The following is a 56,238-nucleotide window of genomic DNA, read 5'->3' as shown; positions in this document are numbered from 1 at the left end:
GGGCAGCCTCGCCGCCCTGTGCACCGCACTGGCCGGGCACCGCGTGGACATCCTCACCCTTCAGACGCACCCGCTCGCCGACGGCACGGTGGACGAGTTCCTGCTGCGCGCCCCGGCGGACCTGTCCGCCACCGAACTGGCCCGCGCCGTCGCGACGGCCGGCGGCAGCGACACCTGGACCGAGCGGGCCGACGCCCACGATCTGGTGGACGCGCCGACCCGGGTGCTCGGTCTCGCCACGCGCACCGCACTCGACGCCGCCGAACTCCCGCTCGCACTGCGCCAGTTGCTCGGCCGCTGCACCATCCACTCGCTGCCCGCGGTCTCCCTGACCGGCCGCCCCACCGGCGAGACCGCCCCGGTGGAGGGCGTACTGGAGTCGACCACGATGCGGCTGCGCGACCCCAGCGGCGGGGCGATCACCATCGAGCGGCCCCATCTCCCGTTCACCCCGACCGAGTTCGCCCGGGCGCGCGCGCTGGTCGAGCTGGACGCCCGGCTCGGCCCCCGCGTCCCGCGCGGCGAGGACGTCCTGACGCTACCCGAGGGCAACGAGATCACCGTACGGCGTGCCGCCCCCGGCGACATCGAGGCCGCCAAGGCCATGCACGAGCGCTGCTCCGACCGCACCCTGGCGCTGCGGTACCACGGCCCGGTCGCCGACGCAGACCGCTACCTCGGGCATCTCCTCAGTCCGCGCTACGGCCGCACCCTCGCGGTGCAGACCGCCTCCGGACGCCTGGTCGCGCTCGGCCACCTTCTCTGGGACGGCGACGAGACGGAGGTCGCCCTGCTCGTCGAGGACTCCTGGCAGCGCCGCGGCATCGGCTCCGAACTGCTGCGCCGACTGGTCGACCTCGCGGTCGAGGCCCGTTGCGACAGCGTGTACGCCGTCACCCAGGCCTCCAACACCGGCATGGTCGCGGCCATGCGCGGGCTCGGGCTGCCCCTGGACTACCAGATCGAGGAGGGCACCCTGGTGGTCACGGCCCGCCTCGACACCGCGGCCCCCACCAACTACGCGGTCCGGCGCGGGCACTTCGGGCGCGGCTGAGCCGTTGACGGAGTACGGACGCACGGCCGGTCACGGTCCGGCCGCGCGTCGTCGTACGAAGGGGGCCGGGCGCCCCGGTCAGGTGGCTCGGAAGGTTGGGTGGTGACGTGGAGCCCTCACTCGGAGAGGATGTCCGCATGTCAGTCACTTCCAGCAGCGCGCTGCCCCGCCAGGTCGCCGACGCCTATGTCGACGCACTCATCGAACTCGACCCGATCACCGGGAGCTATCTGGGCGTCAGGGCCAGCCACGCCCTCCTGCCGGACTTCTCCCCGGCCGGACAGTCGGCCGTGGCCGACCTGGCGCGCACCACACTCGCCCGCCTCGACGAGGCCGAGCGCCGGCCCGGCGCCGACAGCGACGCCGAACGGCGCTGCGGCCGGCTGCTGCGGGAGCGGCTGACCTCCGAACTCGCCGTGCACGAGGCGGACGAGGGGCTGCGCACGGTCAGCAATCTGCACTCCCCGGTCCACAGCGTCCGGATGGCGTTCACCATGACGCCGACGGAGAGCGAGGAGGACTGGCGCGCCCTGGCCTCCCGGCTGCGCGCGGTCCCCGACGCCATCGAGGGTTACCGCGCCTCGCTCGAACTGGGCCTGGAACGCAAGCTGTTCGGCGGCCCGCGCGCCACCGAGACCGTCATCGTGCAGCTCGGCGAATGGGTCGACACCGGCTTCTTCGAGGGGCTCGCCGCACCCGGCCCCGCCTCACTGCGCGAGGAGCTCGACACGGCGGCGGCCGGGGCCTCCGCCGCCCTCGCCGCCCTGCGCGACTGGCTGCGCGACGTGTACGCCCCGGCCATCGAAGGCGCCCCCGACACCGTGGGGCGCGAGCGGTACCAGCGCTGGTCGCAGTATTACAACGGCACCGCGCTCGACCTCGACGAGGCGTACGCCTACGGCTGGTCCGAGTACCACCGGCTGCTCGCTGAGATGAAGACCGAGGCCGCGAAGATCCTTCCCGGCGCCGGGCCGTGGGAGGCGCTGGCCCACCTCGATGAGCACGGCGCGCACATCGAGGGCGTCGACGCGGTGCGCGACTGGTTGCAGTCGCTGATGGACGAAGCCATCGAGGCGCTGGACGGCACCCACTTCGAACTCGCCGAGCGGGTACGGAAGGTGGAGTCCCGCATCGCGCCGCCCGGCGGCGCCGCGGCCCCGTACTACACGGGCCCCTCCGAGGACTTCTCCCGCCCCGGCCGCACCTGGCTGCCCACCATGGGCGAGACCCGCTTCCCCGTATACGACCTGGTGTCGACCTGGTACCACGAGGGCGTGCCCGGCCACCACCTTCAGATCGCGCAGTGGGTTCACGTGGCCGACCAGCTCTCGCGCTACCAGGCGACCGTCGGCCATGTCAGCGCCAACGCCGAGGGCTGGGCGCTGTACGCGGAGCGCCTGATGGACGAGTTGGGGTTCCTCACCGACCCGGAGCGCCGGCTGGGTTACCTGGACGCGCAGATGATGCGCGCCTGTCGGGTGATCATCGACATCGGCATGCACCTGGAGCTGGAGATCCCGGGCGACTCGCCGTTCCACCCGGGCGAGCGCTGGACGCCGGAGCTGGCCCATGAGTTCTTCAGCGGCCACAGCAGCCGTCCGGCGGACTTCGTACAGAGCGAGCTGATCCGCTATCTGTCGATGCCGGGGCAGGCGATCGGCTACAAGCTGGGCGAGCGTGCCTGGTTGCTCGGCCGCGAGAACGCCCGCGCCCGCCACGGCGACGCCTTCGATCCGAAGGCCTGGCACATGGCGGCCCTCTCGCAGGGTTCGCTCGGTCTCGACGACCTGGTCGACGAGTTGTCCAAGCTCTGAGGTCGCCCGCGGGGGCGGTCTCTTCGGAGCCGTCCCCGCCCCCGTCCTCAGCAGCCGCACTCCTCCGCGCCGACCGGCGCGGTCAGCGGGTCGGCGTCGCGCCGCTCCTCGCCCTCCCACGTCTCGAACGCGAAGCCCTCGCGCACCCAGTACTCGAAGCCGCCCAGCATCTCCTTGACCTGGAAACCGAGTTCGGCCAGGGCGAGCGCCGCGCGGGTTCCGCCATTGCATCCCGGTCCCCAGCAGTACGTGATGACGGGGACGGACCTGTCCAGGAGCCGCTCGGCCTGTTCGGCGATCAGCGCGGTCGGCAGATGGACGGCGCCGGGCACATGGCCCTGGTCCCAGGAGGCGGTGGAGCGGGAGTCCAGCACCACGAACCCCGGGTCGCCTCCGGCGGCCAGGACCGAGGCCACGTCGGAGACGTCCGCGTGGAAGACCAGGCTGGCGCGGAAGTAGGCGGCGGCGTCGGCGGGGGCTGCCGGGGCCACCCGCAGGACCGGGTTGGCGGGGGTGGTGAGCTGTGTCGTCATGGCTGAAAATCTATGCGCCGGTGATCAACTCGGGGAAGGTCCGATCCCCGGAACACCCCTTGATTCGCCGGGGATTCCACGGTTGTCTGAGGCCATGAACGCGTATTCCCCGGACGCCACCGACTGGCGCATATTGGAAGCCCTCCAGCAGCAGGGCCGGGCGACCTTCGCCGAGCTGGCCCGGACCGTGTCGATGTCGGCGAGCGCGGTGACCGAGCGGGTACGCCGCCTGGAGGAGGCCGGGGTGATCGCGGGCTACACGGCCGTCGTCGACCAGGAACGCCTCGGCCGGCCGATCCTCGCCTTCGTACGGCTTCGCTATCCGAACGGCAACTACAAGCCGTTCCACGATCTCGTGGAGGCGACGCCGGAGATCATGGAGGCGCACCATGTGACGGGCGACGACTGCTTCGTGATCAAGGTGGGGGCGCGGTCGATGAGTCACCTGGAGGAGATCTCCGGGAAGATCGGGGCGTTGGGGGCCGTGACGACGAGCGTGGTGTATTCGTCACCGCTGCCGCGGCGGGCGATCAGCCTCTGAGGCGCCAAGGAGACCGGTCCTGGGGATCCGCCCCAGACCCGTCGGGCCCTGCCGCGCGGATCCCGAGTGCTGGTAGTCGGTGCTGCACCTGGTTCCCCTACAGGTGCGCCTTGCGACGGGGTGCGGGTGATACGGCTCGCATGCGACGCCGTCGCCCCGCCGACACCGTCCCGGCCACCGGCTTCACAGGGATCCTGACCGGCTGAGCCCGCCGGGCTCGCTCGGGGTGGAGGAGACCGGAGTCACCTGTCGTCAGTGCGCGCCGGCCCCCCGGAGCCGTACCGAAGATCCCGCCCGGTCCTTCACCACTTCCAGCTGCGCCGGGATGCGGCGCCGCAGGTCGCCCACGTGGCTCACGATTCCCACGCTGCGGTCGCGTTCGCGCAGGGAGTCCAGGACGTCCAGGACCTCGTCCAGGGTCTGGTCGTCGAGGCTGCCGAAGCCCTCGTCGATGAACAGGGTGTCCAGGCGCGCCCCGCCCACCTCGTCGGTGACGACGTCGGCGAGCCCCAGCGCCAGCGCGAGGGAGGCGAAGAAGGTCTCTCCCCCGGACAGCGTCGCGGTGTCCCTCTCGCGGCCCGTCCAGGCGTCCACCACGTGCAGCCCCAGGCCCGAACGTCCGCGGCCTCCCCTGGCGTCGGAGTGGACCAGCGTGTACCGCCCGCCCGACATGCGCCTCAGGCGGGCCGTGGCCGCGGCGGCGACCTGTTCGAGGCGGGCGGCCAGGACGTAGGACTCCAGGCGCATCTTGCGCTCGTTGTCGGCGGAGGTCCCCGCGGTGAGCCCGGCCAGGCGGGCGACCCGTTCGTACTCCTCGCGCAGCGGGCCGATCGCGCGGGTCTCCTCGACGGCCGCCGCGCTCAGGGTGCCCAGTTCCGCGCGGCGGGCCCGGGCGGCGGCGAGGGCCGACGCGGCGTCGCGCAGGGCGCGTTCGGCGGCGGCGGACTCGGCGTCCGCCTGCGCGGTGCGGGCCGGGGCGGCACGGCCGGCCGCGGCCGTCTCCGGCTCCGCGAGGCACGCGGTGACGGTGGCCCGCTCGTGCTGCCAGGCGTCGAGCCGGTGCTGGATGTCGCGCTGGCCGCGCTCGTCGACCAGGGCTGCCGCCGCCGCGGCCGGGGTGTCGAAGCCGGCCCGGAACGCCGCCTCCGATAGCCGCCCGTCGGCCTCCTTGAGCCGCTCGGCGCTGTCCTCGACGGCACGGACCGCCTCCACCGCCTCGGCGAGGATCGCGGCGCGGCGTTCGAGCAGTGCGGCCTGTTCGGCGACGCTGGACGCCCCGCCCCGCGCCTCGCTCAACTCCCTTTCCAGCGCGCCCTGTTCACGCTCCAGGGCCTCACGGCTCGCGGTGCGGGCCGCGGCGTTCTCCTGGGCCGTGCGCTGGGCGGCGAGGCGGCGCTCGCGCTCCCGCTCCGCCGAGGCGAGGGCCAGCCGGGCCTCGTGCAGCCCGGCCGCCGCGTCCCGCGCCTCGCGGTGCGCCCGCTGCAACCGCTCCGCCTCGTCGGCCAGTTGGGCGACGTCCGCGTGGCCCGCGGCGGCCCGGGCGCCCGCGAGCTCCTCCCGTACCAGGGACAGGGCGGCCTCCGCCTCGGCGCGCGTGCGGTCCGCTCGGCGGTATGCCTGGTGGGCTGCGTCCTCGGCGGCGCGGTCGACCTGACCGGCGCCGGGGCGCGCCGGCGCCGGGTGCTCGGCCGCGCCGCACACCGGGCAGGGCTCGCCTTCCTGGAGCCGCGCGGCCAGCTCGGCCGCGATGCCGCGCAGCCGCTCCTCGCGCAGGGTCAGCCAGTGCTCGTGGGCGGCGTTGGCGGCTTCGCGGGAGGTCTCGTGCGCTCGGGTCGCCTCGGCCGAGCGGGCCTGGAGCGCGTCGCGTTCACGGGCGGCGGCGAGGCGGTTCCTGGCCGGTTCGAGCTGTCCGGCGAGCTGTTCCGCGCGGGCCGCCGCTTCATGGGCGGTGTCGATCCTGGCCTGATGGTCGAGCCGGACGGTCTCCCAGCCCGCGAGCCATGCCGTGGTGTCGGTGAGGACGTCCTCGTCGGCGCGGGCCTGCCGGTCGAGGCGGGCCCGCTCCTCGTCGATCTCGGCGCTGCGGCGCTCGGCCCGGCGGGCGGACTCCAGGGCTCCGAGGTCCTGGCGCATCCGCCTTTCCAGGGCGGCGAGTTGTTCCGCTCCGGCGTCGGCGAGGTCCGGGGGCAGCCGGGCGCGGGAGCGGTCCCGTTCGGCGGTCGCCGCGCCGTGGGCGCGCTGGGCCTGTTCCTGCCATTCGAGGGCGGGCGCGACCCGTTCGGCCTTGCGGGCCGTCTCCAGGCGGGCCTTCAGCTCGTCCTGCTCGGGGCGGCCGGCCGCCAACTCATCGGCCCTGGAGCGGGCTTGGGCGTACCGCTCCTGGAGTGCGGCCAGCTGCCGGGTCTCTTCGGCGACGCGGCGGGCGGCGGCCTGGCGGCTCTCGGCGGTGGCCACGGCGGCCTCGGCGATGTCGAGGCGTTCCTGTGCGCCGCAGCGCGCGACGGCCGCCCACTGGAGGACGGCCGAGGCAAGGCCCGGGTCGCCGGGCCGCGCGTCGGGCAGCGGCCAGGCGCGGGCGTCCGTGGTGTCGCCGGCGGCCTGCGCCATCCGCTGGGCGAGGGCGAGCAGTCGTTCGTCGCCGTCCTTGACCTGACGCTCGGCGGTCTTGCGCAACTCGGCGAGCCGGTCCTCGACGGCCGCGAACCGGCGGGTGTCGAAGAGCCTGCCGAGCAGCTTTCCGCGCGCTTCGGCGTCGGACCGCAGGAACTTGGCGAACTCCCCCTGCGGCAACAGCACCACCTGGCAGAACTGTTCCCGGCTCATCCCGATGAGCTGTCCGAGCTCCTCGCCGATCTCCTGGTGCGAACGGCTCAGGGCCCGCCAGGCTCCGGCCGCCGGGTCGTACTCCCGCAGCCAGGTCTGCGCCTTCTCGGTGGTGAATCCGCTGCCCCGCTTCTTGGGGCGCTCCTGCTGCGGGCGGCGGGTGATCTCCAACCGCCTTCCGCCGACGGTCAGTTCGAGCAGCACCTCGGTGAAGACGTCCGGTGCGGCGTGGTCGCTGCGCAGGGGGGTGGCGGGGCTCTGCCGGGCGCCGGGGACCGCCGCGTACAGGGCGAAACAGACCGCGTCGAGGACCGAGGTCTTGCCGGCGCCGGTGGGACCGTGCAGCAGGAACAGGCCCGCGGCGGACAGCGCGTCGAAGTCGATCTCCTGGCTGTCCGCGAACGGGCCGAAGGCGGTGACCCGCATGCGGTGCAGCCTCATCGGGCCACCTCGCGCACCCCGTCGTCGACCCGCACGGCGTCGAACGCCCCTCGCAGGACCGTCCGTTCGTGGTCGTCGGGGCCGCTGCCGCCGCGTACGTGCGCCACGAAGTCCTCCGCGATCTGCTGGTCGCTGCGTCCGCTGAGGCGCTGCGCGTACGAGGTGTGCGGCTCGCCGTCGGCCCCTTCGGGGTCGAAGGCCAGGCTCAGGGTGCCGGGGAAGCGGGCGCTGATCCTCGCCATCGCGTCGGCCGGGCGGGCGGCGTCGGTCAACGTGGCCTCCACCCAGGCCTGTTCGTGCCGGGCCAGGGCCGGGTCGTCGAGGAGCGCGTCGAGCCGGCCCCGGATGCGGGCCAGGGGGCGCGGCACCGGGCAGTCGATCCGCTCGGCCTCGACGGTTCCGTCGGCCGCGAGGTCCACCAGCCACATGGACTTGCGGTGGTCGGCCTCCGAGAAGGAGTAGGCGAGCGGGGAGCCCGAGTAGCGGACCCGTTCGGTGATCACCTGGCTGCCGTGGAGGTGCCCGAGGGCCACATAGTCCACGCCGTCGAAGACTCCGGCGGGCACGGCGGCCACTCCCCCGACGGTGATGTCGCGTTCGCTGTCGCTCGGCTCGCCGCCGGCCACGAAGGCGTGCGCGAGGACGATGGAGCGGGTGCCGTGGGGGCGCTCCGCGAGGTCGGCCCGGACCCGGTCCATGGCCGCGGCGAGCACCGCTTCGTGGCCGCCCTTGGGCGCGCCCAGTTCGTCGCGGACCAGCGCGGGTTCCAGATAGGGCAGCCCGTAGCAGGCCACGTCCCCGATCATGACCGGGGTGCCGCACCCCGCCGGGTCGGTCCGCAGATGGATTCCGGCCCGCTGGATCAGGCCCGCCCCCACTCCGAGCCTGCGCGCCGAGTCGTGGTTGCCGGAGATCATCACGGTCGGCACGCCGAGGTCGGCGAGGCGGTGCAGCGCCCGGTCGAAGAGGTCGACGGCGGCCAGCGGCGGCACCGCTCGGTCGTACACGTCACCCGCGACCAGGACCGCGTCCACACCTCGGTCGCGAACCGTCGCCACCACGTGGTCGACGAACGCGGCCTGGGCACCGAGCAGATCGACCCGGTGGAAGGACCGGCCCAGGTGCCAGTCCGAGGTGTGCAGGAATCTCATGATCCTCGAGGGTAACGGTGGGGTCTGACATCACGGGCGGTAACGGAAACATCCACCCGCCCCCGGCGGCTCGGACGGCACGGGGCGGCTGTCGGGTGTCGTACTGCTCAGGCGTCCCCGTACGCCTCTCCGCCCAGCTCCAGCGTGGCCGTGCCGGCCGTGGCGTCGGCGAGCCAGCCGCGGAAGGCCTCGATGTCGGCCTCGGGGAGACCGATCTCGATGGTGACGGCTTCGGCGTAGGCCACCTCGCGCACCGCGCGGCCGGTCGCCCTGAGGTCGTTCTCCAGTTTCCCGGCGCGCTGGTGGTCGACGGTGACGGTGGCCAGGCGGAACCTGCGGCGCACGATGGTGCCGAGCTCGTCCAGGGCCTCGCCGACGACGCCTCCGTACGCCCTGATCAGACCGCCCGCGCCCAGCTTGACCCCGCCGAAGTAACGGGTGACCACGGCCACGGCGTAGCGCACCTCGCGCCGGGTCAGCATCTGGAGCATGGGGACTCCGGCGGTGCCGCCGGGTTCGCCGTCGTCGCTCGCCTTCTGTACGGAGGCGTCGGCTCCGATGACGTACGCGAAGCAGTGGTGCCCGGCCGTCGGGTGCTCCTTGCGGACGCGGGCGATGAAGTCCTGGGCTTCCTGTTCGGTGGCGGCGGGCGCGAGCGCGCAGATGAAGCGCGACCGGTTGATCTCGCTCTCGTGCACGCCCGCTCGGGCGACGGTGCGGTACTGCTCCTGCATCCGTCCACCCTATGCGGCACCGGCCGCGAGCTCCGCCGGAGCCGGAGCCGGAGCCGGAGCCTTCGAGGCGGCGCCGTCCCACCCGCCCCGCCCCGGCGGACCGGGGCGGGGCGGACGGCGGCTACCGCGCCAAAAGGGCCTGCGCCACCGCGGTCGGTACCGGCGCGAGCGGTGCGGGCCGGGTGGTGAAGGTGCCCCGGCCCTGGGTCCGCCCGCGCAGCCGGGAGGCGTACCCGAACAGCTCGGCCAGCGGAACCGTGGCGGTGATCACCGCGGATCCGGCGCCGGCGGTGGACGCCGTCACCTGGCCTCGGCGGGCGGCGAGATCACCGAGGACGCCGCCGACGCCGTCCTCGGGAACGGTCACCGTGATCTCCGCGACCGGTTCGAGGAGTCCCATCTCACTCGCGCGCAACGCCTCGCGCAGCCCGAACCTGCCCGCCGTGCGGAACGCCATCTCCGAGGAGTCCTTGGAGTGGATCGCCCCGTCGGTGAGCGTGACCCGCAGCCCGGTGACCGGATGGCCGCCGAGCGGACCCTCGGCCAGGGCGTCGCGGCAGCCCGCCTCCACGGCCCGCGCGTACTCCTGCGGCACCCGGCCGCCGACCACCGTCGAGCGGAATGCGAATCCCCCCTCCTCCATGGGCTCGACGTCCAGGACGATGTGTGCGAACTGCCCGGCGCCGCCGTCCTGTTTGACGTGCCGGTACACCACGCCGCTCACGCCGCGCAGGACGGTTTCGCGGTAGGAGACCTGCGGCCGGCCGACGTTGACCTCCACGTCCAGATCGCGGCGGATCTTCTCCACCGCGACCTCCAGATGGAGCTCGCCCAGGCCCGAGAGCACCGTCTGACCGGTCTCCGGATCGGACCGCACCACCAGGGACGGATCCTCCTCGGCCAGGCGGGCCAGGGCCGCCGCGAGCCGGCCCGTGTCGCCGGCCAGCCTGGCCTCGACCGCGACCGACACCACCGGATCGGCGACCGAGGGCGGCTCCAGGAGCACGGGCGCGTCCGGCGCGCACAGCGTCGCGCCGGGCCGGGCGGTCTTGAGGCCGACCACCGCGACGATGTCCCCCGCCATCGCTTCCTCCTTCTCCTCGTGCCGGTCGGCCTGCACGCGCAGGATCCTGCCGACGCGTTCGGTGCGGCCGCTCGCCGCGTCGCGTACCCAGGCGCCCTTGCGCAGGGTGCCCGAGTAGATCCGCAGATGGGTAAGGCGGCCGCGCGCCGTGGAGTTCACCTTGAAGGCGAGCGCCGCGAAGGGCGCCGCCGGGTCGGGCGCCCGCTCCTGTTCACGACCGTCGGCGGTGCCGCGTACCGGCGGCATGTCGAGGGGCGAGGGCAGATAGGCCAGCACGGCGTCGAGGAGGGGTTCGATCCCGCGGTTGCGGTAGGCCGAGCCGCACAGCACGACCACCGCGTCGCCGCCGAGGGTCAGCTCGCGCAGGGCGCGCACCAGGGTCTCCTCGCTCAGCTCCGAAGCGCCGCAGAACTCTTCGAGCGCGTCCGGATGCAGCTCCGCCACCGTCTCCTCCAGGAGTCGGCGCCGACCGGCGGCGTCGTCGGACCACTCCTCGAGGACGGGTCCTTCGGTACGGGTGTCGCCGTCCCACAGCAGGGTGCGCATCCGCACCAGGTCGATGACGCCGGTGAAGCCGTCCTCGCGCCCCACGGGAAGCTGGACCACCAACGGCACGGCGCCGAGCCGGTCCTTGATGGAGGCGACCGCGGTGTCGAGGTCGGCTCCCGCCCGGTCCATTTTGTTCACGAACGCGATCCGCGGCACGCCGTGCCGGTCGGCCTGGCGCCAGACCGACTCGCTCTGGGGTTCCACACCGGCGACGGCGTCGAACACGGCGACCGCGCCGTCCAGGACCCGCAGGGACCGTTCGACCTCGTCGGCGAAGTCGACGTGGCCCGGGGTGTCGATGAGGTTGATGTGGTGCCCGTCCCAGTCGCAGCTCACGGCGGCGGCGAAGATGGTGATGCCACGATCGCGTTCCTGGGCGTCGAAGTCGGTGACGGTCGTCCCGTCGTGGACCTCGCCCCGCTTGTGGACGGCGCCGGTCGCGAACAGGATCCGCTCGGTGAGGGTCGTCTTGCCGGCGTCGACGTGGGCGAGGATGCCGAGGTTGCGCAGGGCGCGCAGGGGTGTCGCGGTGAGGGGTCGGATGGGAGTACGCATGGCCTGAGGCCCTTTCGAGTGCTGTCGCTGAGATGACTCAGGAGACCGCGGAAGCGGACGGCGCGATTTGCGGACGGCGTCACCGGCCCTGCCCCACGGAGCCGTCATCGTGCGACAACGGGGCGTGTGGGCAAGGGGTTTGACGCTGCGTCACTTACCTGCGGTGAGGGCCGCGCGGCCGTCACCGACCGACGCGAGACACCAAAATCACGTCGAACCGGCACGAGGGGGCGAGGGCCGCGGTGTACTGCGTACGCATGACCCGGCCCCCTTTCTCTTCACTCGGTCTCGTCACTCGTCACTCGAGTGCGGCGTGTTGCCCGCCGCTGCTCGGCGGCGCGCCTGGCGAGTGTAGGCAGCGGAGCGGGGGCAGGGCACGGGGTTTTCCGGAGCGGAGGTTTGCCGCCGGTTCATGCCATGGGTGGGCCCCGGCGCGCCCGCCGCCCAACAAGCCGACCCGGCAAGGGCGTTGACTCCCGCGCGGCGTCAAGGCTACCTTGGCCGCGCCCAGGAGGTTCTCGTACATGGGCGTCGTTCACGTAGTTGAACAATGGGGCGCTGATTCCTCGCCCTCCCGAATCCGATGTGAGGACGAGCGATGTCGCTTGACCGCAGAGACGTGCTGCGCTTCGGAGCAACCGCGGCGGTGGCCGCCGCGGTCCCCCTCGGGCTCGGTGAGCCCGCGTCGGCCGCACCGCTCGGGCCCTCGGACGCCGGGGACCATGCCCGGATCGTGGCCGCGTACCGCGAGCTCCAAATCGGTGTGAACCGCCCGTCGCTCCGGCGCGACCGGGCCCTGGCCGCCCTGGATCAGGTGGCTCTCGCCCATGACGCGGCCATGGATGTGACCCGCGACCAGCTCTGGGCGGACCTGCCGACCGGGCCCGGCAGCACCTACTTCCCCACCATGTACTACCGGTTGAGGACCATCGCCGTGGCCTGGGCGACGCCCGGCTCAGCGCTGTCCGCCCGCCCCGATCAGCCCGAGCGCATCATGACCGCGCTCACCACCCTCTACCGTACGCAGTACAACGAGAACACCGCGGAGATCGGCAACTGGTACTCCTACGAGATCGGGGTGCCGTACTGGCTGCTCCAGACCGTCGTGGCGCTCGGCGACCGTCTGCCGGCCGCCGACCTCGAACGCGTGCTGCGTCCCGTGCTGCGCTTCGTCGCCGACCCCAACCGCCGGACCAACACACCCGAGTTGGTGGAGACCGGCGCCAACCGTGCGGACAAGGCGCTCATCACCGTGGTGTCCGGGGCGCTCGCGGGAGACTCAGCCCGGGTGGCCGCCGGCCTCGCGGCGGTGACCGACGTCGCGGGGCAGGGGGCCGCGGACCTCACCCGCCGCTCCACCCACGGCGACGGCTACCGCACCGACGGGTCCTTCATCCAGCACGAGGTGGTGCCCTACCCGGGTCACTACGGTCTGGTGCTCCTGAGCGCGATCGCCGCCCTGACCCATGTCACCGACGCCACCTCCACCCAACTCCCGTCCGCCGTGAGGGAGATGTTCGAGTCGACCGTCACCCAGGTGTACGCGCCGTTCCTGTTCGCCGGGTCGATGATGGAGCCGGTGCGCGGCCGGATGCTCTCTCGGCAGGGCGAGACGGGGCACGACGCCGGGCACCAGTTCATCGCGGCCGTGGTCCTTCTCGCCAGGACCGCCGCCGAACCCGCCCGCTCCCGCCTCACGTCTCTGGCCGCGCGCTGGATCGCGGAGGGCACCTGGGCGCCGTACCTCGACGTCGCCGACGTCGGCAGGTACTCGGGCGGGCTGCAACCCGTGGGCGTACCCGAGGTCGAGTTCGCCGAACAGCTCACGTCCAGGTCGCGTGCCGCCACCACGGCGGTCCGGGAGCACCGGGTGTTCCCGCAGATGGACCGGATGGTGCACAGCACCCCCGGGTGGTCCGCCTCGCTCGGAACGGGGTCGCGGCGCATCTGCCGGTACGAGTCCATCAACGGCATGAACCTGCACGGCTGGTACACGGGCGACGGCGTGCTCTACACCTTCCTGCCGGGCCGACAGGGCCACTACAGCGACGCCTACTGGCCGACCGTGGACGCCACCCTGCTCCCGGGCACCACCGAGAAGGACGCCCCACCGCCCCCGCTGCTCGCCGACCCGCCGCGCACCGCCACCTCGTACGCCGGCGGGGTGCGCTTCGACGACGCCCACGGCGCCCACGGCCTGGACTTCGTCTCGCAGGACGGCACCCTGTCGGCCAGGAAGTCCTGGTTCTTCACCCCGGACGCGGTGATCTGCCTCGGCGCCGCCATCGCGGACGCCTCGGGCGCCCCGGTGCGCACGGCCATCGAGAACCGCAACCTCGGCGAGGAGGGCTCCGCCCGGCTGCTCGTCAACGGCCGCCCGGACCGCTCCCTGCCCGGCACGCCCAGCGCCGTAGCCGACGCGCGGTGGCTGCACCTGGAGGGCACGGCCGGATACGTACTTCTCGACGGGCCGGGCCGAGGGCCCCTCACCCTCCTGCGCGAGGACCGCGCCGGCAGCTGGCTAGGCATCGACACCGGCGCCAACACCCATGGCACGGCGACCCGTTACACCCGCCGCTACCAGAAGATCGTCCTCGACCACGGCGTCCACCCGACCGACGCGAGCTACGCCTACGCGGTGCTGCCGGGCGCCTCCGTGGACCACACCCGCCGGGCGTGCGGGCGGTGGAGCGTACTGGCCAACACGGGACGGGCCCAATCGGTGTGCCTGGACGGGCAGTTGACGGCAGCGTCGTTCTTCACGGCGGGCACCGTCGAACGGGTCCGGGTGTCGGGGGCCGCCGCGATGATGTGGGGGCGTACCGCCATCGGGTGGACGTTCGCCCTGTCCGACCCCACGCAGACGCAGGACACCGTGCGGGTGACCGTCGAGGGGGCGGGCCACCGGCTCCGGCACGCCGATCCCTCCGTCACCGTGGTCGCCACCCACCCGAGGCTGGTGGTGGACATCGCGGTCGCCGGGTCGTTCGGAGCCACCCACACGTTCACCACGGCCTGAGCGGTGGCCTCTCGCGCGGCCGTGATCCACTGGAACCCGGCATCCACATCCCGGGAGAGGTCATCGATGAGCGCGTGGAACCAGGCCCTCGACGCCGCGGGCATCCGCGCCCCAGGGCTGCGCGACGACTACACCCGCCAGCGCGAACTGGCCGCACGCTTCAAGCGCAGCGCCTATCTGGCCGCCCGGCTGCTGCTGCCGCGACCGCTGTTCCCGCACGTGGTCGCGGCGACCGCGTTCATGCACCACAGCGACAACCTGCTGGACAGCGGTCCCCTCGACGCCCGGGCCGAGGCCTACGGAGCATGGGAGCGCGAGGTTCGCGACGGCCTGGCCGACGGTGACAGCGGCCACCCGGTGATCCGTCCGCTCCTGAACACCATCACGGCCCACCCCCGCCTGCGCGACCACGTCGAGGACTACCTGCGCACCGCCCGCACCGACCTGGACTTCACGGGCTTCGCCACGGAGGCGGATTACCAGGCCTACATCGACGCCTACTCGCTGCCCGCGTTCATGCTCGTGGCCTGTCTGCTGGGCCCGGACGGCGACGCGACGGAGTTCCGCGCGGCATGCCGCACCTATATCGACGCCGCCCAGCGGATCGACTTCGTCAACGACCTCGCGGAGGACCTCGCCGACGGTCGACTCACCCTGCCCCGCGAGGAGTTGGAGCGCTGTGGGGTCACCCGCGAGGACCTGGAGCAGGCCCGCGATCTGCCCGGCACCCGTGCGTTGATCGCCGCCGCGCTCGACCGGGCCCGCACCACCCTCGCCGCGAGCAGCCCCCTGACCCACCTCGTCCCGGAGCCGGGCCGCCCCCTGGTCCGCGCCCTGATCGCCTTCGACACCCTCACCCTGACCGCGGCCACCCACAAGGGCCCCGCCCTCCTGAAATCCCCCGCCCGCCCGTCGGTGCGGGGGGCCGTGGGGGTGCTGGTGCGGGAGTACGGGGCGGCGCGGCGGGTGGGGCGGGGAACAGGCGCCGGACGGCACGCGGACGTCACCGCGGGGCCCTGAACGGAATGCGGCCGGGCGGTGCGGACGTTGCCCCAGTGACCATGGGCCACCCCCGACCCCCAGGAGCCACCGTGCACCCCGAGCAGTCCGAGCAGCCCGAGCAGTCCGAGCAGGACACCATCCGCAAGATCCTCACCGAGAGCGGTGACACCTGGGCCGTCGTGGGGCTCTCCTCCAATCAGGGGCGGGCCGCCTACGGGGTGGCCAAGGTGCTTCAGCGGTTCGGGAAGCGGGTCGTGCCCGTGCATCCCAAGGCGGAGACCGTGCACGGGGAGCAGGGGTACGCCTCGCTCGACGCCATTCCCTTCCCCGTCGACGTCGTCGACGTGTTCGTCAACAGCGAGCTCGCCGGTGAGGTGGCCGATCAGGCCGTCGCCGCCGGGGCGAAGGCCGTCTGGTTCCAGCTCGGGGTCGTCGACCAGGACGCGTACGACCGCACGCGCGCCGCCGGGCTCGACATGGTCATGGACCGGTGCCCGGCGATCGAGATCCCCCGCCTCGGCTGAGCGGGGCCGAGCGGAGCGGGCCACGGTCGCGCATTCGGCGAGTGTGGGTATGTACCACTGAATCGCACACGCTCATACTGGCGCCAACCAGACCTAGGGGGAGGCACCAGTTGGGGGAGCTGATTCGTACCAGGGACGGGCGGGACTTAGCGGTCGAGAATTATGGGAACCCGAAGGGCAGACCGGTGTTCCTGCTGCACGGCACCCCGGGGAGCCGGCTCGGCCCGGCCCCGCGCAGTGCGGTGCTCTACCGGCTCGGCGTCCGCCTCATCACGTTCGACCGGCCGGGATACGGAGATTCGGACCGGCTGCCGGGGCGCCGGGTGGCCCACGCGGCGGCCGATGTGGAGGCCATCGCCGACGCGCTGGACATCGACGAGTTCGCCGTCGTGGGCCGCTCCGGTGGCGCCCCGCACGCGCTCGCCTGTGCGGCGCTGCTCCCGGACCGCACGGCCAGGGCCGCGGCCCTGGTGGGGCTCGCGCCGCGCGACGCCCAGGGGCTCGACTGGTTCGACGGGATGACCGAGGCCAATGTCCGCGAGTACATCAACGCGGCTGCTGGGCAAGGGCAGTTGACCACCGCGCTGGAGATGCGCTCGATCACCATCCGCTCCGATCCGCGCCGCTCCGTCGCCGACATGCGGCACGACCTGCCCAAGCCGGACCGGGGCATCGTCGCGGACGCCGGCATCCGGGCGATGCTGGAGCGCAACTTCGAGGAGGCGCTGCGCAGTTCGGCGGACGGCTGGGTGGACGACGTGATGGCGTTCAGCACCGACTGGGAGTTCCGCCCCGAGGACATCACCGCTCCCGTCCTGCTGTGGCACGGCGAACAGGACGTGTTCGCGCCCGTGCAGCACACCCGCTGGCTGGCCGAGCGGATCCCGGGCGCCCAGTTGATCGTCGAGCGGGGCGCCGCCCACTTCGGGGCGCTGCGGGTGCTCACCAGGGTCCTGAGCTGGGCCACCTGGTGAGCGGCTGAAGGCGCGCGAGTCAGGAGGCGCCGGGGCGCCGGCCCCGTACGGGCGGGCCGGGGAGCGGCGGGCCGTCGCGGCCCGGGCGCTCCCCGGAGAACGTCACACCGGCTGCGGCTCCAGGTCGCGGTTGATGCGGCGCCAGGCCCGGGCCGCCTCCGCGATCGGATGGTCCACGCCCAGCTGTTTCGCGGCGGGTTCCAGGATGGAGGTCCGCAGCCGCTGCGCCTCGTCCTCGCGCCCGGCGGCCCGCAGCGTGATCGCCAGGTTGGAGCGGCAGGCCAGCACATCGGGGTGGGTGGGCCCGAAGCGCTCCAACAGGCCCTTGAGCGCGGTCCGTTCCCAGCGTTCGGCCAGGTCGGGCCGGCCCATGTCGCCGTAGGCGTTGGCCAGGTTGATCGCCGCGGAGAGGGTGAACGGGTGGCGTGAGCCCAGGACTTCCTCCAGGGCCGCCCGCACGTCCTCGCCGCCGCGCGCCGCCTCCTCGGCTGCCCCCAGGCCCCGCTGATAGATGTAGACGTTGTTGCGGCAGGCCAGGGTGAAGGGGTGCTCCTCGCCCAGGGTGCCCTGGTAGCCCTCGAGCGCCTGGAGGGAGAGGTCGTAGGCGGCCTGCTTGTCGCCGGTCGCCGAGAAGTCCGCCGCCAGGTTCAGACAGCAGGCGAGCGCGTCCGGCGCCTTGGTCCCGTACCGGCCCCGGTAGCGGTTGTACGTCTCCTCGGTCAGCCGCTTCGCCTCGTGCGGATGGCCCGCCTTGCGCAGGGACACGGCGAGGCTCTTGGCGGTGCGCAGCGCCTCGGGCACATCCGCGTTCAGCACCCGCTCGAACGCGGAGACCACCTCGCGCAGCACCTGTACCGAGGCGGCGTACTCCCCGCTCTCGCGCAGGTCCCGCCCCAGGTGGCCCTTGGTGGTGAGGGTGAAGGGGTGGTCCTCGCCGAGGAGGGCGCTGCGGCGTTCCACCGTCTCCTCGTCGAGCCTGCGCGCAGCCTCGCTGTCGCCGCTGAGCCGGTAGTCGATGGCGAGGTTGTTGGCCGCGATGAGGGTGCGCGGGTGGTTCTCGCCGAAGATCTGGCGAAGGCCGTGGTAGATCGTGAGGTCCCGGGTGAGGGCCTCGTCGAACCGGCCGAGGGCGCGCAGGTCGGCGGCGAGGCTGCCGGTGGTGATGAGGATGCTGGGGTGGTCGTCGCCCGGGTGGTCCTTGCGCAGGACGCTGATCTGACGGGCGAGGGTGTCCTCGTCCATCGCCCGGGCCTCCTGGTACTTGCCCTGGGCGCGCAGCGCGTTGGCCAGCTCGAAGCGGATGTTGAGGGTCTGGAGGTCGTTCTCGCCGAGTTCGCGGGTCCAGACCTTGTTGAGCTGGGTGCCGAGCACCCGGGCGCTCTCCAGCTCGCCGCGCTTGAGGAGATAGCGGATGCGGTCGACCATGAGCTGGCGGACCTTCTCCTCGTCGCAGTCGGCGATGCCGGAGGCGCTCAGGTGCGGCCAGATCAGTTCGAAACTGGGCCAGCTCTTGGGGTCGTTGACGGGGTTGTCGCGGTCGACGCCCTCGACGGGCCGGGCCTCGGCGAGGATGCGGTGCACCTCGTGCTTGGCTGTGTCGACCTCGTCGTCACTGAGGCCTGCCCTTACGGCCGCCTGGACGAGCCGGTGCACCTGGATGCTGCTGTCGGCGGGGTCGACCTTGGCGAGCGCGAAACGGTTCAGGGTCTGGATGACCTTGCCCAGCATGTACCGCTCGCGCAGGTCCGGGTCGTACGGCAGGAGCGACTCGAACATCGAGTCGCTGCCGATGAGCCGCATCGAGATCGGCTCGGCGGAGAAGAACGAGCAGAGCTCCAACAGGCGTACCGCCGCCTTGGATTCATCGCGCAGCCGACTGATGGAGATGTTCCAGGTCGCGCCGATCTGCTCCGAGTAGTCCTCGGGCTTGCCGAGCGAGAGGACCTTGGTGCTCTGCTCCCTGAGCTGTTCCACATAGGCGTCGACGGGGGTCGCCGTCTCGGCGAGCCAGGCGGCGGCGACCTCGACCGCGAGCGGCAGGTCACCGACGGCGTCGGCGACCCGGTCGGCGTCGGCGGTCGGGAGTTTGGTGACCCGCCGGCACAGGTGCTCGATGCTCTCGGCCCGGGTGAAGACCTCTACCTCGATGGCCTCCACCTTGGTGGAGGCGGGCTTGTTGCGGCAGGTCGCCAGGATGTGACCATAGGTCTCGCCGGGGATGGGCTCGATGTCCTCGGGGAGCAGTTTCAGCGCCCGGTCGAGGTCTTCGACGTTGTCGAAGATCAGCAGCCAGCGGGAGTAGGGCGCGCCGCGCCGCAGCGCCTGGAGGGCGGCGGTCGCGGCCTCGGCCACCACGTCACCGGCCCTGAGGTCCATCTCGGCGGCCAGCTCGGCGAGCGAGGACACCACCCGGTCGGGCTGCTCGGCCTCGATCCACCACACCAGGTCGTAGTCGGCGCGGAACCGGTGGGCGTACTCCCGCGCGACCTGGGTCTTGCCGACGCCGCCGAGGCCGTAGAGGACCTGCGGGAAGCGCTGGGCGGAGCGGCTGTCACCGCGCAGTTGGTCACGCAGCCGCTCCAGGACGGAGGTGCGGCCGGTGAACCAGGCGTGCCGGGGCCGTACGTTCCAGACCTTGGGGACGCTGCCGGGGTAGCGCGGCCCGGGAGGCCCGGAGGCCAGGGCGGCGACCGCCTCGGAGCGGTCGAGGGCGTTGAGCACGGCGGCACCGGCGTCGGCCTCGTCGAGCCGTACGAGGTCGATGACGCCCCGGCTGCTCAGCGGCGGGCCGAGCCGTACGTCGCCGACGCGCACCGGCAGGATGTGGCGCCGCCCGCCGGAGATGTCGAGGCCGGTCCCGGACTCCCAGGAGCTCCTGGCCCGCTCGGAGTTGAGGTAGGCCTGGGAGACGACCGGTATCACGCGATAGCCGGCGCCGGAGGTGAACTCGGCCTCCGTGGCGCTCGATCGGGGGGCGCGGACATCGACAGGCACGACGTGGAAACCGGCCGCGGTGAGGACGTACACCAGCCAGTCGGCCCACATCTGGTCCTCGGCGACATGGGTAAGCACCAGGTTGGACGGCGGCATGGGCCGGCGCCGGGTGTAGGCGGCGACATGGGTGAGCCGGTCGGCCTCGTCGATGGGCGGCAGCGAGTTCACCAGGCCGCCGGTGAGGACCGAGGTGAGCCGTTCGCAGGCGCTGAGCATGGAGCTGGAGACGTTGGGCGCGTCGCCGAAGGTGGCGAGGATCTCCTCGTACGCGTAGAAGGGGCGGTAGGGGACCTCCACGGTGCCCCAGTAGTTGCCCAGTTCCTCGGGGCTCAGGCCGCTGGGGAAGCCGGGGAAGCTCTCGCGGGCCAGGGCCCGGCCGGCGTCGGCCTTCTCCTTCTCGCCGTCGTCGATGCGCATCGGGACGGGCAGGATGCGGATGCGCCGCTCGTGGTAGCGCTCCTCGATGTCGCGGGCCACCGCCGAGGCGCCGTCGATGCTCTGGTCGCTCAAGGTGAAGCAGACGACGAGGACTTCGGGCATCTGCACGGTGCAGATGTCGGCGATGTCGCTCAGGCCGGTGCGGCTGTCGATCAGGGTGTAGTCGTAGTGGCGCTGCATGTCGTCGCGCATGGCGTCGAAGAACTGGCCGCCGCCGAACCGCTCGTGGAAGTCGTCCCAGTCCATCTTGCCGACGATGGACGGATAGTCGCGGTTGCGCCGTCCGGCGGAGAGGAAGTCGAGGCTGCCGCCCTGGGGGAAGTTCCAGTTGAGGGAGGTGGCGTGGGGGCGGACCCGGGCGTAGTCGCGGTGCCAGTCGGGGTCGCGGTCGGCGGGCCGGCGCGCCTCGTCCTGGTAGTCGGTGATCAGGTTGATCAGGCCCGGGGTCGCCTCCAGGTCGGCGAGGTCGAGGAACGGGTGGAAGAACCGGTGCAGACCTGGCGCCTCCAGGTCCCAGTCGACCGCCAGCACCCGGTACCCGTTGGCCGCCAGGATCCAGGCGCAGTTGGCCAGCGCCATGGTCCGTCCGGTGCCGCCCTTGTACGAGTAGAACGTGACGACGGTCCCGTTGCGGTTCTCAGTCATCTGATGAGCCCTCCGCCTTATCACCGTGGTTCTTCTCCTGGTCCGTGCTGCGACCGCGGCCAGTGGGGCCCGGTGCGCCGTAGCCGATGCCGCCCGGAAGCACCCGGGGCATCCGCCCGCCGCTGCCGGGCGGTGGATAGGTCGGCGCATGGGCCTCGTAGTGGCGTACCGCCGCCTTAACGGCGCCCGGGATCGCCTTGCTGAAGGCTTCGAGGGTGGGCAGTCCGCCGCTGGGTGTGCGGTGTCCGTCGCTCTCGTTGACCCGGGTGGAGAGCGCGGCGTCGGTCTGCGACGACAACTCCTCGTCGCGGGCGCGGGATTGGGGGTCCGCCACGTTGCCCGGGACCATGACGCTGATCCACGGCCGTCGGCTGGCGCCGAGCTGGTCGAGCAGTTCGCGGCGGCGCCGGGCGTCCAGCGCCCAGCGGTCGAGCAGCAGCAGACCGGGTCCGGGTGGGCCGGAGGCGAGGAGCCGGTGGGGTTCGGCCTCGAAGTCGCTGAGGTGCACGGTGTAGTTCAGATTGCGTACGACGTCGACGGTGTGGTCGGCGAGCGGTCTGGAGGACGTCGGGTGGTACGGGTTCCAGTCCAGGGCCTCGGTTCCGTAGCAGTCCGGGCTGCGTCCGGTGGGGAGGCTGGAGCGCGAGCAGGCGAGGACGGCGACCTCCATTTCCCGGGCGGGCCCACCGGCCGGGCCGAAGGCGGGCGGCACCTTGGCGTAGTCCTGGTGGGGGTCGCCGGGCTCCAGTTGGGTCTGCTGGGCCACGTTGACGATGCGTTTGGCCAGCCGGTAGACGGCACGTTCGTACTGGTCCCGCAGGTAGTTGAGTTTGATGAGTCCATAGAAGCCCTCGTCGGCGTATTCGTCGCCGAACGTGGCGTGGTTGAACTGAAGGCGTTCCGCGGGCTGCGGGAGCTGTCGGGTGGGCACGGGCACCCACAGCGCGGGCACTATTCCGGTGACGGGGTTGCTGTTGTTGCTGCTGTTACGGGTGTTTTGCGCGGCGGCCCGGCTGGAGAAGGCGAACCACTCCCGGCCGCACTGTTCGCTGAGGAAATAGCGCGGCGAATAGAGCGGTACGAACACCTTGCAGAAGGCGAGCGCCTCCGAGAGCCGTTCCTGCCACCCCTCCCCGGGCTGCATCTGCACGTCCATGAAGCCGGCGCTGCCGGCCGGGAGGGGCGTCAACTGCATCACATGGGCGCAGAGGTCCCGGAAGAACCGCTGGACCCAGAGGTTCGGGTCCTTGTCCTTGGGGTCGCTCTTCGGCGTGTGCGCGTAGCTGAGAAAGAAATAGGGATGTTGCTCGTCTCCCCCGGCCCCCACTGATCCCTGCACCACTGTCTCCCCCGGTCCAAGTGGATGGGACCTCAGTGTAGGAACGGAGGATTCTCCGGCGGAACAGAACGAACAAACCCGGGGGAGATCCACTCAGGGAGTTTCGATCAGATCATGACCGAAATCATGCGGCGCTCCGGGAGTGGATCAATCAAATGAGGGGAGAATTCGCTCAATTCGCTGGTAAATTCAGGCGGTTCGGCCTTCGGCACGGGCCTCCCAGGCGACCCGGTGACGACGTGCGGACTCTTCCGCGGCGGAGAACGCGGCGGGTGAGACCGGCTCGTCCCGCCAATCGGCCACGGTCTCGCCCATGCGCCCGACGAAGCGTTCCCCCAGGTCCGTGAGGGATCCCGAGCCGAGCAGCACCTCCACGGCCCGTGCCGTCTGCTGCCGCCAGCGGGCGAACTCGGCCTCGGCGGCGCCGCGTTCGGCGGCGAGCGGAGCCGTCTCGCGGCGCACCCGCCAGAAGTCGGTCACCGCGATGTGGGCATACGTTCCCTGGAGCAGGCCGCCGATCGGGCGGGGATCCTCGCGCCAGGGGGCGTAGTAGCGGCCGCGATCGGCCTTGTCGTACAGGTCGACGGCGTCGAGGACGGCGGCGAGCTTCACATGCTGGAACTCGTGGACGATCAAGAGGGCGAGCTGTTCGGGGGAGGCGGGCCTGGCCACCCCGATCGCCCCCCAGGCGTCCTTGCAGGCGGCGCTGACATCGCTGCCGTCCGGCGCATGCAGGGGGGTGATCAGACGCAGCCCCGCCGCCACGCCGTCGGCGTAGGCGGGCAGTTCGCGCCGGATCAGGGACCAGGCGCCGGTGAGGTCCTCGGACCAGAGTTTGGCCTCGCCGACCGGGAGCCGCTCGGCCACGGGCCACTCGTGGCAGTCCCGCAGCGGGTCGGTGTCCTCGATCGCCACGTTCCAGCCCTCGCCCTGGAAGAGGCGTACGGGCCGCCAGTGCGGGGTGAGCCCGTCCACGCCCTCGTGCCAGCCGATGTCGAGCCGGCGGCCACCGGCGCGCACGGTGAACCCGTCGGCGCCCGCCGTCACTTCGGCGTGGGTGGCGGCGACGTCGAGCCGCACGGTGCCGAAGCCCGGCAGGCGCAGGGTCGTGTCGCGCAGCGGCACCGTGACGGTCCGCTCCAGCCGGGCGCGCAGGGCCGTGGTGGCGGCGATCTCGGCGAGGCCGCCCGCGGGCGCCGCCCGGCCCCCGAGCACATCGAGCGCCCAGGGCCTGGTGTAGGGGTGGGCGAGGACGCCGGCGAGTTCGTCGGGGACCTCGGCGTCCAGGTCCGTCAGGACCTCCCAGGCCTCGGCGGCCTCGCGGTCCGAGAGCGCGATGCGCTGCGCGCTGACGGCGGCGAGGAGTTCCTGGTTGAGGTCGAGCTGGGCGGCCGCGAGGCGCCCGACGGTGTCCGCCCCGCCGAAGCCGGCCGCCAGCTCCTCGAAGTCCCGCTCGTCCAGGGGCAGTTGGGCGGACTGCGGGGTCGGTGCGGGCACGGCGGCCTCCCTGTCGCGGATGGTGGTGACCAGGGCCAACAGATCGGGGCAGAACACCGAGGGATTGTCGAAGGCGTTGCCGGTCCGGTAGCGGTGGGCGTAGAGGCCGCCGCCGCAGGACTCGACGACCGGGCAGGCCCTGCACTGGGCGCAGAGCTGCTCGGCGCCCTGTTGGCGGGCGAGCATGCCGGGGTGCTGGAGGACGTCGTCGAGCGAGTGCCGGAAGACGTCCATGCCGGTGGCCGGAGCCCCGTCGTAGGAGGTCTTGAGGCTGTCGGCCTGCTCGAAGGTGCCGTCGGTCTCGATCACGACGAGGTCGGCGGGCGCGAGCCCCAGCGACTCGGTCAGACTGCTCTCGCCCCGCAGGGTGCGCAGTACGGAGTCGAAGATGCGGACCGGCACGGGCCGGCCCGCCGCGTCCCAGCGCCGGTAGATCGCGTCGAGCCAGTCCGCGTACGGCGTGGGAGCGCCGCCGGGGCGCGGGGGCGGGGTGTCCCAGGTGGCGTGCGGGAGGAGGAAGTCGATGCGCGGGGGCGTGAGTTCAAGGAGGGCGTCGTACACCGCGACCGGGTCGTTCTCGACGTCGGTGGTGCAGAGCAGGCCGGCGAAGAGGGGCCGGTAGCGGGGGCGGTTGAGGAGCTCGATCGCCCGGATGACCTTGGCGTGGCTGCTGCGGCCGTCGGCGTAGCGCCGGTGGCGGTCGTTGGAGACCTTGTCGCCGTCGAGGGACACCCCGACCTTGATGCCGAGTTCGAGGAAGAGCTCGCAGAACTCCTCGTCGAGCAGCACGCCGTTGGTGTGCATGCGCAGATCGAGGGCGCTCACTCCGTGCAGGGCCCGGCGCAGTTCGTCGGCGGCGGTGCGCAGCCGGTCGGGGCCGGCGAGCAGGGGCTCTCCGCCGTGCAGGACGACGTGGACGGTGGGGAGTCGATGGCGGCGGGCGTGCTCGGCGATACGGTTCGCCACCTGGGCGAGGATCTCCGGCGAGACGGCCCGGGGCCTTCCCCGCCAGCTCGTGTCCGCGTGCTCGTAGACGTAACAGTGGTCGCACGCGAGATCACAGCGGCTGTGTACCTTCAGCACGAACTGCGACAGGGCGGGCACAATCGCGCGGTCCATGGGGGGAGTCGTTCCGCCCGTCAGAGCGCCGACTGGAACGCGGAGGCGGCGGGAACGTGCGGGTCGCCGCAGGCCGCCATCGCCCGGGTCAGGTTCGCCGGAGCCTTCCCGGCGTTCTGCGCCGCGGCCCGCCGCGCCAGCGACGGTCCCCGGTCGGCCGACCGGTGGGTGGCGGGGCCGGGCCGTACGGCCGCCGAGACGAGAGCTTCCACGTGAGCGCCTTTCGGATCGAAGCGCCGTCTTCGCAGCAGGGTCTGGTGGGATCGCTGTGCGGAACACGGCTGGGTAGAACACTGCTTGGGCTGTTTGGTGCGTCGTGCCGTTCGGCCGCACGCCGTGCCCCTGGGCGCTTCGGCGCCATGAGCGACCGGTCCGACCACTGCCGCCTCCCCGGGACACCACAACGGCCTTGGCCGGTGCCCAGGTTCGGCGACGGCGTAGAAATCACCCGCACGAGTGGTTTCGTTCGCGATGAACCGCGCTTCTGTCGCTCCCGCGGGCGCGAGAGTGACGATAGTCAGCCTCCACCCGAGGCGGCCCCCGATACCAGATACAAGGCCAAAATCGTCCAGAACGTGTAGAGAAACCGGTCGGAGTGTGCGCCCAGAGGTACACACCGGCTCATCTGTGGGCGCGACGCTGTCCGCCGCTTCCGCACCACCGCTCCCCCGCACGCGCGGGCGTGCGCGTTCCACGCTAACAGGCGCCGTACGCAAGGCCGTTGGCGTCTCAGCGTTCGAACGGGACGGAGATCGCCATCGTCATCACGACCGGCTCGGAGCCCTCGTTGCGGTAGGCGTGCGGGGCGTTGGCCTCGAAGGCCGCCGAATGCCCCGCCGGAACCGGATGGTCGACGCCGTCCACGGCGAGGGTGAGGGTGCCTTCGGTGACGTGGATCAGCTCGACGGTCCCCGCGGGATGCGGGTCCGAGGAACTGCCGTCGCCCGGCATCAGGTGCCAACGCCACATCTCCAGCGGGCCGGGTGCCTCGGTGCCGGCGAGCAGCGTGCTGGAGCTCCCCCGCTCGGTGGACCACAGCCGGACGGCCTGATCGGGCGGGACGATGCGCACCTTGGGGCCGCTCTCGTAGTCGAGCAGCGTGGTGATGCTGACGCCGAGCGCGTCCCCGATCTTCACCACGGTGCCCACGCTGGGATTGGTCCGGGCCTGCTCGATCTGGATGAGCATCCCGCGACTGACCCCGGCGCGCGTCGCGAGCGCTTCGAGGGTGAAGCCCCGCTCGGTGCGCCAGCGCTTGACGTTGCGGGCCAGCGACTGGGTCAGCAGTTCTAGGTCCGACACATTCCGTCCATGAGGCGGGCCCCCTCTCGACGGGGGCGTCCAATATTTTTGATGACACAGTCCAGTCAAGTGCACTACCGTGGAGTGCACCCCACTGATCTCCCGTGTCACCGCACTGTACTGCGAGGCCCCTCATGACAGCACTGTTCGCCCTGGCCACCAGCCTCCTGTGGGGGCTGGCCGACTTCGGGGGCGGACTGCTGACCCGGCGCATGCCCGCGCTGACCGTCGTGGTCGCCTCGCAGACGGTGGCCGTGGTGGTGCTCGGCTCGGTCGTGCTCGCCACCGGGGGGCTGCGCGAGGCGGCCCCGCAGCTCTGGTTCGCGGTCGCGGCGGGCGCCGTGGGCCCGGTCGCCATGCTCAGCTTCTACAAGGCCCTGGCGCTCGGCCCCATGGGAGTCGTCTCACCCCTCGGCTCGCTCGGTGTCGCGGTGCCGGTCGGGGTCGGCCTCGCGCTGGGCGAGAGGCCCGGCCTGCTCCAGTTCGCCGGGATCGCGGTGGCCGTGGCCGGCGTCCTGCTCGCGGGCGGCCCCGAGTTCCGGGGCGCCGCGGTGCAACGCCAGGCCGTCCTCCTCACCTTGCTCGCCGCCTTCGGCTTCGGCGCCGTGATGGCCCTGATCTCCGAGGCGTCCACCACCGTCACCGGTCTCTTCCTCGCCCTCTTCGTGCAGCGCGTCACCAATGTCGCCGTCGGCGGCACGGCCCTGCTGGTCTCGGTGCGGCGCGGTGGCGCCGCCCTGCCCGCGGACGGCGGCTCGCGCGCGGTCTGGCTCGCGCTGCCCGCCCTCGCCTTCGTGGGCCTCGCCGACGTGGCCGCCAACGGCACCTACGCGATCGCCGCCCAGCGGGGCCCGGTCACCGTCGCGGCGGTGCTCGCCTCGCTCTACCCGGTGGTCACCGCGCTCGCCGCCCGCGGCGTTCTCAAGGAGCGGCTGCGTACGGTGCAGGCGGCGGGCGCGGGGCTCGCGCTGGTCGGCACCGTACTGCTCGCGACCGGCTGATCAGGCAACCGGCCGATCAAGCCACCGGCTGGTCGGGCAACCGACTGATCAAGCCATCGGCCGCTCAGGCGACTGGCCGCTCAGGCCTCTTCGGGGCTCAACTCCGCGATGGCGAGGAGCTGTTCGGGTGTGACGCCGTCCGGGATGGGCACCGGCGCGGGGGTGCGCAGCGGCGGCTGCCAGCCGTCCCGCTCGTCCCAGGTGCGCACGATCTTCGCGGGCGCCCCGGCCACCACGGCGTGGTCGGGCACCTCGCCCCGTACCACCGCGCCCGCCGCCACGACCACGTTGCGCCCGAGCCGTGCGCCGGGCAGCACCACCGCGCCCGTGCCGAGCCAGCAGCCCGGCCCGATCTCCACCGGCTCCATGCGCGGCCACTGCTTGCCGACCGGCTGCCGGGGATCGTCGTAGCTGTGATTGGTCGAGGTGATGTAGACGTTCGGGCCGCAGTATGTGTCCGAGCCGATAGTGATGGTCGTGTCGGCGATGACATGGCTGCCCCGCCCGAGCACGACCCCGTTGCCCAGGGTCAGGATCGGCTCGGTGCCGAGGTCGAGGCCCGGCATCATCCCGGCCGTCAGGGTGACCTGTTCGCCGATGATGCAGTGGTCGCCCAGCTCGATCCAGGGCTCGCCGAAGACGGTGCCCTGCGGAAAGGCGAGGCGGGTGCCGGCGCCGATCCGGCGAAAGCGCAGCCGCCCCGGGTGCTCGGCGGTGACCGCGCCCGTCCGCTTGATCCAGTCCCAGCCCCCATGGACCGCGCGGGAGGCGATTTCACGCCGCCAGGCGGTCAGGGACGAGAACGTGTTTCTGTTCTTGGGCACCCGCTCACGGTACTCACCGCCGACCCGGCCGATCAGGGCCGACGCCTGTGATCTTCCGCTCAGCGCGGGGCTCAGCCGGCGTGCGCGGCGCGGTGGTCCTCGGCCAGACCGAGGTACATCAGGGCGTTCACCTTGATGCCCTCGCGCTCCTCCTCGCTCAGCTCGCGCCGCACCTTGGCCGGTACGCCCGCGACCAGGGAGCCCGGCGGCACGACCATGCCCTGCGGAACCAGGGCGTGCGCCGCGATCAGCGAACCCGCGCCGATCCGGGCGCCGTTGAGGATGGTGGCGCCCATGCCCACCAGGACGTCGTCCTCGACGGTGCAGCCGTGCAGCACCGCGTTGTGCCCGACGGTGACCCGCTCGCCGAGGATGACCGGGAAGCCCGGGTCCACATGGACGGTGCAGTTGTCCTGGATGTTGCTCTCGGCGCCGATGACGATCGGCCCGCAGTCGGCGCGCAGGACCGCGTGGTACCAGACGCTCGCCCCCGCGCCCAGGGTCACCTCTCCCAGCACCACCGAGGTGGGTGCGGTGAATGCGGTCGGGGCGATCTCGGGCGCCTTGCCGCCCACTGCCACGACCAACGCCTGCTCTGCCATGCGCCACTCCTCGTACGGGTTCCATCGCGCCGGGTGTCACGCTAAGCGACCGTGTTCCGGCCCGTGCGGGCGGGGGGCCCGCTTACGATCACGCGATGGCACTCTTCCGGATCGACCGCCGAACCGAGCTCACCCCCGCCGAGGCGTGGCACCGGCTCACCGACTGGGAACGGCACGGCGAGGGCGTCCCGTTCACCCGGATCACCGTGCGCACCCCGCCGCCGACCGGGCCGGGCACGGTCTTCGTGGCGCGCACCGGGCTCGGTCGTCTCGCCTTCGCCGACCCGATGGAGATCACCCGCTGGAGGCCGCCGTCCGAGGGCCGCCCGGGCGTGTGCCGCCTGGAGAAGCGCGGGCGGGTCATCACGGGCTGGGCCGAGATCGAGGTGGCCGCGTCCGGGGCGGGGGCGCTGGTGGTCTGGCGGGAGGAGCTGCGCGTCCGTGGACTGCCGCGCGCCCTGGACCCGTTGACGGCCGCGGCCGGCCGTCTCGTGTTCGGCCGGGCCCTGACCGTACTGCTGCGGGACCGCACTCCCTGAGGGCGCCGTGGCGGAGCCCTTCAAGGTGCCCGGGCCGTGCGGTGGTTTCAGTCCCCGGCCGGGACGTTCTCGGGGGTCGACTGCGCGGCCTCCGCCTCGGCCATGGACTTCTTCGCCCGGTTCTTGACGACCAGCATTGAGGCGACACCGATCAACAGCGCCGCCACCAGGCCGAGATAGGAGAAGTTCTTCAGCCAGGACTCGGCGACGATCCCGAGGTAGTAGATGACGGCCGTCGTCCCGCCCGCCCAGCAGATGCCGCCGAGCACGTTGGCGATGAGGAACTTCCAGTACGGCATGTGCAGGACGCCCGCGAGGGGGCCGGCGAAGATGCGGAGCAGCGCGATGAAGCGGCCGAAGAAGACGGCCCACATGCCCCACTTCTGGAAGGACCGCTCCGCCATGGCGACATGGCCCTCGCTGAAGTGCTTGGGGAACTTGCGGCCGAGCCAGGCCAACAGGGGCCTGCCGCCCTTGCGGCCGATCGCGTAACCGATCGAGTCGCCGATGACCGCGCCGGCCGTGGCGCAGGCACCCAGGACGACCGGGTTGATGTGGCCCTGTTGGGAGGCGAGCAGGGCCGAGCTGACCAGGACGATCTCGCCGGGAAGCGGGATCCCGAGGCTTTCGACCCCGATGACCAGCGCCACCAGAAGATAGACACTGACGGCGGGGATGTGCTCCAGCCACTCCTGGATGTGCAACGCCGCTTCCCTCCCTCGCCACGGGCCCGAGCCCGGAGTGCGCCCCCCTTGGCGCACTCCGGGAAGCCTACCCGGTCACGGTCGGCCGGCCGGCGGCCGTGCTGCGACCGAGCCATGGCCGACCAGGAGGGTCTCGCCCGCCGAGACGCCCACGCTCACCTCGCGCCGTCCGGTGCCGAGGACCCACGCGTGCCGCTCGGGGTCCCAGGAGGACAGTGAGCGGGCGCCGACGCGTACGGTCACCCGCCGGTCGTGGCCGGGCTCCAGTTCCAGGCGGCGGTAGCCGGCCAGGGCCCGGCGGACCTGGTCGAGGCCGAGGTCGGGCGAGGGGCCGAGGTAGACCTGGGCGACCGTGACGCCGGTGCGGTGGCCGGTGTTGCGGACGGTGAAGGCGACCGCGAGTCCGTCGCCGTCGGGCCGCACGCTCAGATCCGTATAGGCGAACGTCGTGTAGGACAGGCCGTGGCCGAAGGGGAAGAGCGGACTCACGCCCTCGGCGTCGTACCAGCGGTAGCCCGGGCGCAGGCCCTCGGAGTACTCCTCGGTGCCGTCGACTCCGGGGTAGCGGCGGGGGTCGCCGGCCATCGGGTGACGGTCCTCGGAGACGGGGAAGGTCTGGGTGAGCCGGCCGCCGGGGTCGCACTCCCCGAACAGGACGGCGGCCGTCGCGTCGGCGCCTTCCTGGCCCGGGTAGTACATCTGGAGGACGGCGCCGACGCGCCCCAGCCACGGCATGGTGGTGCACGACGAGGTGTTGAGCACCACCGTGGTGCGGGAGTTGACGGCGGCGACCGCTTCGATCAGCTCGTTCTGGTGGCCCGGCAGGGCCAGGTGCGTGCGGTCGGCGCCTTCGGTCGCGTCCTCGTACGCGAAGAGCACCACGCTGCTCGCCGCCCGGGCGGCCCGGACCGCCGCGGCGACATCGGCGGCGCGGGTGGCTCCGGTGACGCGGCGCAGCCGGAAGAGCTGCCCTGCTTCGCGGCCCTTGGCGGTGATGACGAGCCGGTGTGCTCCGGCGGCGAGAGTGAGGGTGGCGCGCCGGACGGCGAGCCCGTCGGGCGCGGTGCCGACGAGGCCGCCGCCGAAGAGTTCGCCGAGGCCGGGGGCGGGCGGGAAGAGCTCGGTGCCGTCGAGCACCACCTTGGGGCGGTCGCCGGAGTAGTGGATGCAGAAGGTCCACTCGTCGTCCTCGGTGACGGTGAGCGTGCCGTCGTACGTCCAGGTGGCGCCGGGGTCGACGTGCTGGCCTTCGAAGTCGGCGCCCGGGGAGGTGCCGGGCAGCGGCTTTCCGTACAGGTCCTCGCCGAGCGTGTGGCAGACGCGGGCGCCGTCGCCGGCCCGGTCGCGCAGGGCGTCGAGGGGGCGCCGGGCGTGGTCGGGGACGACATGGGCGCTGCCGCCGCCGCTGACGAACGGGATGACCGCGGTGGGTCCGATCACCGCGATGTGGCGGGCGGCGGCCCCGGCTAGGGGCAGGGTGGCGTGCCGGTTGTGGAGCAGGGTGGCGCCGGCCCGGGCGACGGTGAGCGCGGTGCGCGCTCCGCGGCGGGCGTCGCGGGCGGGTCTGGCGGGAGCGCTCCCGTCGAGCAGCCCGAAGCGTTCCATGACGGACAGGACGCGGCGCACGGCACGGTCGACGAGCGCCTCGGGGACGCTTCCGTCGAGCACGGCCGCCTTGAGGGTGTCCGCGAAGTGCACGCCGGCGGGCATCTCCATGTCGAGGCCTGCGGCGAGGGCGGCGAGGCCGTGGGTGGCGAACCAGTCGGTCATCACCCAGCCCTCGAAGCCCCAGTCGGTGCGCAGGACATCGGTGAGAATTGGCTTGTTCTCGCAGGCGAAGGCTCCGTTGACCTTGTTGTACGCCCCCATGACCGCGCCCACCCCGGCGGCGACCGCGGCTTCGAAGCCGCGGAGTTCGAGCTCGCGCAGGGGCTGCTCGGCGATCCTCGCGTCGAGGGTGAGGCGGTCCTTCTCCTGGTTGTTGAGGGCGAAGTGCTTGACGGTGGCGATGAGCCCCTGGCTCTGGATGCCGTGGATCTCCTCGGCGACCAGGTCGGCGCTGAGCAGCGGGTCCTCGGAGAAGGTCTCGAAGTTGCGTCCGGCGTACGGGGTCCTGATCAGGTTGACCATGGGCGAAAGGAGCACGTCCTGGCCCAGCGCACGCCCTTCGCGGCCGATGACCTCGCCGTACTCGCGGGCGAGCGCGGGGTCGAAGGTGGCGGCGAGCATCACGGGGGCGGGCAGGGCGGTGGCGTGCGCGGTGACCCGGACGCCGGCGGGCCCGTCGGCCAGCCTGAGCGGGGGGATCCTGAGCCGGGGCACGCCGGGCAGGTAGCCGGCCTGGCCGAGGCCATGGGGGTCCTCGGACCCGTGCAGCAGGCCGATCTTCTCGTCGAGGGTGAGGCGGCCGAGCAGCGCCTCGGTGCGGCGGGACCCGGGGGCGTCGGTGCGGGGGCGGGCGGACGCCGTGAAGTCGCCGGTCGCGGCGGCCGCGACCGTGGCGGCGCCGGCCAGCAGGCGCAGCGCCGCCCTTCGGGAAACGGTGTCGGACATGGGCCGTCACTCCTTTGTGTGCGGGCACGTCGTGGTGGACCGCGGCACAGCAGGCGGCGGGCGGCCGATCGACCTGTGAACGCACTATGCGCCACCACCGAGTTGACAACCCGTCAGGCGCCACGAGGCGCCGGAAACGTAGGACCGTCCGATAGAAGAGTCAAGGCGGGCGAACGGGGCCGCGGCCGGGACATGACGAAGGCGCCCCGGCCGTGGCCGGGGCGCCCTGGGGGTCCGTTGTCCGCGCTCCGGTCAGGAGTTGGGGCGCAGGGTCCAGACGACGGTCATCTCGCCGGTCACGGCGCCGTCCGCGCGCTGGATCTCGATGACGACGGGGAACTCGGGGCGCTGTCCGGCGTCCAGGTCGGCCACCACGTCGGCGATGGGGCGGCCCAGCGTGGCGGTCGCCGTGACGACGCCCTTGGCCAGCTTCTTGTAGCCGATCTCCGCCTTGACTGCGAGGGGCACGGCGCGGTGCATCTGGTCGCCGAAGGCGGCGATGACGATGGCGCCGCTGGCGGACTCGGCGAGCGTGAACATCGCTCCGGCGTGCGGGCCGCCCAGGTGGTTGTGGTACTCGGCCCGGTCCGGCAGCCGCACCACGGCGCGCTCGGGAGTGGTCTCCAGGAATTCCAGCTCGAGGGTGCGGGCCATGGGAACGGTCGCGGTGAGCATCTCGCCCACGGACATCTGATCAGCGCTCATGGAGCCCGATGTTACCCATGGGTAGCCGCTCTTGGCCATCCCCGCCGGGGGCGGCCGTAGCAGCAGCGGGTGCGCACCTCTATGGTTACTGGCCATGTGGCCAGGACAGCAGCCGCCCGGGGGCGAGCAGAACCCGCAGGATCCGAATCAGAACCCGTACCAGCAGCCGGGGTACCAGCAGCCCAATCCCTATCAGCAGCCGGGGCAGCAGCCGCCCGGATACCCGCCGCAGGGATACCAGACGCCCAACCCGTACCAGCAGCCGACGGTTCCGCAGTACCCGGTGGCCGGTCCGCCCGGGCCGCCGCAGCCGCCGCAGAACAACGACAAGAAGAAGACCACGATCATCGCCATCGTGGCCGCCACCGCCGTGGTCGTGGCCGCCGCGGTGACCGGTGTCGTGGTCCTCAAGGACGACGACAAGGGCACCCCGCAGGCGGACGGCAAGAACACCAAGTCGCCCTCGGCCCCGGCCTCCGACTCGGCGGCGCCGTCCTCCCCCGCGCCCAACCCGCGCGGCGCCGGCGCCGCCGTCCAGCCGGTGATCGCGGGCTGGAAGGTCGTGGTGAACCCGGCCAAGGGCGATGCCTTCGACGTGCCGCCGGACTGGGAGGTCGACAGCCCCACCATGAGCACGGGCTGGTCCGACGACGCCGACCCCAACGGGTTCGGCGGCATGACGATGTCCGCCCCCGCCTACTACAAGTCCAAGTGGTGCACCACCAAGAGCAGCAGCGGCCGCGACGTGAGCACCCGGCTCGTCACCGTCGGCACCAAGGGCGCCAACGGCGCGAAGGACACGGGCGAGGCGGCCGAGCAGGCCGACGACTGGCTGTACTTCGCCTACACGCAGCCGGACAAGGACCACATAACCGGAGAGAAGCCGGTCCCCTACACCACCAAGTCCGGCCTTCAGGGCAGCGTGGCGCGCGCCAAGACGACCGGCGTGAAGAAGACGGACAAGTGCTCCACCGAGGGCCAGTCCGTGCTGTTCGGCTTCAAGACCGCCAAGGGCGATCTCGCCGCCTGGAGTCTCATCGCCAACACCGGTGTCCCGGACGCGGTGTCCGAGGACACCATCCAGAAGATCCTCAGCACCATCCGGCTGGTGCCCGCCACCTCCTGACGGCCCCGGGCGGCACCGCGTTTGCCGCCGCGGGGTGGCGGCGGCGATAGTCCCAGGGTGACTTCCGCCGCCATCCCCCCGCCCGCGCGCACCTCGCCGCCCGCGCGCCGTCCGTCCTGGGCGGGCCGCAACTACACCCTGCTGACCGCCGCCGCGATCGTCACGAACCTGGGCAGCCAGGGCGCGCTGATCGCGGCGGCGTTCGCGGTGCTGAGCTCCGGCGGCGACGCCGGGGACGTGGGTCTGGTCGCGGCGGCGCGCACCGTACCGCTGGTGCTCTTCCTCCTGGTCGGCGGCGCGCTGGCCGACCGGCTGCCCCGGCACCGGGTGATGGTGGCCGCCAACACCCTCAACTTCCTTTCCCAGGGTGCCTTCGCGCTCCTCGTCCTGACCGGCGACCCCCGCCTCTGGCAGATGATGGTGCTCACCGCGCTCGGCGGGGTGGGCCAGGCGTTCTTCGGGCCCGCCTCCGAAGGCATGCTGATGTCCAGCGTCAGCGGCGTGGAGGCGGGGCGCGCCTTCGCCTTCTACCGGATGGCGATGCACGGCGCGGGCATCGGCGGGGCCGCGCTGGGCGGCGCGCTGATCGCCGCCTTCGGGCCGGGCTGGGTGCTGGCGATCGACGCGGCGGCGTTCGCGGTGGCGGGCGCGCTGCGCGCCTTCCTCGACGTGAGCCACATACCGGCGCGCTCGGCGGGCGGCGGCATGGTCTCCGATCTCCGCGAGGGCTGGCGCGAGTTCGTCACACGGCCCTGGCTGTGGGCGATCGTGGTGCAGTTCGCGGTGGTCAACGCCGTGGTCGCGGCCGCCGAAGCGGTGTACGGGCCGTTGGTGGCCCGTGACGAGCTGGGCGGCCCGGGCCCGTGGGGGCTCGCGCTCGCCGCGTTCGGCGCCGGCACGGTCGCCGGTGCCTTCTTGATGATGCGCTGGAAGCCGCGGCGGCTGCTGCTCGCGGGCAGCCTGTGCGTCTTTCCGCTGGCGCTGCCGTCGGCCGCGCTCGCGGTGCCGCTGCCGGTGGCCGGCCTCGCCGCGGTCATGCTCCTGACGGGCGTCTCCATCGAGGTCTTCGGCGTCTCCTGGATGACCGCGCTCAATCAGGAGATTCCGGAGGAGAAGCTCTCACGGGTCTCCGCCTACGACTGGCTCGGCTCGATCGCCATGGTCCCGGTGGCCACCGCGCTCGCCGGGCCCGCGCAGAACGCGGTCGGGCGCACCAGCGCGCTGTGGGGCTGCTCGGCGCTGATCGTGCTGCTCACCGCCGCGGTCCTGTGCGTGCCCGACGTGCGTCGTCTCACTCGGCGCGGGGAGCCGGTGGCCCTGGCCGGGCCGGCGGCGTCAGCCGATGCCGAAGGCGCCCTCGGGCGGCTCGGGTGAGGGCCGTGCGGCCGTGTCGTCCACCATCGGCGCCTGTGCGATGAACCGGCGCAGCGCGTCGCCGTGCTCGACCCGGGCGGGAAAGGCGTCCCCCGCGGTGCGCCGGGCCAGCGCCGCGACGTCCAGCGGATGCCGGGAGGCGAGCAGTACCGCGTTCCCGAACCGCCGCCCGCGCAGCACCGACGGCTCGGCGATGAGTGCGACCTCCGCGAACACGGCCTGGAACGTGGCGAGTTGGGAGCGCAGGAAGGTGAACGGCGCGCCGTCCGCGAGGTTGGCCGCGTAGATCCCTTCGGGCTTGAGGACCCGCTCGGCGACCCGGGCGTACTCGACCGAGGTGAGGTGCGCGGGCACCCGTGAGCCGCCGAAGACGTCCGCGATCAGCAGGTCCACGGAGGCGGCGGGGGCGGCCTGCGCCCAGGCCCGGGCGTCCGCAGCGTGCGGGGTCACCCCGATGCCCGGGGCCAACGGCAGCTTCTCGCGGACGAGTTGGAGCAGCGCGCGGTCGGCCTCCACGACGTCCTGCCGCGACCCGGGGCGCGTCGCCGCGACATAGCGGGGCAGGGTGAGGGCGCCGCCGCCGAGGTGCAGCACGTCCAGGGGGGCGCCCTCCTCTGCCGCGCAGTCCACGACGTGGGCGAGGCGGCGTACGTACTCGAACTCGATGTAGGTGGGGTCGTCCAGGTCGACGTAGGACTGCGGGGCGCCGTTCACGGTCAGCAGCCAGGCGCGCTCGCGGTCGATGTCGGGCAGCAGTTTGGCTGTGCCCTGGTCGACGTCCCGGGTTACGGGTATGGGTGCGGAGCGGTGGTCGTCGTTCACGCTCCCATTGTGCGCCCGGCCGCCGGCAGCTTGCCCGGCTCCAAGCTTCGCGCAGTTCCCCGCGCCCCTAAACCCCCTCCACCGTGCGGGTCGTGCTCGCTTCTCGCGCAGTTTCCCGCGCCCCTGCACCCCCTCCACCGTGCGGGCCGTGCTCGCTTCTCGCGCAGTTCCTCGCGCCCCTGGAAACCCGTTTTTGGCTGCGGGCCGTGCGGGGCTGGGCGCGCAGTTCCCCGCGCCCCTTAACTGCTCGGTGCTGGCCAGCACCTTCAGCCTGTCCGGCGATTGAGGACGAGCGCCCTTAAGGCGCGATACGGGGTCTGGGGCGGAGCCCCAGGGGCCCGGGGCTGTCCAACCCCCGTCACGGGCGGGTGGGTGGGCAAGCGCGCCTGGGGTCTGGGGCGGAGCCCCAGGGGGTTGTTACAGGAGGGTGGCGATGGTTCCGGCGCCCACCGTGCGGCCCCCCTCCCGGATGGCGAAGCCGAGGCCCGGCTCCAGGGCCATGTCACGGCCGAGCTCCACCGTCATGGTGACCGTGTCGCCGGGCCGGGCCACCGCGAGCTCCCCGAGGTCCACGTCCCCGACCACGTCCGCGGTACGGATGTAGAACTGCGGACGGTAGCCCGTGGCGATGGGCGTGGCACGACCCCCCTCGCGCGTCGACAGGACGTACACCTGCGCGGTGAACCTCCGGCTGGGCGTGACGCTGCCGGGCTCGGCGACCACGTGACCACGGCGGACCGCGTCGCGCGCCACCCCGCGCAGGAGCAGCGCGACGTTGTCGCCGGCCTGCGCCGAGTCCATGGGCTTGCCGAACGTCTCAAGGCCGATGACCACGGACTCGACCTCCGCGCCCAGGACCCGCACCCGGTCGCCGACGCGTACCGTGCCGCGCTCGACGGCTCCGGTGACGACGGTGCCGCGGCCCGTGATGGTGAGCACGTTCTCCACCGGCAGCAGGAACGGCGCGTCCACATACCGCTCGGGCAGCGGCACATAGGTGTCCACCGCGTCGAGCAGCGCGCCGATCGCCTCGGTCCAACGCGGCTCGCCCTCAAGGGCCTTGAGCCCCGAGACCCGCACCACGGGCACGCCGTCGCCTCCGTAGCCGTGCGCGGAGAGCAGCTCGCGCACCTCCAGCTCGACCAGGTCGGTGAGCACCGCGTCCTCGCCGTCGTCGACGGCGTCCGCCTTGTTGAGCGCGACCACGATGTGGTCCACACCCACCTGGCGGGCGAGCAGGACGTGCTCCGCGGTCTGCGGCATGATCCCGTCGAGCGCGGAGACCACGAGGATCGCCCCGTCCAGTTGGGCGGCGCCGGTGACCATGTTCTTGACGTAGTCGGCGTGGCCCGGCATGTCGACGTGCGCGTAGTGGCGGGTGTCGGTCTCGTACTCGACGTGCGCGATGTTGATGGTGATGCCGCGGGCGGCCTCCTCCGGGGCCCGGTCGATCCGGTCGAAGGAGACGTACCGGGTGGTGGTGCCGCCCTCGCGCTCGGCGAGCACTTTGGTGATGGCGGCGGTCAGGGTGGTCTTGCCGTGGTCGACATGGCCCATGGTGCCGATGTTGAGGTGGGGCTTGGTGCGTACGTATGCCGTCTTGGGCATGGCTGAGTTGTCCCTCGCGTGGTCGCGGAACTGAGCTGGGACCCCTGGATCCGGCCGACCCTCCCCGTGCGGGGTCCGCCGGAATGTCCGGGAAGGGTCAGCTTCGGGCGCCGCCGAGGGGCGCCACGGCCACGAGGACGTCGACCGCTGTGCAGACGGCAGCCTCCGGCCTGCCCGCGACTGCGGACGGCGCTGTGAGGAAGGCGTACCTGGACATGTCGCCGATCATCCCTGGCGGGTGCGGGGGCGTCGAATGGTTTTCTCAGGGCGGGAGTTGGCGCGGCCGACGCCCGTCACAGGTTCTTGAGCGCCTCGCGCACGGACAGCGGGGACAGCCGTTCGCCCTCCGCCGCCACGAAGGCGCGGACCGCGCCGGGGTCGCTCTTGGCGTACTCGCGCAGGCTCCAGCCGATGGCCTTGCGGATGAAGAAGTCGGGGTGCGCCGCGCGGCGCAGGCAGTAGTCGAAGAGGCGGTTGGCGTCGGTGCGTTCCTTGTAGGTGAGCTGGTGGAGCAGGGCGGTGCGGGCGAGCCAGAGGTCGTCGTCGTCGATCCACCGGTCCATCACGCCGGCCAGCTCGGCGTCGGCGGCGACGAGCGGGCCGACGACATGGGCCGCGAGGTGGTCGACGGTGTCCCACCACGAGGTGGTGACGACGAGGTGCCGGGCGACCGGCAGGAACGCGGACGAACAGACCCGGACGTACCGGCGCAGATAGTCCACCGCGAAGTAGTGGTACTCACGCTCCTCAAGCGCCCAGCACCGCAGCGCCACGGCCGCGCAGTCCGCCTCGGCGGGCTTCGCCAGGCCGTCCAGCACGGTTCGCGACAGCGCGCGGCGCTCGGGGCTGCGGATGCCGAGGAAGGGCGCGACGCCCTTCATGTACGCGACCATCTCGCCGGCCCGGTGGGGGTCCCCGCCCTCGGGATACACCCGCACCAGGCGCGCGAGGACGTCGTCGGCGAGCGGGCTGTGGGGTGCGCGAGGGGTCATGGAGTCACCGTACGCACGGTACGCGGACGGGGTGCGGGACTTGGTGCGGGATGCCGTGCGGGCGTCGTGCGGGGTGCCGTGCGGGCGTCGTGCGGGACGCTGTGCGGGAGGTCGTCCGGGACGTCGCTTACGGCGCGCGAGGGCCTTTGTCGGTTACTCTCCCCGGATGTTCCAGCCCGCCGCCCGGTCCACGTCCGGTCTCGCCGCACGCTGCGGGAGAGCACTGCTCTCGCCGTGGTCGAGACTGACGCTGCTCGTGGTGGTGCTCGCGGCCGCGGGGAGCGCCGTGCTGGTGCTCCAGCCGCAGCGGCTGCTCGCCGACGGCTGGCCGCCCCAGCTGGGCGGTGCCGGAGCGGTGGCCCTGTTCGCGCTGGCGTACGGGCTGTGCGCCGCGGCGTTCGTACCGCGCCCGATCCTCAACCTGGCGGCCGGTGCCCTCTTCGCCACCTCGGCCGGGTTCGTGTCGTCGCTGGTGGGCACGGTCCTGGGCGCGGGCATCGCGTTCGGTCTCGGCCGGGTGCTGGGCCAGGACGCGCTGCGGCCGCTGGTACGCGGGCGCTGGCTGAAGGCCGCGGACGGCCAATTGTCCCGGCACGGGTTCCGCTCGATGATGGCGATCCGGCTCTTCCCCGGCGTGCCGTTCGCCGCCGCCAACTACTGTGCGGCGGTCTCGCGCATGGGCTGGGCGCCCTTCCTCCTGGCGACGGGGCTCGGCTCGGTGCCCAACACCCTCGCCTACGTCGTCGCCGGTGGCAGCGCCTCGTCACCGACCTCGCCCGCCTTTCTGATCGCGATGGGCTTCATCGTCCTGAGCGGCGCCGCGGCCGCGACGGTCGCCTGGCGCAAGCGACAGGCGTTGCGCAAGCGGTAGGGGCGGGGCGGGCCCGTCGGGGACGGGTCGTGCCTCAGCCGGAGGGGCGGCTGGGCGGGATGCGCCGGGCGGGATGCCCACAGGCCGCACGGCATCAACCCTCCGTTAACCCGGGCTCGTTAACGTGCCCCTCGATCCGCGCGAGATCACCGGGGGGCCGACGGCCGCCCCGGGGTTCCGGCGGGTCCTCGGCGTGCCCAACGGCCGTGACCCCGACCCCCCTTGGATGGCGCAGCACCCCATGTCTTGGTTCGAATCGTTCATACTCGGGCTCGTCCAGGGTCTTACGGAGTTCCTGCCGATCTCCTCCAGCGCTCATCTGCGGCTGACCGCCGCCTTCGCGGGGTGGCAGGATCCGGGGCCGGCGTTCACCGCGATCACTCAGATCGGCACCGAGACGGCCGTGCTCATCTACTTCCGCTCCGACATCGCGCGGATCGTCTCGGCCTGGTTCCGCTCGCTCACCGACCGCTCCCTGCGCGCCGACCCCGATGCGCGGATGGGCTGGCTGGTCATCGTCGGCTCGATCCCGATCGGGGTGCTCGGCATCGTCCTCAAGCACCAGATCGACACCTCGTTCCGCGATCTGCGGGTGATCGCCACCACCCTGGTCGCGATGGGCGTCGTGCTCGGCATCGCCGACCGCCTGGCGGCCCGTGACGAGTCGGGCGGCCGCCACCGCGCCGCCAGGGAACGCAAGTCGCTGCGCGAACTCGGCACCCGGGACGGTCTGATCTACGGCATCTGCCAGGCCATGGCGCTCATCCCGGGCGTCTCGCGCTCGGGTGCCACCATCAGTGGCGGCCTGCTGATGGGCTACACCTGCGAGGCGGCGGCCCGTTACTCGTTCCTGCTCGCCGTCCCGGCCGTCCTGGCGTCCGGGGTCTTCGAGTTGAAGGACGCGGGCGGCCCCGGGCAGGCCCCCCTGCTGCCCACCCTGGTCGCCGCGGTCATCGCCTTCGCGGTGGGCTACGCGGTCATCGCCTGGTTCATGACGTTCATCTCGACCAAGAGCTTCATGCCGTTCGTCGTCTACCGCATCGTGCTGGGCATCGCCCTGTTCGTCCTCATCGCCGTCGGCACCCTCGCCCCGGACGCGGGCGGCGGGCTCTGACCCGGCCCGGCGGGGCGGCGGTCGAGGCGCTCACTCCCGCGACGTCTGCGGTCCGTCCCCCTTGGCCTCCTCGGCGCGCAGCGCCAGGTCCTGCAACACATCGGCCGACGACACGTCCTGCTCGCCGGAGTCATGGACCTGGGCGAGGGCCACGAACGCAAGGCTGAAGGCGGCCACGAGCTGCTGGATGGCCCCGCCGACCTCGCGCGCCACCAGGGTCGCCATCTCCTGCGGCGTCGCGTCGGCCGGGATCTCGATGTGCGGCATCGTCTCGTTCAGCAGGGCGGTCACGATGCCGATCTCCGTGTTGCGGGATCCCCGTTCCTCGTCCTGTTCGATGCGGCGGCGGTAGTCCCCGGCCTCGGTGAGAATGCCGATCACTCGCTTGAGAACCTCGCTCTGCTCCATTGCGCGAGGATAGGCGGCGGCGCCCGTCCCCGTGGGGGACAACGCCTCGGTGGCGCCGGTCAGTTGTCGTGGGCGACGCGCCGCGTGTCCGGTTCTCGCCGTCCGGTTCCCGTTCCCGGCCCCCTGCGCAACCGCCGCTCCGCGCCCGTCAACTGCCTCATGTTGGCTGAGAGTTCCTACTCCGTGGCGGTGGGTCACCTCATGGCCGTAGGCTTGTCCCATGCCCCCGACTTACGACTGCCGTTCCCTTCGCCCTGCCGACGTGGTGAACGCGGAGATCCGCTCGCTGTGGGAGCAGTCCGACGGCCGCCTCTCGCCCGATGAGGAGGAGCGCTACCACGGGCTCCTGGTCGAATGGGCCGCCGCCGTACGCGACAACACCGCCCAGGCAGCGTGACGTACGCCGCTCCAAACATCCCCCCGGCTGTGACCTTGACCACCTCGCACCGCTCCCACCTGGGCTTCGACGGTTCGGACGGGCCGAATGTCCGACCGGACCCGTAGCCTGGTCACATGTCTTCCTCCTCCGAGCGTCCCGGCCCCACGCCGTCCGACGCGGATGCCGCCAACGACGCCATCCGTGCGCTCGTCGACGGCGCGGACGGGCAGTGGCCCGCCGAGGAGTACGAGCGGCTGCTCGCCGACTGGGCCGCCGCGGTGGGTGAGACGACCCCGCTCGCCGCGGGAGCCGTCTCGAAGCCGCGGACCTGAGCCGACCCCCTTCGGTCGCCGCGTCTACGCGGTCGCCGCGCCTCTTCCTCGCCGCGTCTTCGGTAGCCGCGTCTCGTCCTCGCCGTGTCCATTCGGTCGCCGGGTCTCTTCCTCGCCGCGTCTATTCGGTTGCCGCGTCCCGCGCCCGCTGGTGGAGTGGCCGGATGCACACCGACGCGCCGGCCGGCGCCCCCGATGACGAACTGCTCGCGGTCTTCGACCGGCAGATGCGGCAGCACGCCCTGCCGGACGGACCGGGCGCCACGGTCGAGCGGTCCGGCGACGTCCTACGGCAGGTGGGTCCCGCCCCCGTGTGGAACGGCATCCTCTGGTCCGACCTGACCGCGTCGAGCGCGGACGCCGAAATCGCGGCGCAGGTACGCCACTTCGCCGCGCTGGGCAACGAGTTCGAGTGGAAGCTGTACGCCCACGACCGCCCGAGCGACCTCGGCCTGCGGCTGGCGGCAGCCGGGTTCGAGGCCGAGCCCGAGGAGACCGTGATGGTCGCGCGGGTCGCTGACCTCCCCCTCGATGTCGAGCCCCCGGCCGGTATCACCCTGCGCCCGGTCGTCGACGAGGCCGGGGTGGCCCTGATGACCCGTGTCCACGACGGCGCCTTCGGCCCGGGCTCGGCCCGCGTCGGGGAGCGCCTGCTCGCCCAGTTCATCCAGGCCCCCGAGACCGTCACGGCGGTCGTCGCGATGGCCGGGGAGGTGCCGGTGAGCGCGGCGCGCATGGAGGTCCATCCCGGTACGGAGTTCGCCAGTCTGTGGGGCGGCGGCACCCTGCCCGAGTGGCGCGGCCGGGGCATCTACCGTGCCCTGATCGCGTATCGCACCCGGGTCGCCGCCGAGCGGGGCTGCCGCTATCTCCAGGTCGACGCCTCGGACCGGAGCCGCCCCATCCTGCGCCGCCTCGGCTTCGTCCCGCTCACGCTGACGACGCCGTACATCCGCCGGGCGTAGCTCACGGCCCCAACAGGCCCTGATTCAGGCGGTGTTGTCGAAGGTTCCGTGCCGACCGGCCCCCGCCGCGAACCGCGCGGCGCCCTCGGCCGCCTCGGCCAGTGCGTGGACGCCGTGCCGCACCTCGCCCAGCAGCGCCTCGGTTTCGCCGAGGCCCTCCTGTTCGAGCAGCGACATCCGATCGTGACGCAGACATGTCTGGGGGAACGCGGCGATCTCCGCGGCCAGCCGTTCGGCCCGGGCGCGCGCGGTCGTGGGCGGCACGACCCGGTCGGCGAGGCCGATGGCGTGCGCCTCGGCCGCGTCCACCGGCCGCCCCGTGAGGACGAGGTCCATGGCGCGGCCGGCTCCGATCAGCCGTGGGAGGCGTACCGTCCCGCCGTCGATCAGGGGGACGCCCCAGCGGCGGCAGAACACCCCGAACACGGCGTCCTCCTCCATCACGCGCAGATCGCACCAGAGGGCGAGTTCGAGGCCGCCCGCCACCGCGTGCCCGGCCACGGCCGCGATCACCGGTTTGGAGAGCCGCAGCCGGGTGGGGCCCATCGGCCCGTCGCTGTCCTCGGTCACCGTGTTGCCGCGTTCGGTGCCGATCGCCTTGAGGTCGGCGCCCGCACAGAACGTGCCGCCCTCGCCCCAGAGCACCGCGACCGCCGCCCGTTCGTCCGCCTCGAAGGCGCGGAAGGCTTCGGCGAGCGCCCGGGCGGTGGGGCCGTCCACCGCGTTGCGCGCCCGGGGACGCGAGAGGATCACCGTGGTGACCGGGCCGTTGCGTTCGCTGCGTACCGCCGGGGTCGTCTCGTCCGTCATGCGCCAGCGGTAGCACGAAGCGTCAACCAGCCACAAGCGCCGGGCTCTTGGCGTTCGGGTCACCCTGGCGGAGACTGAGCCGATGACACAGCGCGTGGATCTCGGGACCCTCCTCGACCGCCTGGCCATCGACGAACTCATCACCGGATACGCGGCGGCCGTCGACGACGGGGACTGGGCCGCCTACCGCGCCCTGTTCGCGCCCGACGGCCGCGCGGACTACGGCGCCGCGGGCGGCATCGCGGGTTCCGTCGAGGAGGTGGCCCGGTGGCTCGCGGAGACCCTGCGGCTCTTCCCGGTCCGCCAGCACCTGATCACCAACCGGCTGCTCACCCTCCAGGACCTCGGCGGCTACCCGGGCGACCGCGCCGAGTTGCGCGCCGACTACCTCAACCCGATGTGCTTCGGCGGCGACGGTGACGGCGCCCCGTCAGCCCCCGACTTCGAATCCGGCGGCCGCTACGCGTTCTCGCTGCTGCGCACCGAAGCGGGGTGGCGGCTCAGCTCGGTGACCGTGCACGAGAAGTGGCGGCGGATGTCGGGGGCGCTCGCCGGGGGTTGAGGGGCGGACGGGACGCGCCGGGCGCGGGGCCGTCTGTGCGCGACGCCGCCTCTCCCGCACACTGGCAGTGCGGAAGCCAACTGATCACGGGGGTGGGCAAGGAGGCGCGGTATGCGGATCCCGGTCGGCCGTCACGGTCCACGCCTGAGCTCGGCCTGGTGGCGAGGCGCGGCCGCGCTGCTCGCCGGGGCGCTGCCCGCGCTCGCCTTTCCGGCGCCCGCGCTGTGGTGGTCGGCCTATGGGGCGCTGGTGCCGTTGCTGTTGCTCGTGCGCTCCGCGGGCAGCGTCCGGCGGGCCGCGCTCGACGGCTGGCTCGGGGGCACGGGGTTCATGCTCGCGGTGCACCACTGGCTGCTGCCGAGCCTGAGCGTCTTCATCGTGGTCCTGGCCGGGCTTCTCGGGCTGTTGTGGGCGCCGTGGGGGGTGCTGGTGCGCTCGGCCATGGGGGGCCGCCCCTCCGTGCCGCGCGCGCTGACCGCGGTCGTGGTGGTGCCGTCGGGCTGGCTGGTGGTGGAGCTCTGCCGGTCGTGGCAGGGGCTCGGCGGGCCGTGGGGGCTGCTCGGCGCCAGTCAGTGGCAGGTGCCGTTCGCGCTGCGTCTGGCGTCGGTGGGCGGGGTCTGGCTGGTGAGCCTGCTCGTGGTGGCGGTGAACACCGCCGTCGCCCTCCTGGTGGTGCTCCGCCCTGCCCGTATCGCCATGGTGTCCGCGCTCATGGTGTGCGCCCTGCTGACGGGGGCCGTGTGGATGTGGGCTCCGCACATGCGGGAGGAGGGCCGGATCAGGATCGCCGTGGTGCAGCCGGGCGTGATCGAGAACGGTGACGCGCGGTTCGCTCGCGGTGAGGCGCTGACCCGGGCCCTCGCGGGACGGCACGTCGACCTCGTGGTGTGGGGCGAGAGCAGTGTCGGGCAGGACCTGGCGGCCCGGCCCGATCTGGCGGCGCGGATCGCGAAGCTGTCCACGGAGGTCGGCGCCGACATCCTGGTGAACGTGGACGCGCGCCGCTCCGACAAGCCCGGCATCTTCAAGAGCTCGGTCCTCGTGGGGCCCCACGGGCCCACCGGGCAGCGCTACGACAAGATGCGGCTCGTGCCGTTCGGCGAGTACATCCCCGCGCGTTCGCTGCTCGGCTGGGCGACCTCGGTCGGCAAGGCGGCCGACGAGGACCGCCGGCGCGGCACCACTCCGGTGGTGATGACGCTGCCGGACGCGGTGCGGGTGGGTCCCTTGGTGTGCTTCGAGTCCGCGTTCCCCGACATGAGCCGTCATCTGGTGCGCGGCGGCGCCCAGTTGCTCATCGCGCAGTCCTCGACCTCGTCGTTCCAGGACACCTGGGCACCCGCCCAGCACGCCTCGCTGGCCGCGCTGCGCGCCGCCGAGACGGGCCGCTCGATGGTGCACGCCACCTTGACCGGCATCAGCGCCGTCCACGGTCCCGACGGCGCCCGGATCGGGGCATGGCTGCCCACCTCCGCCAGTACCTCCGCGGTGTACGACGTCCCGCTGGCGACCGGCACCACGCCCTATGTGCGCCTGGGCGACTGGGCGGTGTACGCGGCCCTTGTCGCGCTTGCCGGCTACTGCGCGGCCGAAGGCGCGCGGGCGTTCAGGAAGCCTGTTCCAGGGCCTCCCGCACCACCCTCTCGCACAGCTCGTGAGTCGCCAGCGCGTCCTGGGCGCTGAGCGTCTTTCCGGCTCGTACCGCGTCGAGGAAGGAGTGGACGGACTGTTCGATCCCGCGCTGGCGGGCGACGGGCACCCAGTCACCGCGGCGGCGCACGGACGGCTGGCCCTTGTGGTCGACGACCTCCGCGAGGTTCAGGACCTGGCGCTTGGTGTCCTGGCCCGAGACCTCCAGGATCTCCTCGGTGGACCCGTTCAGCCGGTTCATGGTGCCGATCGCGGTGAAACCGTCGCCGGAGAGCTGAAGGACCACATGCTCCATCAGGCCCTCGCGGACCCGGGCGCGTACGACGGTGTGCTCGATCGGGCCGGGCGCGAGGAAGCGCAGGGTGTCCACGACGTGGATGAAGTCGTCGAGGACCAGGGTGCGCGGGTCCTCGGGCAGTCCGACGCGGTTCTTCTGCATCAGGATGAGCTCGCGCGGATGGTCGGCGCACTGGGCGTAGCCGGGGGCGAGGCGCCGGTTGAAGCCGACGGCGAGGCTGACGCCGCGCTCCTCGGCGAGCGCCACCAGCCGCTCGGACTCGGCGAGTTCGTACGCCAGCGGCTTGTCGACATAGGTCGGGACGCCCGCTTCGAGCAGCCGGGTCACGATCTCCGGGTGCACCGCGGTCGGCGCGTGGACGAACGCCGCGTCGAGCCCCTGGGCGAGCAGCGCGTCGAGGTCGGTGTGGCACTGCCGGGCCGGTATGCGGTGGGCGGCGGCCACCGCGTCGAGGGTGGCCGGGGTGCGGGTCTGTAGATGCAGTTCCGTGCCCGCGAGCGTGGTCAGAACCGGCAGATAGGCCTTCTGCGCGATGTCCCCGAGCCCGATGCATCCGACCTTCACGGGGTTCTCCTGTCGCCGAGCGATGGTGAGCTTTCTTGCCTGGTCAGCATACGTGCGGCGGGGGGCTGCCAGGTGGCCGTCGAGGCGAAGGAGCGCAGCAGTAGTCCGGGCGCCAGCGTCGAGAGGCCGCTGATCAGGGTGTCGCGCACCGCGATGCCGAGCGGGTTGCGGAGCATGTTCAGACGCGCGGTACGGTCCGCCGTGCGCACGAGGCCCATGGTGCGGGGCAGCCTGTCGGCGCTGTAGCGGGCGAGGCCGCCGGCGAGGCCGCCACCCGGGTCGGCGTGGTGGGCCAGGACGATGGCGTCCTCGATGGCCTGGTTGCCGCCCTGGCCGAGGGTGGGGGCCATGGCGTGCGCGGCGTCGCCGATGAGGGCGACCCGGCCGCGGTGGTAGGCGGGCAGCGCCTCGGCGATGTGGTGCACGTCGTTGCGGAGCACCGGCCCTTCACCCGCCGCTTCGAGGATCGCGGGGATCGGCTCGTGCCAGGTGGCGAACAGCCTGCGCAGTTCGGCCGGTTCACCATCGGAGGCGTGTCCGCCCTGCGGCGTCCTGGCCGCCGCGTACGCGTAGATCCGGCCGTCCTTCATGGGCTGGGTGCCCCAGATGCGGCCCGGCCCCCAGGTCTCGTGCGGCGCGAAGGGCCGACCCGGGTCGGGCACGACGAGGCGCCAGGTGGTGAACCCGGAGTACGTGGTGCCCGGGTGGGCGGGGAAGAGCGCCGTGCGCAGCGCGGAGTGGATGCCGTCGGCGCCGACGACGAGCTCCGCCTCGATGTCCCCGTCGGCGGTGCGGACCACGGCGGGGCGGTCGGCGGCCCCCGGGTCGATCAGTTCGGCCGCGGAGCCGGTCCGCAGGGTGCCCTCCGCGAGCGCGCCGGCCAGCGTCGCGGTCAGGGTCGCCCGGTGCAGCAGGACGACCGGGTCGCCGAAGGCGTCGATGGCGGCCTGGGGGTCGGTGCGGGAGAGCCAGCGGCCGCTCGGGGTGCGCAGACCGCCCTCGCCCTGCCAGGCGGCGAGCGCCCTGATCGGGTCTCCGAGGCCGATGACGTCGAGGGCCCGCAGGCCGTTGGGGGCGAGCGCGATGCCGGCGCCGACCGGCTTCAGCTCCTCGGCCCGCTCCAGGACGGTGACCCGCCAGCCGCGCCGGGTCAGGGTCGCGGCGGCGGTGAGACCGCCGATGCCGCCGCCGACGACCACCGCGCGCGGTCCCTCGGTGTCGCTGTACTTCCTCATGACGCCCCCTGTCGACTACACCTGTAGTACCGCCAGCCACGTTACTACACCCGTAGTGAAGGCGATAGATTGCGACCATGGCCGCACGCACCCCCGGCACCTCACGTGCCGAACTCATCGCCGACACCGCGCTCGCCCTGCTCACCGAGCGCGGCATGCGGGGGCTGACCCACCGCGCCGTCGACGAGCGGGCCGGACTGCCGCAAGGCTCGACCTCCAACCAGGCGCGCACCCGGCAGGCGCTGCTCGAAACCGCGGTACGGCGCCAGGCCGAGCGCGAGGCCAAGGTGCTCGTCCCGGCCAAGATGCCGGTAGCGGGCGGCGGCCTCGACGAGCTCGCCGGGGCGCTGGCCCTCGCCCTGCACCGCTACCTCACCGGCCACCGCGAACTACTCGTATCCCGTTACGAGTTGGCCCTTGAGGCCACGCGGCGGCCCGAGCTGCGCGCGTACTACGACACGGCCGGGCGACAGTTCAGGGCTCCGCTGGTGGATCTGATGCGGTCGGCCGGATCGAGTGCGCCCGAGCGGCACGCCCTGTCCCTCATCTCGTTCAGCGAGGGCCTGATGTTCTCCTGCGCGGCCGGCTCCTACCACGCCGAGGTGCCGTCCGAGGCGGAGATCCGCCGCAGCTTCACCGAGGTGCTGAGCGGCATGCTGACCGGGCCCGCGCACCGATAACCGTTGGCCAAGGCCATGGCCAGGAGTCAAGATGACGCCATGACGACCCCCGAGGTACCCACGGCCGAGACCACGGAGCGCAACGAACCCGCCCTGGACGCCGGTGAGCGGGCCATGCTCGACGGCTGGCTGGACTATCACCGCGAGACGCTGGTATGGAAGTGTTCCGGGCTCACGGACGAGCAGCTCAAGCACGCCGCCGTCCCGAGCTCCGAGCTGACCCTGCTCGGGCTGCTGCGCCATCTCGCCGAGGTCGAACGCTGGTGGTTCGTCTCGGTGTTCGAGGGAGGGACGGACGAGGGCGTCTACGGCACCGACGAGGACCCCGACGGCGACTTCCACTTCGGCCCCGACGACACCCATGCCGAAGCGCTCTCCACCTGGCGGAGCGAGGTCGCCGCCGCACGGGACGCCGCGGCCGGACACGATCTCGACGACCTCAGCGTGGGCACCGCCCGGCACGGCCGGCACTTCAACCTGCGCTGGATCTACACCCACATGATCGAGGAGTACGCCCGCCACAACGGCCACGCCGATCTCCTTCGCGAGGCGATCGACGGCACGACCGGAGCCTGATCCGGACCGGCCCGCCCGGAGGCCACCCCCTGGGCGCGCCCCTCCTCCTCACCCCTCCGCCTCATCCCCTCTTCCTCACCGCCCGCGCCCGCATCTGCCGTGCTACGTACGGTAATTGACAGAGCGTCAGCGCAAAGTCAGCCCCTACACGGCGTCCAGTCGGCGCTCCAGGCGCCGCACCGCCTCGCGGATGCCGTTTCCGTACGCGTCGTCGGACAGCGTGTCCAGGGCGTCGTGCGCCCGCTCGATGTGGAGCCTCGCGTCGTCGGGGCGGTACAGCTTGATGTAGTCGGCGGCGAGGTTGAGGTGGAGCGAGGGGTAGAAGGCGCGGACCGCGAGCGAGGCGTGGTGCTCGGCGAGGCGGTCCTGGCTCAGCCCGTCGGCGGCGGCCAACGCCCGCAGGTCCCACGCCAGTTCGTCCCCGGGATCGTCCTGGGCGTCCGCCATGTAGTGGGCCAGGGTGCAGCGGTGGAGGGCGTCCCCGTCCTCGCCGATCTGGGTCCACAGGGCGCCGAAACGGTTGCGGGCCTCCTCTCGGTCCCCGCCGTGCAGCAGCATCATCGCCTGCCCGATGCGGGTCATCACGAGGTCCCCGGAAGCTTCCTGCATGTCCGTCACCGCTGTACTCCACCAGTCGTCGCGAAACTCGAACGTCGTCGACGCTAGCGGCCCCCACTGACAATCGGCCTCAGGCTCGGTCGGCCGCCCCGCGCTGTCAGCCGGACGCCGTCACACCCCCGCCGACGCACCGCGCACCGTCACTCCCCCGGCCACCCGCCTCAGCCCAGGTCGGGGATGCGCCAGTCGATGGGGGCGTGCCCCTGCGCCGCGACCGCCTCGTTGATCTGCGTGAAGGGGTGCGAACCGAAGAACTTCTTGGCGGACAGTGGCGAGGGGTGCGCTCCCTTGACCACGACGTGGCGCTCTTCGTCGATCAACGGCAGCTTCTTCTGCGCGTAGTTGCCCCACAGCACGAACACCGCCGGGTCGGGCCGCGAGGCGACGGCGCGGATCACCGCGTCGGTGAACTTCTCCCAGCCCTTGCCCTTGTGCGAGTTGGCCTCGCCGGAGCGGACCGTGAGCACCGCGTTGAGCAGCAGCACACCCTGCTGGGCCCACGGCATGAGGTAGCCGTTGTCCGGGATGTCCAGACCCAGCTCGTCGCGCATCTCCTTGTAGATGTTGCGCAGCGAGGGCGGCGTCCGAACGCCGGGGCGCACCGAGAAGCACAGCCCGTGCCCCTGGCCCTCTCCGTGGTACGGGTCCTGACCGAGGACCAGGACCTTGACCTGGTCGTACGGCGTCGCGTCAAGGGCCGCGAACACCTCCTCGCGGGGCGGGAAGACGGGGCCCTTCGCCCGCTCCTCCTCGACGAACGCGGTGAGCTCCTTGAAGTACGGCTTCTGGAGCTCCTCGCCGAGGACGCCCTGCCAGGACTCGGGCAGCATGGCGGTATCGGTCACGTCAACAACCTCCGTGGGACATTCGGTTCGACTCCGCACTCTCACTGCGGATTTCCGAACCTACCCGCCGCCACTGACAACGCCGTCCGCGCCCGTCTCTACCAGCTGGTCTTGCGGTGCAGCTCCCACATCTGAAGCACCGTCTGCGGGTCCAGGGCGCGCTCGCCGCCCGCGATGTCGTCGCTCGCCGCGATGCAGAGCCTGCCCTGCCACAGCGGCAGCAGCCGCACGTCGTCGACGAGGACGTCCTGGGCCCGCTCGAACTGCTTGCTCGCGGCCCCCCGGTCGGAGATCTGGCGGGACTGCGGGATCAGCCGGGTGGTGATCTCGCGGGGCTCGTACGGCGTGCCGACGGCGTTCTCCTCGCCGACGAAGGGGGCGATGAAGTTGTCCGGGTCGGGGAAGTCGGGGAACCAGCCGCGTCCGAAGACGGGGAAGTCGCCGGCCTGGAAGCCCTCGGTGTAGGTCTTCCAGGGGCGGCTCTTCAGCGTCACGTCGAAGAGTCCCGAGTCGTCGAGCTGCCGTTTGAGTTCGGCGAACTCCGCGGCCATGGAGGAGCCGTAGCGGTCGGTGGTGTACCAGAACGTCAGCGGCACCGGGCCGTTGACGCCCGCCATGCGCAGGATGTCCCTCGCCTTGGGGACGCTGGGCGAGCCGAAGGTGTCGAAGAAGCTGGTGGTGTGCCCGTTCACGCCGGTGGGGACCATCGAGTACAGCGGTTCGGCGGTGCCCTTGTAGACCTTGGCGACCAGGGCGTCGCGGTCCACGACCTGGGCGATCGCGCGGCGCACCGCCGGGTTCGCGGCCTGCGGATCCTTGGGGTTGAACACCAGGAAGCGGATCTCGGTGCCGCTGTTCTCGATGAGCTGGAGCGGCTTCCCCGCGGCCTTCTCCTGGCGGATGTCCTCGACCTCGTCGGCGGTGATGCCGCGGTAGGTGACGTCGATCCGCTTGCTCTTGAGGGCGTCCACCATGGTGGTGGAATCGTGGAAGTAGCGGATGGTGACGCCGTCGTTCTCGGGCTGTGCGAAGCCCTGGTAGCCGATGTTCTTCTTCAGGACGGCACGGTCGCCGGCCTTGTACGACTCCAGCGTGTACGGGCCCGAGCCGGTCAGGCCGCCGTCGTCGCGGAGCCTGTCGGCCGGGTAGGTCGCGGGGTCGACGATCGACATGGCGGGCGCGCCGAGCACATAGGGGAAGGTCGCGTCGGGCTTGTTCAGGTGGAAGGTGACGGTGAGGTCGTCGTCGGCGGTGACCGTGTCCAGGCTGCTGAGCAGGCCCTTGGGTCCGGCCTTCACATTGATCTTCACGATGCGGTCGATCGAGTACTTGACGGCGTGGGCGTCGAGCTTCGTCCCGTCGGAGAAGGTCAGTCCCGTGCGCAGGGTGCAGGTGAAGGTGCGGCTGGTCCTGTCCCGGAAGCGGCAGGACTGCGCGGCGTCCGGCTGGGGCGAGGTGCTGCCGGTCGGAAAGGCCACCAGGGTCTGGAAGACATTGCGGTAGAGCTCCCACGATCCGTCCCAGGAGGCGGCCGGGTCGAGGGTGCTCGGTTCGCTCGTCGTCCCCACCGTGATGCCCTGCTGGGCCCCCGAACCGCTGCCCGGGAGCAGTCCGCAGCCACCGAGCGCGGCTATGGACGCAAGGGCCGCGCCGGTGCGCCGGCGGCTGGTCCGTCTGAACACGTGCACGCTCCTCGATCGGCCGTGGCGGCAGACCATACCGCAGTGCCCCGCTGGGTCAACCGACCGTCTCAACGGGGCACTGGGCACATTCGGGAGCACATCCGCTCAGAGCGGCGAGCGCCTTCGCCGGGGCTTCCTCAGTGGACTCCGACGTTCAGGAAGAGCCCGCCGTCGACGACCAGGGTCTGTCCGGTGACCCAGGCCGACTGCTCGGAGGTGAGGAACGCGGCGGCGCCGCCGATGTCGGACGGCACGCCGAGCCGGCCCATCGGATAGGCCGCCGCGGCCTCTGCCTCGCGGCCCTCGTACAGCGCCTGGGCGAACTTGGTCTTGACGACGGCGGGGGCGATCGCGTTGACCCGGACGACCGGCGCGAACTCGTGCGCCAGCTGGAGCGTCAGGTTCACCATGGCCGCCTTGCTCATGCCGTACGCGCCGATGAAGGGCGAGGCGGAGACGCCGGCGATGGAGGCGATGTTGACGATCGCGCCGCCGTTCTCCCGCTGCCAGGCCTTCCAGGTCTGCTGGGCGAAGCCGAGCGCGGAGATCACATTGGTCTCGAACACCTTGCGCGCGACGCCGAGGTCGAGCTCCGCGATCGGGCCGAACACCGGGTTGGTACCGGCGTTGTTGACCAGGTAGTCGACCCGGCCGAAGGCCTCCATGGTGCGCTCGACGGCGGCGGCCTGGTGGGCTTCGTCGGCGGCCTTGCCCGCGACCGCGATGACGCGGTCGGAGCCGAGCTTTTCGACGGCCTCCTTGAGGGCGTCCTCACCGCGGCCGGTGATGCAGACCCGGTCGCCGCGGGCGACGAGCGCCTCGGCGACGCCGTAGCCGATGCCCCGGCTGGCCCCCGTGATCAGGGCGACCTTGCCGGACAGTTCGGGAAGTTCAGTCATGTCGCTTCTCCCTCGCCTTAGTTGAGCGGTCCGCCGGCCACGTACATGACCTGGCCGGAGATGAAGCCCGCGGCGTCGCCGGTGAAGAAGGCGATGGCATGGGCGACGTCCTCGGGGAAGCCGACGCGCTGGACGGCGATCTGGCTCGCGGCCGCCGCCTGGAAGTCCTCGAAGTCCATGCCCACCCGGGCGGCGGTCTGCGCGGTCATCTCGGTGACGATGAAGCCGGGCGCGACCGCGTTGGCGGTGATGCCGAACTTGCCGAGCTCCTTGGCGAGGGTCTTGGTGAAGCCCTGGAGGCCGGCCTTGACGGCGGCGTAGTTGGCCTGGCCCCGGTTGCCGAGCGCGGAGGACGAGGAGAGCGAGACGATGCGGCCCCACTTGGCGTCCACCATGTGCTTCTGACAGGCCTTGGCCATCAGGAACGCGCCCTTGAGGTGCACGTTCATGACCAGGTCCCAGTCCGACTCGCTCATCTTGAAGAGGAGGTTGTCGCGGAGCACGCCGGCGTTGTTGACGAGGATGGTCGGCGCACCGAGCTCGGAGGCGACGCGCTCCACGGCCGCCTCCACCTGGGCGCCGTCCGACACGTCACAGCCGACGGCGATGGCCTGGCCGCCGGCCGCGGTGATCGTGTCGACGGTGTCCTTGCAGGCCGCCTCGTCGAGGTCGAGTACGGCGACGGCCCGGCCCTCGGCCGCAAGCCGGACGGCGGTCGCGGCGCCAATGCCCCGCGCCGCCCCGGTCACGATGGCTACGCGCTGCTCGGTGGTGGACATGCTGTTCTCCTCGCCCTGGGATCCGCGGCCCTCAGTGACTGAGCAACCGCTTAGTAGCTTCAGCAGACGAGACGCTAGAAGCCCTGGCACCCGGTGTCAACGGCCCACGGATCCGCTCGGCGCATGTCACATCTTCGGTCGGCCCGATTCAGCGCACCAGCAGGTCGAGCAGCCGCTCGGTCTCGGCCTCGGGGTCGGCGGTCAGGCCGGTGTGCACCGGGCCCGGCTGGACCACCGTGGAGCGCGGCGCGATCAGCCAGCGGAACCGGCGCCCGGCGTCGTCACCCGCCGCCTGCCCGGCGCCCTCGCCGCCGCCGCAGACCCCCTCGACGGCGCGCAGCGCGGCCCGTACGCCCAGCACGTCCGCGCCCGGGTCGAGCGCCCTCAGCTTCGCCTCGTCCAGATGGGTGCGTGCCGCGACATAGGAGTGGGCGCGGCAGTAGACCAGCACGCCCGCGTTGAAACACTCGCCGCGCTCGACGCGTGGCACCACGCGCAGCAGCGCGTACTCGAAGACATCGCGCTTGCTCAACGGTGGTCGTCCTTCGTGCTGTTCTTGGTGGGGTGCGGCCAGGGCTTGAGTTGATCGGTCAGCCAGCCGGGGGCCCCTGAGGGCTTGGTGACGGCGGGGGCGTCCAGGGTGATCCGCTCGTGGATCGTCGCGGCGCGGGCGAGCAGCGGCTCGACATAGGCGCGGCGCAGCGCGTCGGTGGTCTCGAAGCCGGGCTCGTCGAGCAGCCACTCGTCGGGCACGAGGGCCGCGACCTCGGTCAGAAGCTCCTCGGTCACCAGCGGCGCGAGGGCCGCGGCCGCGGCCGCGACATCGGGGCCGAACGGCGCGAGCGCGTGGTCGGAGGCGTTGTACGGCTTGGCCGCGGAGGCGGCGGCGCCCGGCCAGTTGTGGTGCCAGATCATCGTGGCGCCGTGGTCGATGAGCCACAGGTCGCCGTGCCACACCAGCATGTTCGGGTTGCGCCACGACCGGTCGACGTTGTTGATCAGCGCGTCGAACCAGACGACCCGGCCCGCCTCGGCCGCGTCCACCTGGTAGGCGAGCGGGTCGAAGCCGAGCGAACCGGGCAGGTAGTCCATCCCGAGGTTGAGTCCGCCGCTCGCCTTCAGGAGCTCCTGCACCTCCTGGTCGGGCTCGGACAGGCCGATGACCGGGTCGAGTTGGATGGTGACCAGTTCCGGGACGCGCAGCCCGAGCCGGCGGCCGAGTTCGCCGCAGATGACCTCCGCGACGAGCGTCTTGCGGCCCTGGCCGGCCCCGGTGAACTTCATGACATAGGTTCCGAGATCGTCGGCCTCGACGATGCCCGGAAGTGACCCGCCCTCACGCAACGGCGTGACGTAGCGGGTCGCGGTGACTTCGGTGAGCATGCGCACAGGCTACGTCGCGGCCCCCGCGGCCCCCGACTCCTTTCCTCCGCGCCCCGCGCCCGGCCCCGGCAGGTCACCCGGCCGCTGAACGCCCCGCCTCCCGCGCCCGTACTCCCCCTCGCAGCTACGCGTCGTACGTCGAGAGGACAGTCAGCATGAGCACCGAATCGCAGCCCGTACCCGCCCAGGTACCGGCGCGCCGCACCGTCATCGCGTGTGTGGGCGCGGCCGGGCTCGCGGCCGCGCTCACCGCGTGCGGGGGCGGCTCGGACAGCGCGGCGAAGGCCCCGGACGCGGCGCCCGCCGGGGACGGCGGGGGCAAGGACGCCGGGAGCGTGCTCGGCAAGACGTCGGACATCCCGCAGGGCGGCGGAAAGATCTTCGCCAAGGAGGGCGTCGTGGTGACCCAGCCCGTCGCGGGCCAGTTCAAGGCGTTCTCCGCGAAGTGCACCCATCAGGGCTGCGCGGTGTCGTCGGTCACGGACGGGACCATCAACTGCCCTTGTCACGGCAGCAAGTTCGACGTCACGGACGGCAGCGTCAAGGCCGGCCCGGCGCCGGCCCCGCTGCCGGCCGCCGCGATCTCGGTGGAGGGCGGTTCGATCA

At 72.4% G+C, this 56,238-nt stretch carries 51 protein-coding genes (3 of these 51 cut by a window edge); 21 read left to right on the top strand and 30 right to left on the bottom strand.

Annotation, left to right across the window (positions count from 1 at the left end):
• Both DWB77_RS31975 and DWB77_RS31970 read left to right on the top strand, forming a co-directional pair.
• Positions 1-1,054: the 3' portion of a GNAT family N-acetyltransferase gene (locus tag DWB77_RS31975; protein ID WP_120725504.1), read on the top strand. It extends 386 nt beyond the left edge of the window; the window shows 1,054 of its 1,440 coding nt (coding positions 387-1,440); its start codon lies beyond the left edge, outside the window; it ends in the stop codon at positions 1,052-1,054.
• Between the two features lie 137 nt (positions 1,055-1,191).
• The gene (locus tag DWB77_RS31970; RefSeq protein WP_120725502.1) at positions 1,192-2,868 is read left to right on the top strand and encodes a DUF885 domain-containing protein; all 1,677 of its coding nucleotides are present in this window, start codon (positions 1,192-1,194) and stop codon (positions 2,866-2,868) included.
• Between the two features lie 47 nt (positions 2,869-2,915).
• On the opposite strand, the gene DWB77_RS31965 is transcribed toward DWB77_RS31970, so the two are convergent.
• Positions 2,916-3,401, bottom strand: coding sequence for a rhodanese-like domain-containing protein (locus DWB77_RS31965; protein WP_120725500.1), 486 nt, complete (start codon positions 3,399-3,401; stop codon positions 2,916-2,918).
• 94 nt (positions 3,402-3,495) lie between these two features.
• Between DWB77_RS31965 and DWB77_RS31960 the strand changes: the two genes are divergently transcribed.
• Positions 3,496-3,942, top strand: a complete 447-nt coding sequence (locus DWB77_RS31960) for an Lrp/AsnC family transcriptional regulator (RefSeq protein WP_120725498.1) — start codon at positions 3,496-3,498, stop codon at positions 3,940-3,942.
• A gap of 252 nt (positions 3,943-4,194) precedes the next feature.
• Here DWB77_RS31960 and DWB77_RS31955 read toward each other — a convergent pair whose 3' ends face one another.
• From DWB77_RS31955 to fusA, 4 genes are all read right to left on the bottom strand, one after another.
• Positions 4,195-7,206, bottom strand: coding sequence for an AAA family ATPase (locus tag DWB77_RS31955; RefSeq protein WP_120725496.1), 3,012 nt, complete (start codon positions 7,204-7,206; stop codon positions 4,195-4,197).
• Positions 7,203-8,357, bottom strand: a complete 1,155-nt coding sequence (locus DWB77_RS31950; protein ID WP_120725494.1) for an exonuclease SbcCD subunit D — start codon at positions 8,355-8,357, stop codon at positions 7,203-7,205. The genes DWB77_RS31955 and DWB77_RS31950 overlap by 4 nt, the downstream gene beginning before the upstream one ends.
• Positions 8,358-8,464: 107 nt before the next feature.
• The gene (locus tag DWB77_RS31945; RefSeq protein WP_120725492.1) at positions 8,465-9,091 is read right to left on the bottom strand and encodes a YigZ family protein; all 627 of its coding nucleotides are present in this window, start codon (positions 9,089-9,091) and stop codon (positions 8,465-8,467) included.
• Positions 9,092-9,212: 121 nt separating this feature from the next.
• Positions 9,213-11,279, bottom strand: coding sequence for an elongation factor G (gene fusA, locus DWB77_RS31940; RefSeq protein ID WP_120725490.1), 2,067 nt, complete (start codon positions 11,277-11,279; stop codon positions 9,213-9,215).
• 598 nt (positions 11,280-11,877) lie between these two features.
• Between fusA and DWB77_RS31935 the strand changes: the two genes are divergently transcribed.
• The 4 genes from DWB77_RS31935 (at position 11,878) to DWB77_RS31920 (ending at position 16,798) form a co-directional block, all read left to right on the top strand.
• Positions 11,878-14,298, top strand: coding sequence for a polysaccharide lyase 8 family protein (locus tag DWB77_RS31935; protein ID WP_120725488.1), 2,421 nt, complete (start codon positions 11,878-11,880; stop codon positions 14,296-14,298).
• Between the two features lie 66 nt (positions 14,299-14,364).
• The gene (locus DWB77_RS31930) at positions 14,365-15,318 is read left to right on the top strand and encodes a phytoene/squalene synthase family protein (RefSeq protein WP_120725486.1); all 954 of its coding nucleotides are present in this window, start codon (positions 14,365-14,367) and stop codon (positions 15,316-15,318) included.
• Positions 15,319-15,389: 71 nt separating this feature from the next.
• Entirely contained in the window at positions 15,390-15,824 is a 435-nt protein-coding gene (locus tag DWB77_RS31925) for a CoA-binding protein (RefSeq protein ID WP_246033699.1), read from the top strand.
• Between the two features lie 110 nt (positions 15,825-15,934).
• The gene (locus DWB77_RS31920; protein WP_120725484.1) at positions 15,935-16,798 is read left to right on the top strand and encodes an alpha/beta fold hydrolase; all 864 of its coding nucleotides are present in this window, start codon (positions 15,935-15,937) and stop codon (positions 16,796-16,798) included.
• A gap of 102 nt (positions 16,799-16,900) precedes the next feature.
• Here DWB77_RS31920 and fxsT read toward each other — a convergent pair whose 3' ends face one another.
• From fxsT to DWB77_RS31895, 5 genes are all read right to left on the bottom strand, one after another.
• A complete protein-coding gene (gene fxsT, locus DWB77_RS31915) occupies positions 16,901-20,875 on the bottom strand; it encodes an FxSxx-COOH system tetratricopeptide repeat protein (protein WP_120725482.1) in 3,975 nt (1,324 codons plus the stop codon).
• Positions 20,868-22,214 carry a TIR-like protein FxsC gene (locus DWB77_RS31910; protein ID WP_246033698.1) on the bottom strand — a complete coding sequence of 449 codons (1,347 nt, stop codon included), beginning with the start codon at positions 22,212-22,214 and terminating at the stop codon, positions 20,868-20,870. The genes fxsT and DWB77_RS31910 overlap by 8 nt, the downstream gene beginning before the upstream one ends.
• 189 nt (positions 22,215-22,403) lie before the next feature.
• The gene (locus tag DWB77_RS31905; RefSeq protein WP_120725479.1) at positions 22,404-24,830 is read right to left on the bottom strand and encodes an FxsB family cyclophane-forming radical SAM/SPASM peptide maturase; all 2,427 of its coding nucleotides are present in this window, start codon (positions 24,828-24,830) and stop codon (positions 22,404-22,406) included.
• A 20-nt stretch (positions 24,831-24,850) separates the two neighbouring features.
• A complete protein-coding gene (locus DWB77_RS31900) occupies positions 24,851-25,042 on the bottom strand; it encodes a hypothetical protein (protein WP_120725477.1) in 192 nt (63 codons plus the stop codon).
• Between the two features lie 517 nt (positions 25,043-25,559).
• Positions 25,560-26,132, bottom strand: a complete 573-nt coding sequence (locus tag DWB77_RS31895; RefSeq protein ID WP_120725475.1) for a helix-turn-helix domain-containing protein — start codon at positions 26,130-26,132, stop codon at positions 25,560-25,562.
• Positions 26,133-26,266: 134 nt separating this feature from the next.
• Here DWB77_RS31895 and DWB77_RS31890 point away from each other — a divergent pair, with 134 nt between their 5' ends.
• Positions 26,267-27,133, top strand: a complete 867-nt coding sequence (locus tag DWB77_RS31890; RefSeq protein WP_120725474.1) for a DMT family transporter — start codon at positions 26,267-26,269, stop codon at positions 27,131-27,133.
• A gap of 80 nt (positions 27,134-27,213) precedes the next feature.
• On the opposite strand, the gene DWB77_RS31885 is transcribed toward DWB77_RS31890, so the two are convergent.
• Positions 27,214-27,957 carry an acyltransferase gene (locus DWB77_RS31885; protein WP_120725472.1) on the bottom strand — a complete coding sequence of 248 codons (744 nt, stop codon included), beginning with the start codon at positions 27,955-27,957 and terminating at the stop codon, positions 27,214-27,216.
• A 71-nt stretch (positions 27,958-28,028) separates the two neighbouring features.
• Positions 28,029-28,559 carry a gamma carbonic anhydrase family protein gene (locus DWB77_RS31880; protein ID WP_120725470.1) on the bottom strand — a complete coding sequence of 177 codons (531 nt, stop codon included), beginning with the start codon at positions 28,557-28,559 and terminating at the stop codon, positions 28,029-28,031.
• 95 nt (positions 28,560-28,654) lie between these two features.
• Here DWB77_RS31880 and DWB77_RS31875 point away from each other — a divergent pair, with 95 nt between their 5' ends.
• Positions 28,655-29,098 (top strand): SRPBCC family protein, encoded by a 444-nt coding sequence (locus DWB77_RS31875; protein WP_120725468.1) that lies wholly within the window; start codon positions 28,655-28,657, stop codon positions 29,096-29,098.
• Between the two features lie 47 nt (positions 29,099-29,145).
• Here the strand turns inward: DWB77_RS31875 and DWB77_RS31870 are convergent, their stop codons facing one another.
• The 3 genes from DWB77_RS31870 to DWB77_RS31860 form a co-directional block, all read right to left on the bottom strand.
• A complete protein-coding gene (locus DWB77_RS31870) occupies positions 29,146-29,802 on the bottom strand; it encodes a DedA family protein (RefSeq protein ID WP_120725466.1) in 657 nt (218 codons plus the stop codon).
• Positions 29,803-29,877: 75 nt separating this feature from the next.
• Entirely contained in the window at positions 29,878-32,355 is a 2,478-nt protein-coding gene (locus DWB77_RS31865) for a beta-glucosidase family protein (protein WP_120725464.1), read from the bottom strand.
• Positions 32,356-32,607: 252 nt separating this feature from the next.
• On the bottom strand, positions 32,608-33,045 hold the full coding sequence (locus tag DWB77_RS31860; RefSeq protein WP_120725462.1) for a DUF4442 domain-containing protein: 438 nt from the start codon (positions 33,043-33,045) through the stop codon (positions 32,608-32,610).
• 109 nt (positions 33,046-33,154) lie between these two features.
• Between DWB77_RS31860 and DWB77_RS31855 the strand changes: the two genes are divergently transcribed.
• Together DWB77_RS31855 and DWB77_RS31850 are read left to right on the top strand one after the other, a co-directional pair.
• Positions 33,155-34,186 (top strand): hypothetical protein, encoded by a 1,032-nt coding sequence (locus DWB77_RS31855; RefSeq protein WP_120725460.1) that lies wholly within the window; start codon positions 33,155-33,157, stop codon positions 34,184-34,186.
• Positions 34,187-34,243: 57 nt separating this feature from the next.
• Complete coding sequence (locus tag DWB77_RS31850; RefSeq protein WP_120725458.1) at positions 34,244-35,560, top strand: MFS transporter; 1,317 nt, start codon at positions 34,244-34,246, stop codon at positions 35,558-35,560.
• On the opposite strand, the gene DWB77_RS31845 is transcribed toward DWB77_RS31850, so the two are convergent.
• The 3 genes from DWB77_RS31845 to DWB77_RS31835 form a co-directional block, all read right to left on the bottom strand.
• Positions 35,522-36,382 (bottom strand): spermidine synthase, encoded by an 861-nt coding sequence (locus DWB77_RS31845; RefSeq protein ID WP_120725457.1) that lies wholly within the window; start codon positions 36,380-36,382, stop codon positions 35,522-35,524. The two genes, DWB77_RS31850 and DWB77_RS31845, sit on opposite strands and share 39 nt — an antisense overlap.
• A gap of 417 nt (positions 36,383-36,799) precedes the next feature.
• Positions 36,800-37,990, bottom strand: coding sequence for an elongation factor Tu (gene tuf, locus DWB77_RS31840; RefSeq protein ID WP_120725455.1), 1,191 nt, complete (start codon positions 37,988-37,990; stop codon positions 36,800-36,802).
• Between the two features lie 293 nt (positions 37,991-38,283).
• Complete coding sequence (locus DWB77_RS31835) at positions 38,284-38,982, bottom strand: DNA alkylation repair protein (RefSeq protein ID WP_120725453.1); 699 nt, start codon at positions 38,980-38,982, stop codon at positions 38,284-38,286.
• Between the two features lie 166 nt (positions 38,983-39,148).
• Between DWB77_RS31835 and DWB77_RS31830 the strand changes: the two genes are divergently transcribed.
• A complete protein-coding gene (locus DWB77_RS31830) occupies positions 39,149-39,853 on the top strand; it encodes a TVP38/TMEM64 family protein (RefSeq protein ID WP_120725451.1) in 705 nt (234 codons plus the stop codon).
• 241 nt (positions 39,854-40,094) lie between these two features.
• Entirely contained in the window at positions 40,095-40,967 is an 873-nt protein-coding gene (locus tag DWB77_RS31825) for an undecaprenyl-diphosphate phosphatase (RefSeq protein WP_120728475.1), read from the top strand.
• A gap of 30 nt (positions 40,968-40,997) precedes the next feature.
• Here the strand turns inward: DWB77_RS31825 and DWB77_RS31820 are convergent, their stop codons facing one another.
• Positions 40,998-41,375 (bottom strand): hypothetical protein, encoded by a 378-nt coding sequence (locus DWB77_RS31820; protein WP_120725449.1) that lies wholly within the window; start codon positions 41,373-41,375, stop codon positions 40,998-41,000.
• A gap of 220 nt (positions 41,376-41,595) precedes the next feature.
• On the opposite strand from DWB77_RS31820, the gene DWB77_RS38025 reads away from it, so the two are divergent.
• From DWB77_RS38025 to DWB77_RS31810, 3 genes are all read left to right on the top strand, one after another.
• On the top strand, positions 41,596-41,772 hold the full coding sequence (locus DWB77_RS38025) for a hypothetical protein (protein ID WP_162952648.1): 177 nt from the start codon (positions 41,596-41,598) through the stop codon (positions 41,770-41,772).
• Between the two features lie 116 nt (positions 41,773-41,888).
• Positions 41,889-42,086 (top strand): hypothetical protein, encoded by a 198-nt coding sequence (locus DWB77_RS31815; protein ID WP_120725447.1) that lies wholly within the window; start codon positions 41,889-41,891, stop codon positions 42,084-42,086.
• A 164-nt stretch (positions 42,087-42,250) separates the two neighbouring features.
• The gene (locus DWB77_RS31810; protein ID WP_120725445.1) at positions 42,251-43,051 is read left to right on the top strand and encodes a GNAT family N-acetyltransferase; all 801 of its coding nucleotides are present in this window, start codon (positions 42,251-42,253) and stop codon (positions 43,049-43,051) included.
• Between the two features lie 24 nt (positions 43,052-43,075).
• On the opposite strand, the gene DWB77_RS31805 is transcribed toward DWB77_RS31810, so the two are convergent.
• Entirely contained in the window at positions 43,076-43,861 is a 786-nt protein-coding gene (locus DWB77_RS31805; RefSeq protein ID WP_120728473.1) for a crotonase/enoyl-CoA hydratase family protein, read from the bottom strand.
• Between the two features lie 82 nt (positions 43,862-43,943).
• Here DWB77_RS31805 and DWB77_RS31800 point away from each other — a divergent pair, with 82 nt between their 5' ends.
• Together DWB77_RS31800 and lnt are read left to right on the top strand one after the other, a co-directional pair.
• The gene (locus DWB77_RS31800; RefSeq protein WP_120725443.1) at positions 43,944-44,423 is read left to right on the top strand and encodes a nuclear transport factor 2 family protein; all 480 of its coding nucleotides are present in this window, start codon (positions 43,944-43,946) and stop codon (positions 44,421-44,423) included.
• 111 nt (positions 44,424-44,534) lie between these two features.
• The gene (lnt, locus tag DWB77_RS31795) at positions 44,535-46,106 is read left to right on the top strand and encodes an apolipoprotein N-acyltransferase (RefSeq protein ID WP_120725442.1); all 1,572 of its coding nucleotides are present in this window, start codon (positions 44,535-44,537) and stop codon (positions 46,104-46,106) included.
• On the opposite strand, the gene DWB77_RS31790 is transcribed toward lnt, so the two are convergent.
• On the bottom strand, positions 46,030-46,935 hold the full coding sequence (locus DWB77_RS31790) for a Gfo/Idh/MocA family protein (RefSeq protein WP_120725440.1): 906 nt from the start codon (positions 46,933-46,935) through the stop codon (positions 46,030-46,032). The two genes, lnt and DWB77_RS31790, sit on opposite strands and share 77 nt — an antisense overlap.
• The gene (locus DWB77_RS31785) at positions 46,932-48,170 is read right to left on the bottom strand and encodes an FAD-dependent oxidoreductase (RefSeq protein WP_120725438.1); all 1,239 of its coding nucleotides are present in this window, start codon (positions 48,168-48,170) and stop codon (positions 46,932-46,934) included. Before DWB77_RS31785 ends, DWB77_RS31790 begins: the two co-directional genes overlap by 4 nt.
• Positions 48,171-48,247: 77 nt before the next feature.
• Between DWB77_RS31785 and DWB77_RS31780 the strand changes: the two genes are divergently transcribed.
• A complete protein-coding gene (locus DWB77_RS31780) occupies positions 48,248-48,850 on the top strand; it encodes a TetR/AcrR family transcriptional regulator (protein WP_120725436.1) in 603 nt (200 codons plus the stop codon).
• Positions 48,851-48,889: 39 nt separating this feature from the next.
• Entirely contained in the window at positions 48,890-49,426 is a 537-nt protein-coding gene (locus DWB77_RS31775; protein ID WP_120725434.1) for a DinB family protein, read from the top strand.
• A 144-nt stretch (positions 49,427-49,570) separates the two neighbouring features.
• On the opposite strand, the gene DWB77_RS31770 is transcribed toward DWB77_RS31775, so the two are convergent.
• The 7 genes from DWB77_RS31770 to DWB77_RS31740 all read right to left on the bottom strand — a co-directional run bounded on the left by DWB77_RS31770 (position 49,571) and on the right by DWB77_RS31740 (position 55,632).
• Entirely contained in the window at positions 49,571-50,044 is a 474-nt protein-coding gene (locus tag DWB77_RS31770) for a hypothetical protein (RefSeq protein ID WP_120725432.1), read from the bottom strand.
• 161 nt (positions 50,045-50,205) lie between these two features.
• Positions 50,206-50,889: a uracil-DNA glycosylase gene (gene ung / locus DWB77_RS31765; RefSeq protein WP_120725430.1), complete on the bottom strand. Its 684-nt coding sequence runs from the start codon at positions 50,887-50,889 to the stop codon at positions 50,206-50,208.
• A 98-nt stretch (positions 50,890-50,987) separates the two neighbouring features.
• Positions 50,988-52,571, bottom strand: a complete 1,584-nt coding sequence (locus DWB77_RS31760) for an ABC transporter substrate-binding protein (RefSeq protein WP_428985165.1) — start codon at positions 52,569-52,571, stop codon at positions 50,988-50,990.
• A gap of 137 nt (positions 52,572-52,708) precedes the next feature.
• A complete protein-coding gene (locus DWB77_RS31755) occupies positions 52,709-53,470 on the bottom strand; it encodes an SDR family oxidoreductase (RefSeq protein ID WP_120725426.1) in 762 nt (253 codons plus the stop codon).
• 17 nt (positions 53,471-53,487) lie between these two features.
• Positions 53,488-54,249, bottom strand: a complete 762-nt coding sequence (gene fabG, locus DWB77_RS31750; RefSeq protein WP_120725425.1) for a 3-oxoacyl-ACP reductase FabG — start codon at positions 54,247-54,249, stop codon at positions 53,488-53,490.
• Positions 54,250-54,397: 148 nt separating this feature from the next.
• Complete coding sequence (locus DWB77_RS31745) at positions 54,398-54,781, bottom strand: DUF3037 domain-containing protein (RefSeq protein ID WP_120725423.1); 384 nt, start codon at positions 54,779-54,781, stop codon at positions 54,398-54,400.
• Positions 54,778-55,632 (bottom strand): HipA family kinase, encoded by an 855-nt coding sequence (locus DWB77_RS31740; protein ID WP_120728471.1) that lies wholly within the window; start codon positions 55,630-55,632, stop codon positions 54,778-54,780. The genes DWB77_RS31745 and DWB77_RS31740 overlap by 4 nt, the downstream gene beginning before the upstream one ends.
• Positions 55,633-55,787: 155 nt before the next feature.
• On the opposite strand from DWB77_RS31740, the gene DWB77_RS31735 reads away from it, so the two are divergent.
• Positions 55,788-56,238 carry the 5' portion of a Rieske (2Fe-2S) protein gene (locus tag DWB77_RS31735; protein ID WP_120725421.1) on the top strand. 11 nt of this gene lie beyond the right edge of the window, so 451 of the gene's 462 nt are visible here — the first part of the coding sequence; its start codon is at positions 55,788-55,790; the stop codon falls past the right edge of the window.
• Positions 56,236-56,238: the final stretch of an isochorismatase family protein gene (locus tag DWB77_RS31730; protein ID WP_120725419.1), read on the bottom strand. 648 nt of this gene lie beyond the right edge of the window; only the last 3 of its 651 coding nucleotides appear in the window; its start codon lies beyond the right edge, outside the window; the stop codon is at positions 56,236-56,238. The genes DWB77_RS31735 and DWB77_RS31730 overlap by 14 nt on opposite strands.

This window comes from Streptomyces hundungensis (assembly GCF_003627815.1).
GTDB classification, from domain to species: domain Bacteria; phylum Actinomycetota; class Actinomycetes; order Streptomycetales; family Streptomycetaceae; genus Streptomyces; species Streptomyces hundungensis_A.
This window is presented reverse-complemented; position numbering and strand designations above follow the sequence as displayed.

Bases quoted from the DNA above. Each gene is read 5' to 3' on its own strand.
- DWB77_RS31815 (WP_120725447.1), top strand. From the start codon at position 41,889: ATGTCTTCCTCCTCCGAGCGTCCCGGCCCCACGCCGTCCGACGCGGAT.
- DWB77_RS31740 (WP_120728471.1), bottom strand. From the start codon at position 55,632: ATGCTCACCGAAGTCACCGCGACCCGCTACGTCACGCCGTTGCGTGAG.
- DWB77_RS38025 (WP_162952648.1), top strand. From the start codon at position 41,596: ATGCCCCCGACTTACGACTGCCGTTCCCTTCGCCCTGCCGACGTGGTG.
- lnt (WP_120725442.1), top strand. From the start codon at position 44,535: ATGCGGATCCCGGTCGGCCGTCACGGTCCACGCCTGAGCTCGGCCTGG.
- DWB77_RS31810 (WP_120725445.1), top strand. From the start codon at position 42,251: ATGCACACCGACGCGCCGGCCGGCGCCCCCGATGACGAACTGCTCGCG.
- DWB77_RS31955 (WP_120725496.1), bottom strand. From the start codon at position 7,206: ATGAGGCTGCACCGCATGCGGGTCACCGCCTTCGGCCCGTTCGCGGAC.
- DWB77_RS31865 (WP_120725464.1), bottom strand. From the start codon at position 32,355: ATGTCCGACACCGTTTCCCGAAGGGCGGCGCTGCGCCTGCTGGCCGGC.
- DWB77_RS31855 (WP_120725460.1), top strand. From the start codon at position 33,155: ATGTGGCCAGGACAGCAGCCGCCCGGGGGCGAGCAGAACCCGCAGGAT.
- DWB77_RS31800 (WP_120725443.1), top strand. From the start codon at position 43,944: ATGACACAGCGCGTGGATCTCGGGACCCTCCTCGACCGCCTGGCCATC.
- DWB77_RS31905 (WP_120725479.1), bottom strand. From the start codon at position 24,830: ATGGACCGCGCGATTGTGCCCGCCCTGTCGCAGTTCGTGCTGAAGGTA.
- DWB77_RS31805 (WP_120728473.1), bottom strand. From the start codon at position 43,861: ATGACGGACGAGACGACCCCGGCGGTACGCAGCGAACGCAACGGCCCG.
- DWB77_RS31930 (WP_120725486.1), top strand. From the start codon at position 14,365: ATGAGCGCGTGGAACCAGGCCCTCGACGCCGCGGGCATCCGCGCCCCA.
- DWB77_RS31890 (WP_120725474.1), top strand. From the start codon at position 26,267: ATGACAGCACTGTTCGCCCTGGCCACCAGCCTCCTGTGGGGGCTGGCC.
- fusA (WP_120725490.1), bottom strand. From the start codon at position 11,279: ATGCGTACTCCCATCCGACCCCTCACCGCGACACCCCTGCGCGCCCTG.
- DWB77_RS31950 (WP_120725494.1), bottom strand. From the start codon at position 8,357: ATGAGATTCCTGCACACCTCGGACTGGCACCTGGGCCGGTCCTTCCAC.
- DWB77_RS31775 (WP_120725434.1), top strand. From the start codon at position 48,890: ATGACGACCCCCGAGGTACCCACGGCCGAGACCACGGAGCGCAACGAA.
- DWB77_RS31875 (WP_120725468.1), top strand. From the start codon at position 28,655: ATGGCACTCTTCCGGATCGACCGCCGAACCGAGCTCACCCCCGCCGAG.
- fxsT (WP_120725482.1), bottom strand. From the start codon at position 20,875: ATGACTGAGAACCGCAACGGGACCGTCGTCACGTTCTACTCGTACAAG.
- DWB77_RS31945 (WP_120725492.1), bottom strand. From the start codon at position 9,091: ATGCAGGAGCAGTACCGCACCGTCGCCCGAGCGGGCGTGCACGAGAGC.
- DWB77_RS31965 (WP_120725500.1), bottom strand. From the start codon at position 3,401: ATGACGACACAGCTCACCACCCCCGCCAACCCGGTCCTGCGGGTGGCC.
- DWB77_RS31960 (WP_120725498.1), top strand. From the start codon at position 3,496: ATGAACGCGTATTCCCCGGACGCCACCGACTGGCGCATATTGGAAGCC.
- DWB77_RS31860 (WP_120725462.1), bottom strand. From the start codon at position 33,045: ATGTCCGTGGGCGAGATGCTCACCGCGACCGTTCCCATGGCCCGCACC.
- tuf (WP_120725455.1), bottom strand. From the start codon at position 37,990: ATGCCCAAGACGGCATACGTACGCACCAAGCCCCACCTCAACATCGGC.
- DWB77_RS31935 (WP_120725488.1), top strand. From the start codon at position 11,878: ATGTCGCTTGACCGCAGAGACGTGCTGCGCTTCGGAGCAACCGCGGCG.
- DWB77_RS31825 (WP_120728475.1), top strand. From the start codon at position 40,095: ATGTCTTGGTTCGAATCGTTCATACTCGGGCTCGTCCAGGGTCTTACG.
- DWB77_RS31880 (WP_120725470.1), bottom strand. From the start codon at position 28,559: ATGGCAGAGCAGGCGTTGGTCGTGGCAGTGGGCGGCAAGGCGCCCGAG.
- DWB77_RS31755 (WP_120725426.1), bottom strand. From the start codon at position 53,470: ATGACTGAACTTCCCGAACTGTCCGGCAAGGTCGCCCTGATCACGGGG.
- fabG (WP_120725425.1), bottom strand. From the start codon at position 54,249: ATGTCCACCACCGAGCAGCGCGTAGCCATCGTGACCGGGGCGGCGCGG.
- DWB77_RS31970 (WP_120725502.1), top strand. From the start codon at position 1,192: ATGTCAGTCACTTCCAGCAGCGCGCTGCCCCGCCAGGTCGCCGACGCC.
- DWB77_RS31835 (WP_120725453.1), bottom strand. From the start codon at position 38,982: ATGACCCCTCGCGCACCCCACAGCCCGCTCGCCGACGACGTCCTCGCG.
- DWB77_RS31785 (WP_120725438.1), bottom strand. From the start codon at position 48,170: ATGAGGAAGTACAGCGACACCGAGGGACCGCGCGCGGTGGTCGTCGGC.
- DWB77_RS31780 (WP_120725436.1), top strand. From the start codon at position 48,248: ATGGCCGCACGCACCCCCGGCACCTCACGTGCCGAACTCATCGCCGAC.
- DWB77_RS31830 (WP_120725451.1), top strand. From the start codon at position 39,149: ATGTTCCAGCCCGCCGCCCGGTCCACGTCCGGTCTCGCCGCACGCTGC.
- DWB77_RS31820 (WP_120725449.1), bottom strand. From the start codon at position 41,375: ATGGAGCAGAGCGAGGTTCTCAAGCGAGTGATCGGCATTCTCACCGAG.